Annotated in this window: 52 protein-coding genes and 1 tRNA gene (1 of these 53 running past the window's edge); 39 read left to right on the top strand and 14 right to left on the bottom strand. The window is 67.8% G+C overall.

Annotation, left to right across the window (positions count from 1 at the left end):
- The first annotated feature begins 76 nt into the window (after positions 1-76).
- From nadD to ABD419_RS16440, 9 genes are all read left to right on the top strand, one after another.
- Positions 77-676: a nicotinate-nucleotide adenylyltransferase gene (gene nadD / locus ABD419_RS16400; protein WP_344488452.1), complete on the top strand. Its 600-nt coding sequence runs from the start codon at positions 77-79 to the stop codon at positions 674-676.
- Between the two features lie 119 nt (positions 677-795).
- Entirely contained in the window at positions 796-1,218 is a 423-nt protein-coding gene (gene rsfS / locus ABD419_RS16405; protein WP_344488271.1) for a ribosome silencing factor, read from the top strand.
- Complete coding sequence (locus ABD419_RS16410) at positions 1,215-1,868, top strand: histidine phosphatase family protein (protein ID WP_344488272.1); 654 nt, start codon at positions 1,215-1,217, stop codon at positions 1,866-1,868. The genes rsfS and ABD419_RS16410 overlap by 4 nt, the downstream gene beginning before the upstream one ends.
- 98 nt (positions 1,869-1,966) lie before the next feature.
- Positions 1,967-2,434, top strand: a complete 468-nt coding sequence (locus tag ABD419_RS16415; RefSeq protein ID WP_344488273.1) for a hypothetical protein — start codon at positions 1,967-1,969, stop codon at positions 2,432-2,434.
- Between the two features lie 13 nt (positions 2,435-2,447).
- Entirely contained in the window at positions 2,448-3,296 is an 849-nt protein-coding gene (locus tag ABD419_RS16420) for a DegV family protein (RefSeq protein ID WP_344488274.1), read from the top strand.
- Between the two features lie 227 nt (positions 3,297-3,523).
- Positions 3,524-4,294 (top strand): helix-hairpin-helix domain-containing protein, encoded by a 771-nt coding sequence (locus tag ABD419_RS16425; protein WP_344488276.1) that lies wholly within the window; start codon positions 3,524-3,526, stop codon positions 4,292-4,294.
- Between the two features lie 169 nt (positions 4,295-4,463).
- The gene (locus tag ABD419_RS16430; RefSeq protein ID WP_344488278.1) at positions 4,464-6,779 is read left to right on the top strand and encodes a ComEC/Rec2 family competence protein; all 2,316 of its coding nucleotides are present in this window, start codon (positions 4,464-4,466) and stop codon (positions 6,777-6,779) included.
- 156 nt (positions 6,780-6,935) lie between these two features.
- Entirely contained in the window at positions 6,936-7,925 is a 990-nt protein-coding gene (gene holA, locus ABD419_RS16435; protein ID WP_344488280.1) for a DNA polymerase III subunit delta, read from the top strand.
- The gene (locus ABD419_RS16440) at positions 7,918-8,169 is read left to right on the top strand and encodes a hypothetical protein (protein WP_425556085.1); all 252 of its coding nucleotides are present in this window, start codon (positions 7,918-7,920) and stop codon (positions 8,167-8,169) included. The genes holA and ABD419_RS16440 overlap by 8 nt, the downstream gene beginning before the upstream one ends.
- A 496-nt stretch (positions 8,170-8,665) precedes the next feature.
- On the opposite strand, the gene rpsT is transcribed toward ABD419_RS16440, so the two are convergent.
- Positions 8,666-8,938: a 30S ribosomal protein S20 gene (gene rpsT, locus ABD419_RS16445; protein ID WP_344488282.1), complete on the bottom strand. Its 273-nt coding sequence runs from the start codon at positions 8,936-8,938 to the stop codon at positions 8,666-8,668.
- A gap of 202 nt (positions 8,939-9,140) precedes the next feature.
- Positions 9,141-9,737 (bottom strand): TetR/AcrR family transcriptional regulator, encoded by a 597-nt coding sequence (locus ABD419_RS16450; RefSeq protein WP_344488284.1) that lies wholly within the window; start codon positions 9,735-9,737, stop codon positions 9,141-9,143.
- An 87-nt stretch (positions 9,738-9,824) separates the two neighbouring features.
- Between ABD419_RS16450 and ABD419_RS16455 the strand changes: the two genes are divergently transcribed.
- Both ABD419_RS16455 and lepA read left to right on the top strand, forming a co-directional pair.
- Positions 9,825-10,847 carry a YhgE/Pip domain-containing protein gene (locus tag ABD419_RS16455; RefSeq protein WP_344488286.1) on the top strand — a complete coding sequence of 341 codons (1,023 nt, stop codon included), beginning with the start codon at positions 9,825-9,827 and terminating at the stop codon, positions 10,845-10,847.
- 227 nt (positions 10,848-11,074) lie between these two features.
- Positions 11,075-12,907, top strand: a complete 1,833-nt coding sequence (lepA, locus tag ABD419_RS16460) for a translation elongation factor 4 (protein ID WP_344488288.1) — start codon at positions 11,075-11,077, stop codon at positions 12,905-12,907.
- Between the two features lie 64 nt (positions 12,908-12,971).
- Here the strand turns inward: lepA and ABD419_RS16465 are convergent, their stop codons facing one another.
- From ABD419_RS16465 to ABD419_RS16485, 5 genes are all read right to left on the bottom strand, one after another.
- Positions 12,972-14,630: a hypothetical protein gene (locus tag ABD419_RS16465; protein WP_344488290.1), complete on the bottom strand. Its 1,659-nt coding sequence runs from the start codon at positions 14,628-14,630 to the stop codon at positions 12,972-12,974.
- Between the two features lie 180 nt (positions 14,631-14,810).
- Positions 14,811-15,536: a hypothetical protein gene (locus ABD419_RS16470; protein ID WP_344488292.1), complete on the bottom strand. Its 726-nt coding sequence runs from the start codon at positions 15,534-15,536 to the stop codon at positions 14,811-14,813.
- A 196-nt stretch (positions 15,537-15,732) separates the two neighbouring features.
- Positions 15,733-17,394: an alkaline phosphatase D family protein gene (locus tag ABD419_RS16475; protein ID WP_344488294.1), complete on the bottom strand. Its 1,662-nt coding sequence runs from the start codon at positions 17,392-17,394 to the stop codon at positions 15,733-15,735.
- 129 nt (positions 17,395-17,523) lie between these two features.
- On the bottom strand, positions 17,524-18,378 hold the full coding sequence (locus ABD419_RS16480; RefSeq protein ID WP_344488296.1) for a hypothetical protein: 855 nt from the start codon (positions 18,376-18,378) through the stop codon (positions 17,524-17,526).
- 12 nt (positions 18,379-18,390) lie between these two features.
- On the bottom strand, positions 18,391-19,179 hold the full coding sequence (locus ABD419_RS16485) for an enoyl-CoA hydratase-related protein (RefSeq protein ID WP_344488298.1): 789 nt from the start codon (positions 19,177-19,179) through the stop codon (positions 18,391-18,393).
- A 15-nt stretch (positions 19,180-19,194) separates the two neighbouring features.
- Between ABD419_RS16485 and hemW the strand changes: the two genes are divergently transcribed.
- The 13 genes from hemW (at position 19,195) to ABD419_RS16550 (ending at position 30,247) form a co-directional block, all read left to right on the top strand.
- Positions 19,195-20,397, top strand: coding sequence for a radical SAM family heme chaperone HemW (gene hemW / locus ABD419_RS16490; protein ID WP_344488300.1), 1,203 nt, complete (start codon positions 19,195-19,197; stop codon positions 20,395-20,397).
- Positions 20,398-20,556: 159 nt separating this feature from the next.
- Positions 20,557-21,678, top strand: a complete 1,122-nt coding sequence (locus tag ABD419_RS16495; RefSeq protein WP_344488302.1) for a CapA family protein — start codon at positions 20,557-20,559, stop codon at positions 21,676-21,678.
- 119 nt (positions 21,679-21,797) lie between these two features.
- Positions 21,798-22,814 (top strand): heat-inducible transcriptional repressor HrcA, encoded by a 1,017-nt coding sequence (gene hrcA, locus ABD419_RS16500; protein WP_344488304.1) that lies wholly within the window; start codon positions 21,798-21,800, stop codon positions 22,812-22,814.
- A gap of 15 nt (positions 22,815-22,829) precedes the next feature.
- Complete coding sequence (dnaJ, locus tag ABD419_RS16505) at positions 22,830-23,963, top strand: molecular chaperone DnaJ (protein WP_344488306.1); 1,134 nt, start codon at positions 22,830-22,832, stop codon at positions 23,961-23,963.
- A 177-nt stretch (positions 23,964-24,140) separates the two neighbouring features.
- Positions 24,141-24,626 (top strand): hypothetical protein, encoded by a 486-nt coding sequence (locus tag ABD419_RS16510; protein WP_344488308.1) that lies wholly within the window; start codon positions 24,141-24,143, stop codon positions 24,624-24,626.
- 109 nt (positions 24,627-24,735) lie between these two features.
- Complete coding sequence (locus tag ABD419_RS16515; protein WP_344488310.1) at positions 24,736-25,461, top strand: 16S rRNA (uracil(1498)-N(3))-methyltransferase; 726 nt, start codon at positions 24,736-24,738, stop codon at positions 25,459-25,461.
- Positions 25,462-25,485: 24 nt separating this feature from the next.
- The gene (locus ABD419_RS16520) at positions 25,486-25,839 is read left to right on the top strand and encodes a histidine triad nucleotide-binding protein (RefSeq protein ID WP_344488312.1); all 354 of its coding nucleotides are present in this window, start codon (positions 25,486-25,488) and stop codon (positions 25,837-25,839) included.
- 141 nt (positions 25,840-25,980) lie between these two features.
- Positions 25,981-27,036 carry a PhoH family protein gene (locus ABD419_RS16525; protein ID WP_344488314.1) on the top strand — a complete coding sequence of 352 codons (1,056 nt, stop codon included), beginning with the start codon at positions 25,981-25,983 and terminating at the stop codon, positions 27,034-27,036.
- Positions 27,014-27,487 carry an rRNA maturation RNase YbeY gene (gene ybeY, locus ABD419_RS16530; protein WP_344488316.1) on the top strand — a complete coding sequence of 158 codons (474 nt, stop codon included), beginning with the start codon at positions 27,014-27,016 and terminating at the stop codon, positions 27,485-27,487. Before ABD419_RS16525 ends, ybeY begins: the two co-directional genes overlap by 23 nt.
- 6 nt (positions 27,488-27,493) lie before the next feature.
- A complete protein-coding gene (locus ABD419_RS16535; RefSeq protein ID WP_344488318.1) occupies positions 27,494-28,795 on the top strand; it encodes a hemolysin family protein in 1,302 nt (433 codons plus the stop codon).
- A complete protein-coding gene (locus tag ABD419_RS16540) occupies positions 28,788-29,126 on the top strand; it encodes a cytidine deaminase (RefSeq protein ID WP_425556087.1) in 339 nt (112 codons plus the stop codon). Before ABD419_RS16535 ends, ABD419_RS16540 begins: the two co-directional genes overlap by 8 nt.
- The gene (era, locus tag ABD419_RS16545; protein WP_344488320.1) at positions 29,119-30,018 is read left to right on the top strand and encodes a GTPase Era; all 900 of its coding nucleotides are present in this window, start codon (positions 29,119-29,121) and stop codon (positions 30,016-30,018) included. The genes ABD419_RS16540 and era overlap by 8 nt, the downstream gene beginning before the upstream one ends.
- Positions 30,019-30,170: 152 nt before the next feature.
- Positions 30,171-30,247 (top strand) — tRNA-Met (locus ABD419_RS16550).
- A 192-nt stretch (positions 30,248-30,439) separates the two neighbouring features.
- Here ABD419_RS16550 and ABD419_RS16555 read toward each other — a convergent pair.
- Entirely contained in the window at positions 30,440-30,862 is a 423-nt protein-coding gene (locus tag ABD419_RS16555; RefSeq protein ID WP_344488322.1) for a hypothetical protein, read from the bottom strand.
- 493 nt (positions 30,863-31,355) lie between these two features.
- Between ABD419_RS16555 and ABD419_RS16560 the strand changes: the two genes are divergently transcribed.
- The 5 genes from ABD419_RS16560 to ABD419_RS24980 are packed head-to-tail and all read left to right on the top strand — an operon-like array spanning position 31,356 to position 37,755.
- A complete protein-coding gene (locus ABD419_RS16560) occupies positions 31,356-33,794 on the top strand; it encodes an ATP-binding protein (RefSeq protein WP_344488324.1) in 2,439 nt (812 codons plus the stop codon).
- A gap of 11 nt (positions 33,795-33,805) precedes the next feature.
- Positions 33,806-35,470, top strand: coding sequence for a DEAD/DEAH box helicase family protein (locus tag ABD419_RS16565; protein ID WP_344488326.1), 1,665 nt, complete (start codon positions 33,806-33,808; stop codon positions 35,468-35,470).
- Positions 35,467-36,084, top strand: a complete 618-nt coding sequence (locus ABD419_RS16570; RefSeq protein WP_344488328.1) for a hypothetical protein — start codon at positions 35,467-35,469, stop codon at positions 36,082-36,084. The genes ABD419_RS16565 and ABD419_RS16570 overlap by 4 nt, the downstream gene beginning before the upstream one ends.
- Position 36,085: 1 nt before the next feature.
- Positions 36,086-36,589, top strand: a complete 504-nt coding sequence (locus ABD419_RS16575; RefSeq protein WP_344488330.1) for a very short patch repair endonuclease — start codon at positions 36,086-36,088, stop codon at positions 36,587-36,589.
- Between the two features lie 35 nt (positions 36,590-36,624).
- Complete coding sequence (locus tag ABD419_RS24980; RefSeq protein WP_425556092.1) at positions 36,625-37,755, top strand: DNA cytosine methyltransferase; 1,131 nt, start codon at positions 36,625-36,627, stop codon at positions 37,753-37,755.
- On the opposite strand, the gene mobF is transcribed toward ABD419_RS24980, so the two are convergent.
- From mobF to ABD419_RS16590, 3 genes are all read right to left on the bottom strand, one after another.
- Positions 37,745-42,487, bottom strand: a complete 4,743-nt coding sequence (mobF, locus tag ABD419_RS16580; protein ID WP_344488332.1) for a MobF family relaxase — start codon at positions 42,485-42,487, stop codon at positions 37,745-37,747. The genes ABD419_RS24980 and mobF overlap by 11 nt on opposite strands.
- 297 nt (positions 42,488-42,784) lie before the next feature.
- On the bottom strand, positions 42,785-43,339 hold the full coding sequence (locus ABD419_RS16585; RefSeq protein ID WP_344488334.1) for a flavoprotein: 555 nt from the start codon (positions 43,337-43,339) through the stop codon (positions 42,785-42,787).
- On the bottom strand, positions 43,336-44,733 hold the full coding sequence (locus tag ABD419_RS16590) for a helix-turn-helix domain-containing protein (protein ID WP_344488336.1): 1,398 nt from the start codon (positions 44,731-44,733) through the stop codon (positions 43,336-43,338). The genes ABD419_RS16585 and ABD419_RS16590 overlap by 4 nt, the downstream gene beginning before the upstream one ends.
- A 97-nt stretch (positions 44,734-44,830) precedes the next feature.
- Here ABD419_RS16590 and ABD419_RS16595 point away from each other — a divergent pair, with 97 nt between their 5' ends.
- The 5 genes from ABD419_RS16595 (at position 44,831) to ABD419_RS16615 (ending at position 48,404) form a co-directional block, all read left to right on the top strand.
- Entirely contained in the window at positions 44,831-45,208 is a 378-nt protein-coding gene (locus ABD419_RS16595) for a hypothetical protein (RefSeq protein WP_344488338.1), read from the top strand.
- Positions 45,205-45,633 carry a hypothetical protein gene (locus tag ABD419_RS16600; RefSeq protein ID WP_344488340.1) on the top strand — a complete coding sequence of 143 codons (429 nt, stop codon included), beginning with the start codon at positions 45,205-45,207 and terminating at the stop codon, positions 45,631-45,633. The genes ABD419_RS16595 and ABD419_RS16600 overlap by 4 nt, the downstream gene beginning before the upstream one ends.
- Before the next feature lie 80 nt (positions 45,634-45,713).
- Complete coding sequence (locus ABD419_RS16605) at positions 45,714-46,706, top strand: Gfo/Idh/MocA family protein (protein ID WP_344488342.1); 993 nt, start codon at positions 45,714-45,716, stop codon at positions 46,704-46,706.
- Positions 46,703-47,977, top strand: a complete 1,275-nt coding sequence (locus ABD419_RS16610; RefSeq protein WP_344488344.1) for a DegT/DnrJ/EryC1/StrS family aminotransferase — start codon at positions 46,703-46,705, stop codon at positions 47,975-47,977. The genes ABD419_RS16605 and ABD419_RS16610 overlap by 4 nt, the downstream gene beginning before the upstream one ends.
- Positions 47,970-48,404: an NUDIX hydrolase gene (locus tag ABD419_RS16615; protein ID WP_344488346.1), complete on the top strand. Its 435-nt coding sequence runs from the start codon at positions 47,970-47,972 to the stop codon at positions 48,402-48,404. Before ABD419_RS16610 ends, ABD419_RS16615 begins: the two co-directional genes overlap by 8 nt.
- Positions 48,405-48,460: 56 nt before the next feature.
- Here the strand turns inward: ABD419_RS16615 and ABD419_RS16620 are convergent, their stop codons facing one another.
- The gene (locus ABD419_RS16620) at positions 48,461-49,936 is read right to left on the bottom strand and encodes a tyrosine-type recombinase/integrase (RefSeq protein ID WP_344488348.1); all 1,476 of its coding nucleotides are present in this window, start codon (positions 49,934-49,936) and stop codon (positions 48,461-48,463) included.
- A 376-nt stretch (positions 49,937-50,312) separates the two neighbouring features.
- Between ABD419_RS16620 and ABD419_RS16625 the strand changes: the two genes are divergently transcribed.
- The 5 genes from ABD419_RS16625 to ABD419_RS16645 all read left to right on the top strand — a co-directional run bounded on the left by ABD419_RS16625 (position 50,313) and on the right by ABD419_RS16645 (position 56,007).
- On the top strand, positions 50,313-51,056 hold the full coding sequence (locus ABD419_RS16625; protein ID WP_344488350.1) for an SMODS-associated NUDIX domain-containing protein: 744 nt from the start codon (positions 50,313-50,315) through the stop codon (positions 51,054-51,056).
- 310 nt (positions 51,057-51,366) lie between these two features.
- Positions 51,367-53,226, top strand: coding sequence for a phosphotransferase (locus tag ABD419_RS16630; protein WP_344488352.1), 1,860 nt, complete (start codon positions 51,367-51,369; stop codon positions 53,224-53,226).
- 130 nt (positions 53,227-53,356) lie between these two features.
- Positions 53,357-54,409 carry a hypothetical protein gene (locus ABD419_RS16635; protein ID WP_344488354.1) on the top strand — a complete coding sequence of 351 codons (1,053 nt, stop codon included), beginning with the start codon at positions 53,357-53,359 and terminating at the stop codon, positions 54,407-54,409.
- A gap of 4 nt (positions 54,410-54,413) precedes the next feature.
- Entirely contained in the window at positions 54,414-55,439 is a 1,026-nt protein-coding gene (locus tag ABD419_RS16640; RefSeq protein WP_344488355.1) for a hypothetical protein, read from the top strand.
- A 232-nt stretch (positions 55,440-55,671) separates the two neighbouring features.
- Positions 55,672-56,007 (top strand): Rv3235 family protein, encoded by a 336-nt coding sequence (locus ABD419_RS16645; RefSeq protein ID WP_344488357.1) that lies wholly within the window; start codon positions 55,672-55,674, stop codon positions 56,005-56,007.
- Between the two features lie 58 nt (positions 56,008-56,065).
- Here ABD419_RS16645 and ABD419_RS16650 read toward each other — a convergent pair whose 3' ends face one another.
- Both ABD419_RS16650 and ABD419_RS16655 read right to left on the bottom strand, forming a co-directional pair.
- The gene (locus ABD419_RS16650) at positions 56,066-57,322 is read right to left on the bottom strand and encodes a phytase (RefSeq protein WP_344488360.1); all 1,257 of its coding nucleotides are present in this window, start codon (positions 57,320-57,322) and stop codon (positions 56,066-56,068) included.
- A gap of 108 nt (positions 57,323-57,430) precedes the next feature.
- Positions 57,431-57,671, bottom strand: the 3' portion of a protein-coding gene (locus tag ABD419_RS16655; RefSeq protein WP_425556093.1) for an iron ABC transporter permease. 1,847 nt of this gene lie beyond the right edge of the window; only the last 241 of its 2,088 coding nucleotides appear in the window; the start codon falls outside the window, past its right edge — the gene reads right to left on this strand; its stop codon occupies positions 57,431-57,433.

Here is a 57,671-nt window from a genome sequence, read left to right on the forward strand (position 1 = left end):
CGAAGGCCCCCACCATCAGGTGGGGGCCTTCTTCGCATGCCCTGAATCGGAATTGCACGATAGGATTCGGCCTGTGATTGACCAGAGCGCAAGGCGTGTCGGGGTGTTCGGCGGGACGTTCGATCCTCCGCACCTCGGGCATCTGGTCGCCGCCGGAGAGGCCGCATTCGAGTGCCGATTGGATGAAGTCGTCTTCGTCCCGGCCGGCGACCCGTGGCAGAAGGCTCATATCAAGGTCATGGATGCCGCTGCGCGCCTGGAGATGACGCGGTTGGCGATCGAGTCCGACCCGCTGTTCCGGGTGAGTACTTGCGACATCGACCGGGAGGGCGCCACGTACGCCGTCGACACGGTCGCGGACGTTCGGGGCGAGTACGACGACGAGGTGGAGCTGTTCTTCATCATGGGCGCCGACTCGCTGGAGAACCTCCACACGTGGCACCGGGTCGATGAGCTGGTGAAAGCCGTGAAGTTCATCGCGTTGAACCGGCCGGGGCATTCGCGGAGCGAGGTCGACACCTCGTTCGGCATCGACGTCGAGTTCATCGACATGCCGGCGGTCGACCTGTCGTCGACCGAGTGCCGGCAGCGCGTGCGGGACGGGCAGCCGGTGCGGTACCTGGTTCCGGACGCGGTCGCGGCGTTCATCGAGGGGCGCGGTCTGTACCGCGGCTGATCGCTGGGACGAGTCGCACAGCGACCGGCGCGAAACAGGGAGGTCGGCGTCGGACCGCACGTGTAAAACTAGAGCTGAACCGGCGGAGCGCCGGTGCAGACTCGTCGACAGGAGCGTTCGTGACCGCAAGCGAAACCGCCATGACCCTGGCCTTCTCAGCAGCCCAGGCGGCGGCCGACAAGAAGGCCTTCGCCATCAACCTCCGGGACGTCACCTCGAAGATCGCGCTCACCGACGTGTTCGTGATCGTCTCGGCCTCGAACGAGCGGCAGGTTCACGCGGTCGTCGACGCGGTCGAGGAGCGTCTCATCAAGGAGCACGACACGCGTCCCCTGCGCCGTGAGGGCAAGGGCGGCGACCAGTGGGTGCTGCTGGACTACAACGAGATCGTGGTGCACGTCTTCCACCAGGAGGCCCGGGACTTCTACGGGCTCGACGGGCTCTGGAAGGACTGCCCGGAGATCGAGTTCGTCGACCAGGCCGAAGTCGAGCGCGAGCGCCGCGCCGAGGTGAGCGGCGCCGAAGACGAGGACGAGCGGTGAACCGCCTTCTCGTCGTGCGCCACGGGCAGACCGAGTGGAACATCGCCGGTCGCATCCAGGGATCGTCGGACATCGACCTCGACGAGACGGGGAGGCGGCAGGCCGTGGAGGCCGGTCCCGAACTGGCCCGGTACGAGCCCGCCCGGATCATCTCCTCCGACCTGCGCCGGGCGATCGACACGGCGAAGCCGGTGTCGGAGGCCACCGGGGTCGAGATCGAGCTCGACAAGCGGCTCCAGGAGCGCGGCTACGGGCCCTGGGAGGGGCTGACCGGCGCTGAGATCGCCGAGCAGTTCCCGGAGGACCACCGGCGTTGGCGCGCGGGTGAGCCGTTGCAGCACCCCGATATCGAGACGTGGAACGAACTGCACCGGCGCACGGCCGAAGCGGTCCGGGACATCATCGACTCCGACGTCGACGGGACCGCGGTCGTGGTCTGCCACGGCGGCTCGGCTCGGCAGATCGTCGGAGGCATCCTCGGCTGGGACCAGGTCCCGACGAGCAGTCTCTCGGGCATGGACAACGCGCACTGGGCGGACCTGCGGCGAATGCGGTCGGGGAAGTGGCGCATGTTCGGCTACAACCTCGGCGTGCCGGCGCCGCACACGGTCGGCGCGAGCCCGCTCGCGAAGGGCCAGCTGGCCCGGTAGCGCGAGTATTCGCGGCCGAGCGCTGGACCGGGTCCCTCGCAGGGATCTAGGCTTCGGTCGAGGTGCAACCGCGCCGGGACCGGAGACGTCGAACCGTCATGGACACGCGAACTTCCCGAATCAGACGAATCGCGAACACCGCGGGGCTGCTGGCCGGCGGCCTGCTGCTCGCCGCCCTCACTGCGTGCGGTGCGGGCGGGAGCGGCTCCGACGACGACGCCGCCACGACCTCCGCGACCGCGAGCCCCAGCGCATCGCCGACCGACGCAACGACCGAGGAGAGCCCCGTGACCGACAGTCCTTCGCTTCCGCCGCTCGACGAGACGTCGAAGCCGGTCGGCGACTCGCAGACGACCATCACCGGCACGATCCAGGCCGGCGTCGAGTCCGGCTGCCTCATCCTGGAGTTCGAGGGGACCGTGTACGGGGTCTTCGGCAGCTTCGACTCGTCGGTCGTGTACGCGGGCGCGCAGGTCACGCTGCACGGCGTTGTCGACACCGGCATGATGTCCACCTGCCAGCAGGGGACCCCGTTCGTGGTCTCGGAGGCCGAGACCGCGGGTTAGGTACTGTGGCCGGGTGACCGTCGTCGTCGTAACCGATTCCACCTCGGCCCTTCCGGAAGCGCTGCGCGCTTCGCACGAGGGCCTGACGGTGCTCGGCATCCCGGTGCTGCTCGGCGGCGCCGAGCACCGCGAAGGCGAGGACGTCCGGGCCGAGGAGATCCTGCGCGCGATGCGCGAGGGCCAGACGGTGACCACGTCCGGCCTGCCTCCGGAGGAGCTGCGGGCCACGTACACGCGGCTGCTCGACGAGGGCGCGACGGGGATCGTCTCGGTGCACCTGTCGGGCCGGCTCTCGGGAACCGTGGCGGCCGCCGAGGCCGCCGCCGCGGGGTTCGGCGGCCGGGTCGCGGTCGTGGACTCGCTCGGAGCGGGCATGGGCGTGGGGTATCCGGCGCTCGCCGCCGTCGAGGCGGCGGAGCGCGGCTACGACCTCCTGTCGGCGGCCGCGGCCGCGCAGGAGGCGATCGGGCGGACCACGACGTACTTCTACCTCGACACGCTCGAGTACCTGCGCCGCGGCGGCCGCATCAGCGCTGCGCGGGCGATCGTGGGGACCGCGCTGTCGGTGAAACCCATTCTGGGCGTGGAAGACGGACGCATCGACGTGATCGAGAAGGTCCGGACCCCGACCCGCGGCCTCCAGCGGCTCGCGGCGCTCGCGGTGGCCGACGCGGGCGAGGCCGAAGTCGAGATGACGGTGCATCACCTGGGCACCGAACGGCGCGCCGAAGCCCTCGCGGGGTGGCTCCAGGAGCGTTTCGAGGGCCGGCTGCGCCGCATGGACGTCACCGAGGTCGGCGCCGCCGTGGGCGCGCACTGCGGGCCGGGCCTGGTCGGGGTCATTACGCGTCGCCGGTCCTGACTTACGACGGTTGTCGGTGGCGCGGCGTAGGTTTGAAGTGGGGAGTCCCCAAGTGTCCGATATGCGGAGAACCTCCGTTCATGTTGTGAGGCACGGGCGCCGGGCGTTATACCCGCATGGAAGCGCCGCGGTCCAGCTGAACCCGGGTTATCCACAGGTCGCGCTGCGTTATCCACAGGCCGGAAGAATCTCAGTCACGGCCGTAACCTTCGCTCGTTGACCCGGGCATGAACCGCGAACAGCCACCTGAATCAGCGGCGCTCGCCGCCCGGCTCCGCCTGAAGCTCCATGCGGCAGAGGGCGAGGTCTGCAGGGAGACCGTCGACGCCGACAGCGGCGAGACCCGGCCCGAACCGATCCCGAAGGGACCGCCGGCGCGGCGGTTCGAGGACCGGCTCGAACGCCTGCAGCACCGCTTCGGCCTCTCGCACCTGAACCGCTGGGTGCTGGCGATCGTCGGCGTGCTCGTCGCGGCCGTCGGCCTCGCCGTGACGATCCTGTCCTGGCCCGAGTCCCAGCCCGCCGCCACGGCCCCGGCGACCGCACCTGAGGCGTCGGCGGAGGCCCCCGCGATGATCGTCGTCTCCGTCGCCGGCGCGGTCAACAAGCCCGGCATCGTCGAGCTCGAGACCGGGTCGCGCGTCGCCGACGCCATCGAGGCCGCGGGCGGCCTCGCCGAGGGCGCCGATCCCGGGTACCTCAACCTCGCGCGGGTCGTCGCCGACGGCGACCTCGTGGCCGTTCCCGACGCCGCCGCGTCAGGGGCGCCTCCTCTCGCTCCGGGCGGTGCCAGCGGAGGGGCGGGCGGCCTCGTCAACATCAACGTCGCCGGTGCGCAGGAACTGGACGCCCTCAACGGGATCGGCCCGGTCCTCGCCGAGCGCATCATCGAGTACCGCGAGGCCAACGGCAGCTTCCAGTCCGTCGACGAGCTGTCCGAGGTCTCCGGCATCGGGTCGGCGCTCCTCGAGCAGCTCCGCGAGCAGGTGACACTGTGAGCTTGGTCTGGAGTTCTCCGCTTGCATCGGGATGGTTCACGGACGCATCCTGTCATCGGGATCGGGATCGGGATCGGGATCGGGATCGGGATCGGGATCGGGATCGGGATCGGGACTCGGACGAGTGCGGCCGTTGGTCGAACCGCTTGAGGCGTCCCGGAGGCCTGTCGTGAGCGCCGAGTTCACGATCCGGCCCGCGCCTTCCGAAGTGGTGCGGCGGGACTGGCGGCTGCCGCTCGTCGCCGCCGGGGTGTGGGCGGCCGCGCTCGCAGTGCTGTACGGCGGCACGGTCGTCGGGCTGGCGACGACGACAATCTGCATCGTGCTCGTCGCCTTGCGGCTCGGGAACGAGCACGGCGCCGCTGCCGCGGCTGCCACGGTGGCGTTCGGAGCGATGCTCGGAGCCGGGGTCACCACGGCGCACGTCGCCGCCCGCGACCATCCCGGGCTCGCGGCGCTGGCCTCCGCTGAGGCGCACGGGAACGCGGAACTGGTTCTCCACACCGTGCCGAAGCAGTCCACGCGTCGGCCCGACATGGTCACGGCCACCGCGAGACTGCGCTCGTTCGAGACCGACGACGTCACCGTCGAAGGGAACTGGCAGGTCCTCCTCGTCGCCAGCGGCGGCGAATGGCTGGAGGTCGACGCCGGGCAGCGGGTCACCGTGCCCGCAGTGGTCCGGGAGGCCGAACCGGGCCGGCTCACGGCGGCGGTCGTCAGTGCCCGTGGGCCGCCCGCACTCGAAGGCGAGCCCGCGCTTCAGCACCGGTTCGCCGCCCACGTGCGGGACCGGCTCGCCGAGGCCGTCGAGGCGGTGCCGCAGCCGGAGGCCGGGCTCATCCCCGCTCTCGCCGTGGGCGACACGTCGCTGATGGACCCCGAGCTCGCCGCCGACTTCCGCACGACCGGGCTCGTGCACCTGGTGGTCGTCTCCGGATATCACCTCAGCCTGATGGTCGGCGCGGTGCTCGCGGTGGCCGTCGCATGCCGCGCCGGGCCGCGGGTCCGGGTGCTCGCGGGCGCGGTCGCCGCCGTGGCGATCGTGGTCGTCGCGGGACCGCAGCCGAGCGTGCTCCGGGCGGCGGTCATGGCCGGGGTGACGCTCGTGGCGCTGGCGGCCGGAAGACCGAGAGCCGCTATGCCCGCCTTGGCGACCGCGGTGCTGCTCGTGGTCCTGGTCGACCCTGACATGGCCGCGCAGGCGGGGTTCGCGCTGTCGGTGGCGGCGTGCGTCGGATTGCTGCTGCTGGCGTTCCGCTGGGCGAGGCCGCTCGAGCACCGCGGCTGGCCGCAGGGGGTCGCGCTGGCGGTGACGATTCCGCTGGCCACCCAGGTGGCGGTGACGCCGCTGCTCGTCGGGCTCGGCAGCGGAGTGAGCCTCGTGTCGGTGCCGGTGAACCTGCTGGCGGCCTTGGTGGCCGCGCCGGTGGTGGTGCTGTCGGTCGGCGCCGCGGCCGCCGCGGCGGTCTGGGTGCCGGCGGGGGAGTTCGGAGCGCACTTGGCCGCGCTGCCCGCGAGGTGGCTGATCTGGTTGGCGCGCACCGGTGCCGACGTGCCGGGCGCCCTGCTGCCGGTGCCCGGCGGGGTCTGGTGGGGGCTCGGGTCGGCCGTGGTGCTCGCGCTGGTGATCGGGCTCCTCCAGGTGCGGCGGCTGCGCCGCGCGGTGCTGGCGGTGCTCCTCGCCGCCGGGCTCGGGTCGGTCCCGGCGTGCCTGTTCGGAGGCGGCGCGCCCTCCGGGTGGGTCGTGACGATGTGCGATGTGGGTCAAGGTGATGCGCTGGTGCTGCCCGCCGGTGACGCGGCCGTGGTCGTGGACGTCGGGCCCGACCCGGCGTTGATCGACGCGTGCCTGGACGCGCTCGGCGTGGACCGGGTGGCGCTGCTCGTCCTGTCGCACTTCCACATCGACCACACCGCCGGGATCGGCGGCGTGATGGAGGGGAGGGAGGTCGACGCGATCCTCGCGCCGCCGCCGGGAGAGGCGAGGTACGGCTTCGAACTGGTGGAGGAGCGGGCGGGCGCGGTGCCGCTGCTGGAAGCCGTGCCGGGGGAGGTGTTCGCGTTCGGCGAGACGCGACTGGAGGTCCTCGGGCCGCCCGCCGACCCGCTGAGCGGCACGAGGTCCGACCCGAACAACAACTCGGTCGCGGTGCGCGCCGAGGTCGCCGGGACGAGCGTGCTGCTCTCGGGAGACGTGGAACTGGAGGGCCAGCGGGCGCTCCTGGACCGCGCCGCGGCGCTCGACGTCGACGTGCTGAAGGTCCCGCACCACGGGTCTTCGTTCCAGGTGCGCGAGTTCCTGGAGGCGTCGAACCCCGCGGTGGCACTCGTCGGCGTCGGCGCGGGCAACGAGTACGGCCACCCGGACCCGGGGCCGCTCGGCATCCTCGAAGCGCGCGGCGCGCTCGTGTTCCGGACAGACGAGGACGGACGGATCACGGTGTCGCAGAACGGAGGACGGTTCGAGGTGAGGACCGAGGCCTGATGTGAGGGAACGACTACCGGGCGACGCCGTTCGGGTGATAGGGAGACGGATGCGACGGGGCGATTCGGTACGCATCATCAGAAGACGGGCACTGCGAGGAAGGCGCCGGACCGGTCACGGCCTTGAGTGACCCGCCCGGCATGGGAGGATGGTGCCGTGGCCGCACCTGAACCCATCCGCCTGATCCTGGGCGACGACGAATTCCTCGCCGAGCGGGCCGCCGCCGAGTACATCAAGGCGGTGCGCGCCGGGATGCCCGAACACGACCCCGCTCCCGCCGTCAACCGCATCGCGGGGGGCGACTTGACGAACGGGGCGCTGACCGAGCTGACCAGCCCGACCCTGTTCGGCGGCGCGGTGGTCGGCGTCATCGAGTCGGGCCAGGACGTCGACAAGGACACCATCGCGACGGTCCTCGCGTACGCGAAGCAGCCCGCGCCGGAGATCTACCTCGCCGTGTGCCACAACGGGGGCAACAAGGGCAAGGCGCTGTCGGAGGGCCTGAAGAAGCTCGGGATCGACCCCGTTCGGGTCTCGAAGATCAAGCGGCAGCCGGACCGGGTCGCGTTCGTGCGCGGTGAGCTCCGCGATGCCGGGGCCTCGCCCCGGTCGGCGTCGGCCGAGATCGCCGACACGATCATCCAGGCGGTCGGGTCGGACCTGCGCGAGCTCGCATCGGCGTGCAAGCAGCTGGTCGCCGACACGGATGGGAAGATCACCCAGGAGAGCGTCGCGCAGTACTACTCGGGGCGCGCCGAGGTCTCTGGGTTCACGGTCGCCGACGCGACGATCGCGGGCGACGCGGCCGAAGCGCTCGGGGCGCTGCGCTGGGCGATGCAGATCGGCGTCGACCCGGTGCCGATCGCCGACGCGCTGGCGATGGCCGTGCGGAACCTGTCGCGCGTCGCGGCCGAGCGCGGGGGTGCGGCGCAGCTGGCCGGCCAGCTCGGCATGGCGCCCTGGCAGATCGAGAAGGCCCGCAAACAGGCCCGCAACTGGACCGCCGACTCGCTCGCCGAGGCGATGCAGGTGTGCGCGCGGCTCAACGGCGAGGTGAAGGGCGGCGCCGACGACCGCGGGTGGGCGCTGGAGCACGCGATCCTGCAGATCACCCGACTGAGCGCCGCGGGGAGGGGCCGTGTCTGAGTACCGCCACGGACGGGTCAGCCGACCCCGCAGGCCCTGGTACGCGCGGGCGCTGGGGATCAAGCACCTCTACCTGTCGAACGTCATGTGCGTGCTGCTCTTCGAGGGAGCGGTCGCGCTGGCGGTGCTGATGGCGCTGACCGAGCTGGTGTCGTGGTGGGTCGTCCTCATCCTGCCGCTCGCGGTGGCCGCGATGGTGAAGCTCAACGACCTCGTCGCGGGAGCCCTGAACCGGCACGGTTGACAGGCACGGCGAATGGTGGGTTGGGATGGGTCGCCCCCGGCTTCGATGGTGCCTGGCAGGTGCGACAAGTCTGCGCAACGCGGGTTTTCGGGCAGGGCGAATGGTGGGTTGGGATGAGTCGCCCCGGCTTCGATGGTGCCTGGCAGGTGCGACAAGTCTGTGCGACGCGGGTTTTCGGGCAGGGCAGATGGCGGGTCGGGATGAGTCGCCCCCGGCTTCGATGGTGCCCGGCGGGTACGACATGTCTGCGGGAACGCAGGAATTTGGGCAGGGCAGATGGTGGGTTGGATTGAGCCGCCCCCGGTTTGATGGTGCCCGGCGGGTGCGACATCGTGCTGTTGCGGGAGCGGGAGCGGGAGCGGGAGCGGGAGCGGGAGCGGGAGCCGGAGCCGGAGCCGGAGCCGGAGCCGGAGCCGGAGGGGCGTGCTGGGAATGCCGAAGGCCCGGGGCAGGTGCCCCGGGCCTTCTGAAGCTTTTTGCTCTTCGCCTTGCGCGCTTAGGCGGCGGCGGACAGCTTGTTGAAGGAGGCGGCGAGCTTCGACTTGCGCTGCGCGGCCTGGTTCTTGTGGATGACACCCTTGGTCGCGGCCTTGTCCAGCTCGCGGCTGGCGGCGCGGAGGTAGCCCTCTGCGGCTGCGACGTCGCCGGTGGCAGACGCCTCACGGAACTTCCGGACGGACGTCTTGAGCGACGACTTCACAGACTTGTTGCGGATGCGGCGCTTCTCGTTGGTGAGAATGCGCTTTTCCTTGGACTTGATGTTCGCCACGCGTGAAGCCTCAGTTTCGTGATCGCTTGGATTCCTTAATTGATCGCGTCGAAGGCAGAGGGCACTCCGAGCGCCTGTCAACGTTACCAGGACCCGAGCAACACGCACGCCCTGGGAGCATGACCGCGAGCCAGGTTACACCAGGTCGCGGGCCCCGCTCGCCTCCCGGTCCCCGGCTGTCGCGCACATTACGCCCCGGTGCTCACACCGCCGCGCCGCGGGCGCGGAGCGCGGGCATGATCACCTCGTCGACGATGCTCGCGACCGCCTCGTCGGTGATCTCGCCGAAGATCAGGAACTCGTTGCGCGCCAAGTCGGTCGGGAGCCTGAGCAGGCGCTGGGTGAGCTGCTCCTCGGTGAGTTCGCCGCGGGCGATCGCCCGCCGGTAGACCACCTCGTAGAGCATGTTCGTCAGCTCGTTGACGAGGCCGCTGAACAGCGCGCCGCGAATCTCGGGGTCGGTGCTCACCTCGGTGAGCATGCCGAGCATCGCGGTCTGGCCGATCATCGCCATGCGTTTGCGGGCGACAGTGAGCAACGCAACCATGTCGCCGCGCAGGGACCCGGTGTCCGGCACCGAACTCGCCTGCGGGATGCGGCTCGCGAAGCAGGCGATCATCAGCTCCACCCGGCTCGACCAGCGCCGATACAGCACCGGCTTGCTCGTGCCGGCCCGCTTCGCGACGCCCTCCATGGTGAGCCTGGCGAATCCGACCTCGCTGAACTCCTGCCACGCGGCATCGAGGATCGCCTGCTCAAGCTCCTCGCCGCGGCGTCTGGACGCCGTCTTCCGCTCCACCCGGTCCCCCTAGATACCCATCGTTTCTTATGCTACGTTGAGGCTATCAAGATACGGAACGTATCTTGCAAGCGATTGGAAACCGCCATGGAAACCACCCCTGCACGCACCCCGGTCGGGCGGGTGATCGGGCTCAGCGTGGGCCTCGCCCTCATCGTCGGCCTCATCACCCTCGCATTCGCCTGGCCCTCCTCCGACATGGGACCCCACGAGGTCCCCATCGCGGTCGTCGGCGCCGACGAGGCTGCCGGGGCGGTCCAGGAGCAGCTCGACGAGGCCCAGCCCGACGGCTTCGACGTCACGGCCGCCGCCGACGCCGACGAGGCCCGCGCGCTCATCGAGGACCGCGAGGTCTACGCCGCCCTCCAGATCGCCCCCGACGGCGTCACCGCCTACACCGCGACGGCCGCCTCACCCACGGTCGCGCGCCTGGTCACCGGTATCGCCGACCAGATCGCTGCGCAGATGGGCCAGGCCACCGGGCAGACCGTCCAGGTCACCGTCGAAGACGTCGTGGCCCTCCCCGCCGACGACCCCAACGGCGCCGGGCTCGCCGCCTCGGCGCTGCCCATGGCGATGGGCGGCATCATCATCGCCGCGCTCATCGGGCTCACCGTGCGCGGCACGGGCCGCCAGATCGCGGCCGCGGTTCTCGCGCCGCCGGCCGTGGGCGCGGGCGTCGCCGCGATCCTGCTGTACGTCCTCGAATCGATCGACGGCGACTTCTGGCCGGTCGCCGGGGCGCTGGCCCTGACGATGGCCGCCTCGTCCTGGACGATCCTCGGCCTGCTCAAGCTCCTCGGCCGGGCCGGCCTCGCGATCGGCGCGATCATCGTGATGCTCGTCGGCAACCCGCTGTCGGGCATGACGGCCGCCCCTGAGCTGCTGCCGGCCCCGTGGGGCGCGTTCGGCCAGTTCCTGACGCCGGGCGCGGGCGGCACGCTGGTGCGCTCGGTCGCCTACTTCGACGGCGCCGGGGCCGAGACCGCCGTCCTCACGCTCGCCGCGTGGCTCGCCGCCGGCGCGGTGCTGTTCACGATCGGCGCGGTCGCGGCCAGGGCCAGGGCCGTGGGCGCCGATGAGCGCGAGCCCGTCGCCGCTTCGGCGTAGCCGACGACTCCGACGGCCCCGGACCACCGCGGTCCGGGGCCGCCTCGCGCCCCGCGTGGTGAGCGGGACGGCCTTTTCGCGCTGGGTGTGCGGGGGCACGCGGGCCGGTAAGGCAGAATTGTCAAGCCCGCCCCGTACAAACCGAGCCGCGACCACGAGCGGCGCGCGGGCGGGAGTTGGCGAAGCTTGCGAGCCACACGTCCGTGCAGCCGAGAGGGAAGGTCAACGTGACCAACGCGCCAGGTTCGACCGCGCCGGAGTCGATCCGGAACTTCTGCATCATCGCGCACATCGACCACGGGAAGTCCACCCTGGCCGACCGCATGCTGCAGATCACCGAGGTCGTCGACGCCCGCCAGATGCGCGCGCAGTACCTCGACCGGATGGACATCGAGCGCGAGCGCGGCATCACGGTGAAGTCCCAGGCCGTGCGCATGCCCTGGACGGCCCGCTCCGGCGCGGCCGAGGGCGGGGGCTTCGTCCTCAACATGATCGACACCCCCGGGCACGTCGACTTCACCTACGAGGTGTCCCGCTCGCTCGCCGCCTGCGAGGGCGCGATCCTGCTGGTCGACGCCGCGCAGGGCATCGAGGCGCAGACCCTCGCGAACCTGTACCTCGCGATGAACAACGACCTCACGATCATCCCGGTGCTCAACAAGATCGACCTGCCGTCGGCCGACCCGGACCGGTACGCCGAGGAGCTCGCGAACCTCATCGGGTGCGAGCCCGAGGACGTCTTCCGCGTCTCCGGCAAGACCGGCGCGGGCGTGGCCGAGCTCCTCGACGCGGTCGTGGCGCAGATCCCGCCCCCGACCGGGGACGCCGACGCCCCCGCCCGCGCGATGATCTTCGACTCGGTCTACGACGTCTACCGCGGCGTCGTCACCTACGTCCGCGTCGTCGACGGCAAGCTCAACTCGCGCGACCGCATCCGCATGATGTCGACCCGCGCCGACCACGAGCTGCTGGAGATCGGCGTCATCAGCCCCGAGCCGGTGGTCGCGAAGGCCCTCAGCGTCGGCGAGGTCGGCTACCTGATCACCGGCGTGAAGGACGTGCGCCAGTCGAAGGTCGGCGACACCGTCACGCTCAACAAGAACCCCGCCTCGGAGGCGCTGCCCGGGTACACCGAGGCGAAGCCGATGGTCTACTCCGGGCTCTACCCGATCGACGGCTCCGACTACGGGAACCTCCGCGAGGCCCTCGACAAGCTCCAGCTCAACGACGCCGCGCTCCAGTACGAGCCCGAGACGTCGGCCGCGCTCGGCTTCGGCTTCCGCGTCGGCTTCCTGGGCCTACTGCACCTGGAGATCATCCAGGAGCGCCTGGAGCGCGAGTTCAACCTCGACCTGATCTCGACCGCGCCGAACGTGGTCTACCAGGTGGTGAAGGAGGACGGCGAGGAGGTCGAGGTCACCAACCCGTCGGAGTTCCCCGAGGGCAAGATCTACTCGATCACCGAGCCGGTCGCCAAGGCCACCATCCTGACCCCGAAGGAGTACATCGGGACGGTCATGGAGCTGTGCCAGACCAAGCGCGGCGTCCAGACCGGCATGGACTACCTCTCGACCGACCGGGTCGAGATCCGGTACACGCTGCCGCTCGCGGAGATCGTCTTCGACTTCTTCGACCAGCTCAAGTCCCGCACCAAGGGCTACGCCTCGCTCGACTACGACATCGACGGCGAGCAGGAGTCCGACCTGGTGAAGGTCGACATCCTGCTCCAGGGCGAGCGCGTCGACGCGTTCGCGGCGATCGTCCACAAGGACCAGGCCTACGCCTACGGGGTGCGCCTCTCGGAGCGGCTGAAGAAGCTCATCCCGCGCCAGCAGTTCGAGGTGCCGATCCAGGCGGCGATCGGGTCGCGGATCATCGCCCGCGAGACCATCCGCGCCCTGCGCAAGGACGTCCTCGCCAAGTGCTACGGCGGCGACATCTCCCGCAAGCGCAAGCTCCTCGAGAAGCAGAAGGAGGGCAAGAAGCGCATGAAGAACATCGGCCGCGTGGAGGTCCCCCAGGAGGCGTTCATCGCCGCGCTGCGGACCGACGAGGACTAGACGGAACGACGGAGCGGCCGCCCCCTGTGCCGGGGGGCGTCCGCTCCGCTTTCCATGAGGGGCCCTACAGGTCGACCACCGCCCCTCCGATGGTGACCACGAGGGTGCCGCCGGAGTTGAAGCTCCAGCTCAGGCTGCCGCCGTAGGCGGAGCAGCGGGACCCGTTCGAGCCGGTGTCCCACTGGTTCGAGCTGTCGGAGTTGCCGACGATGCGGTCGTTGGAGCCGCTGTCGCACGAGGTGTTGCCGCGGAAGACGTGGCTGCCCTCGTCGAAGCTGAAGTTGCGCTCGGTGTTGCGGATGCTCAGGTTGTTCGAGATCGTCATGGCGCCCGGGTTCGAGTTGTACGTGAACCCGTGCTTGCCGTTCTCGAACGCGATGGTCCGCACCACGGTGTGGTTGACGGCGATGTCCTCGCCGCCGAGCTTGAACCCGTTGCGGTCGCCGTTGCCGGCCTGGCCGCCGTTGGAGAGCGTGCCGTTGTCGTACGCGAGCGAGTCCTCGATGGTCACCGCACCGATGGGCCCGGTGTCGCCCTTGGTGTACAGGTCCCAGCCGTCGTCGATGTTGTTGTGGGCCACACAGAACCGGAAGACGTTCCCGGAGCCGGAGGTGAGCTTGGCGGCGAAGCCGTCCGCGTCCTCGCCGTCGGAGTCGACGTTGTCGTGCGACTCGGAGCTGAGGATGAGGTTGTTCGCCGGCCACTCGCTGGAGGGCGCGCCCGCGGTGTACCGGGCGATCTGGAGGCCGGTGTCGGCGTTGTGGCGGGTGACGACCCGTTCGATGACGTTGTTGCTGCCGCCGACCAGGATGCCGTTGTCGCCGGCGTGCTCGACCGTGAAGCCCTTGAAGTGCCACCAGTCGCCGCCGAGCGCGATGCCGCGGTTGGCGGTGTTCTCGGCCTGCGCCGAGAAGTTCAGGACCGGCTTCTCGGTGCCGTAGGCGAACAGCTCGGTGCGGTTGCCGGAGGCCCCGTCCTTGCCCGGCGGGATGTCGATCGTGCTCGACAGGTTGTAGGTGCCGCCGCGCAGGTAGATCGTGCCGCCCGCGTTGATGCGGGAGATCGCCGAGGCGAGCGTGGTCGGGTTCGAGATCGAGCCGTCGGCGCTCGCGGAGCCGTTGGGAGCGGCGTAGAGCGCGTCGGAGCTCGGCGGCGGGGTGGTGCCGGGGTCGCCCGGGGTCGTGGGCTCCTCGGTCGGGGGTTCGGTGGTGCCGCCGCCGTCGGGCGTGCCCGCGTAGGTCGCGAACTCGGCGATGCGCGGCGTGCCGCTGGCGCTGGCGATGACGAAGTTGATCTTCTTGGTGGAGGTCGCCGCGAAGGTGATGGTGCCCGCGCCCGTGCCGGAGGCCAGCACGGACCCGTTGTCGTTGTTGACGACCTGCCAGTTGCCGATGGTGCCGCTGCCGGAGGCCGTGGTGATGACGACGGTGGAGACGGTCTGCGCCGAGCCCCACTTGACGGAGATGCGCCCGGTGCTCCCGCTGGGGGACCAGTAGGTGGTCGCGTTGCCGTCGATGACGTTGCCGTAGCTGGTGCCGCTGGCCTTGCTCGTGCCGTCGGCGCCCGCGCCGATGCTGAGGTTAGTGCCGAGGGCCTGGGCGGAGAAGGACGGGTCGTCGGTGTTCTCGGCGGCGGCCATCGTCATCGACATGGCGCTTCCCGCGATCACCACCGCGGCGGCGGCCAGGACCGCCCCGATCCGCAGTCTCGTAGTACTTCGCATTCGGAGTTCACCTCTCGTGAGGGTTACATTGAGGCATTTGAATGAATCTAAGGCAAGGGCTTTCAGGGAGTCAATGGTTTCGATGCAACCGATTGCCTAAATTTTCGGAGCGGCTCCCGCGCGGACCCCGGGCACGACGAAGGGGCGGAACCGAAGTGGTTCCGCCCCTTGGGGTCTCAGTTACTGCTGCGGGTACCCGGGCGGAGGCGCCTGCTGCTGGCCGGGGTTCGGGGGCTGCTGCTGCGGATACCCGGGCGCGGGCTGCTGCTGCGGGTAGCCCTGCGGCTGCTGGCCGGGGGCCTGCTGGTACCCCTGCTGCTGCGGGTAGCCCTGGGGCGGCGCGGCGGGGGCCTTCGGCTGGTTGCCGGGCTGCGCCCGCAGGTAGTGCTCGACCTCGGGCTGGGTGAGCAGGTAGAAGCTGAAGCCGACGGCGCCGAGGCGGGCGAGCGAGACGAGCGCGCCGACCGCGGCGATCCAACCCCAGCCGACCCACAGGCCGCCGAGGGAGAACAGGCCGAGGAGGCCGTAGCCGATGTACAGCCCGATGCGCGGGTCCTGGGCCCCGAAGGCGCCCAGCCGGCTCTTGGTGATGAACCAGGCGAGCGTGATCGCCACGCCGCCGTGGAAGATCAGGCCGATGATGGCGGAGACCACGAGGAAGCCGGTGGCGGCCCACCACGGCGCGGTGACCATGGCGATGATCGCGAGCGGCACCATGAGCACCGACAGGGCCACGTACCCCCACAGCAGCTGCGTCAGCTGGTTGATCTTCTTGGGCCGGCCCGGGTGCTCCTTGACGCCCCACTCGACGAGGGGGTCGGGCCCTGCGGGCTGCGGGGCCGGTCCCCCCGGACCGGGTGCGGCGCCGTACTGATTCGGTTCGGGCGATTGCGGCGGATACGTCATAGTCGCTGCTCCGGGCAGAGAGAAGGGTGTGCTATCACTGCTCACTGTAGCCTCCCGAAGCAAACTCCGGGGACCGGTGTTTCCACGGTGAAGCCGCCCTGACGCGGCGTTCCGGCGCCCCCGGGCGACCTGTTCGGGCGGAGGCGGAGAGGACGGCACCGCGCGACACGTCGCCGCCCTCTCCCGTGCGGGAGGACTAGTTCAGGTAGTCGTCCGCGAGCTCGTCGGAGTCCGCGAACGGGCTCGTGTTCGTCGACATCGTCGACACGTCCACGGGCCGGTCGTAGGTCTGGTGGAGCGAGCGGTCCCGGTCGGCGATCGTGTAGGACCGGCGCGTGTACACCGGTGCGTCCTGCACGGTCACCTGCGGCACCACCTGGAAGTTCACGTCCATCTGGTCGGGCGTGATGACCGTCTCGACGTAGCCGCGCTGCGCGTTGCGGAACTTGATGTGCGGGTTGATGACCAGCGCCGAGTTGTCCTCGGGCACCGAGTCGACCCCGTTGCCGCCCGAGGTGATCGAGGTGGCGACGAGCTCCACGCCGACCGAGGCGCCCTGCGCGTCAGGGAAGTCCGGGAGGATCTCGCCGGCCCAGTGCGTGTGCACGTCGCCGGTGAGCACCACCGGGTTCCGCACCTCCGCCTCGACCCAGCCGTCGATGATCCGCTGCCGCGAGGCCGCGTACCCGTCCCAGCCGTCCATGCTCGTTCGCAGCACGTCGGCGGCGGCGCTGTTGTCGCGCTGCGTGAAGAACACCTGCTGGCCGATCACGTCCCAGCGGGCCGTCGACTCGTGGAAGCCGTCGATCAGCCACTCCTCCTGCGCCGCACCGGTGATCGTGCGGGACTCGTCCCACGCGTCGGCGCAGTTCGACTGCGTGCCGTCGCCGCACGCCTGGTCGTCGCGGTACTGGCGGGTGTCGAGCATGTGGAAGTTCGCCAGGCGGCCCCACCGGACCCGCCGGTACAGCTGCATGTCGATGCCCTCGGGCACCGAGGTGCGCCGCAGCGGCATGTTCTCCCAGTACGCCTGGAACGCCGCGGCCCGGCGCACCAGGAAGTCGGCCGGGTCCGGCGTGTCCGAGCCGTTCTCGGGGACCTCGTCGGCCCAGTTGTTCTCGGTCTCGTGGTCGTCCCAGATGACCAGCCACGGCGCGACCAGGTGCGCGGCCTGGAGGTCGGCGTCGGCCTTGTACTGGGCGTGGCGCTGGCGGTAGGTCGCGAGCGTGACGGTCTCGGGCCCTTCGTGGTCGCGCACGTTCCCGTCGGGGGAGTTGTACACGCCGGCCTTGTACTCGTACTGGTAGTCGCCCAGGTGGAGGATCAGGTCGGGCCGCGACTCGGCCATGTGCCGGTAGGCGGTGAAGTACCCGTGCTCGTACTGCGAGCAGGACGCGAACGCCATGCGCAGCTCGTCCGGCATGGACCGGCGCGAGGGCGCGGTGAGGGTGCGCCCGACCGGCGAGGTCCACCGGCCGGTCTTGAAGCGGTAGTAGTACTCGCGGCCCGACTCCAGGCCGTCGACTTCGATGTGGACGCTGAAGCCGACCTCGGCGGCGGTCTCGACCCGGCCGGAGGCGACGCGGCGGCGGAAGCGCTCGTCCTTGGCTACCTCCCACTTGACGTCGAAGACGCCGTTCGGCATGCCGCCGAAGCCGTCCTCGGCGAGCGGGTTCACCGCCAGGCGGGTCCACAGGACCACGCCGTCGGGCTCGGGGTCGCCCGAGGCGACGCCGAGGGTGAACGGGTCGGCCTCCAGGACGGGGTGGATCCTCGTCTCGGCCCAGGCGGCCGCGGGGACCGCGGTCGCGGCGGCGGCACCGGAGGTGGCGAGCAGGATTCGGCGCGAAATGCGCATGGTATGTACCTCGCTTCGGGGGAGTTGAGCGGGTTTGTGACCCACACAGCCCAGCAAGCGAGCGTTGACTGCCCGGAACGTCCGGACGTCGCGGTGGTGAACCGGGGCGGAACTCTGCCGCCCGGCTGCTCAGGCGGCGGCGAAGGTGATGATGACGGCGGCGTGGCTGTCGTTCGCGACGGCGACCGCGGCCTCGCCGTCCTCCTCCGCGTCCGGCTCGGTCCAGCCGTCCTCTCCCGCGGCCCAGACCATGCCCCCGTACGCGACGCTGGCGATGGAGAAGTCGTAGGACCTGGCGACCGCCCAGGCCGCCCGGTTCCAGCCCTCGGTGGCGTCGCCCGGGTCGACCACCACCGTCGAACCGTCCACTTCGGACACTTCCGCGCCCCAATGGTACGCGAACGCCTCCGCGAGGAGCGACGGGTCGGACGCCACCTCGGGCGCGTTCCCCTTCACGCATCCGATGCCCGACGCGTGGCCCCCGGCGAAGACCGCGGCGACCACCACCGCCTCGTCCTCCCACTGCTCGTACAGCTCCGGGTACGCGCTGATCTGCACCGCCTGCGCGGCCTCGGCGAGCGTCATGTCCTCCCAGCCGTCGGTGCGGCGCAGCTTCTCGTAGAACTTGAACGAGGCGTAGACGGGGTCCATGAGCTCCTCCTCGGTGCCCCACCCCATGCTCGGACGCTGCTGGAACAGGCCCAGCGAGTCGTCGTGGCCGTAGTTCACGTTCTTCAGCTCCGACTCCTGGAAGGCCGTGGTGATCGCCACCGCGACCGCCCGCTCGTCCATGCCGTCGCGCAGCCCCACCGCGGCGATCGTCGCCGCGTTCGACGCCTGCTCAGACGTGAGGTGCGTCTCACCGATGCCCGTCGTGAAGTAGCAGCCGGTCGGGCTGGGGCGCAGGGCGTCCCGCGCGTCCTCGGTGCAGCCCGCGAGGACGAGGGCTGCGAGCAGCGAGGTCAGGGCCAGAAGTGCGCGCACAGGTGACTCCGATCAGGTCGGTTCGGCGGCTGGTAATCCTACCCAGGAGGCGGGCCGCTTCTCAATGAACGAACGGACCCCTTCGCGCCCCTCTTCGGAGAAGAAGTACTCCGCCGTCAGGGCCGCCGCGGCGCGCAGCTCCCCGCGCAGATCCGATGTGGCCGTGAGCGCTTTGATGCCCGCCTGCGCCGACGGCCCGCCCGACACGAGGCGCTCCACGATTTCCCCCTGCCACTTCGCCAGCGCGTTCGGGGCCACCGAGTGCGCGACCAGGCCCCAAGACTGGGCCGCCGTCGCGTCGAAGGACTCGCCGGTGAGGAGCAGGCGCCGCATGAGCCCCCGGTCGAGCCGGCGCGCCACCACGGGCGCGATCACCGCGGGCACCACCCCGAGCTTGACCTCGCTGAACGACATCGGCGCGTTGTAGACGGCGACCACCAGGTCCGCGGCGGCGATGAGCCCCATGCCGCCGCCCTTCGCGCCGCCGCTCGCGACCACGACCACCGGTTTCGGGGCCTCGTCGAGGTCCGCCAGCAGCTCGGCGAGGTGCGCGGCCGGGAGGTCTTCGAGCCGCGTCGCCGCGGCCGACTCCTTCAGGTCCGCGCCGGCGCAGAACACCGGCCCGGTGTGGTCGATCACGATGACCCGCACGACCGGGTCCGCCACCGCTTCGGCGAGGGCCGCGCGCAGCTCGCCGATCATGCGGGTCGAGAGCGCGTTGCGCCGCTGCGGGGCGTCGAGGGTAATCGAGGCCACGTTCAGGTCCGCGCGGTACTTGATGAGAGCGTCGTTGCCGTTCACACCAGTACCGTAGACATGGTGTCCACCAGTCCCGCAACCGACATCGCCGCGGCCGCCGCCGACCCCTCGACCGGGAAGGCCGGATTCGGGTTCTACGTCCACGTCCCCTTCTGCGTCTCACGCTGCGGGTACTGCGACTTCAACACCTACACCGCCTCCGAACTGGGCGCGGGCGTCTCCCGCGACACCTACGCCGCGATCGTCCGCAGCGAGATCCGCGCCGCCGCCGCCCGGTTCGAGGACCGGAGCGGCGCGGCCCGCCCGAAGGTCGACACCGTCTTCTTCGGCGGCGGCACCCCCACCCTCCTGCCCGCCGCCGACCTCGCCGCGATCCTCGCCGAGATCGACCGCGAGTTCGGCCTCGCCGACGGCTACGAGGCCACCACCGAGGCCAACCCCGAGTCCGTCGACGCCGACTACCTCGCCGAACTCCACGACGGCGGCTTCACCCGCCTCTCGATCGGCATGCAGTCCACCGCCTCCCACGTGCTCCAGGTCCTCGACCGCGAGCACTCCCCCCAGAAGGCCCTGAACGCCGTCGCCCACGCCCACCGGGCCGGCTTCGAGCACGTCAGCCTCGACCTCATCTACGGCACCCCCGGCGAGCGCGCCGCCGACTTCGCGAACAGCCTCGCCGCCGCCGTCGACACCGGCGTCGACCACGTCTCCGCGTACGCGCTCATCGTCGAGGACGGCACCGCCCTCGCCCGCCGCATCCGCGCCGGCCAGGTGCCCCGGCCCTCCGACGACGTCGCCGCCGACCGCTACCTCGCCGCCGAGGCCGCGCTCAGCGCCGCCGGCTTCTCCTGGTACGAGGTCTCCAACTGGGCCAAGACCGACGACGCCCGCTGCCGCCACAACCTTCTCTACTGGGACGGCGGCCACTGGTGGGGCGCCGGTCCCGGCGCCCACTCCCACCTGCCCGGCGTCCGCTGGTGGAACCACAAGCACCCCTCCACCTACGGCACCGCGCTCGCCCAGGACCTGCCCGTCGCCGGCCACGAGCTCCTCACCCCCGACGACCGCTACCTCGAACGGGTGCTCCTGCTCACCCGCCTCGCCAGCGGCCTCCCGCTCGACGAACTGCGCCCCGACGGCGCTGCCGCCGCCGAACGCGTTGCCGCCGAAGGACTCGCCGAACTCCGGGACGGCCGCCTCGTCCTCACGCTCCGCGGTCGACTCCTCGCCGACGCCGTGGTGAGAGACCTCACCGCCTGACGACGTACAAGCGAGCGCCCCGTAGATTTGACCCGTCGCGGCGAGCCGGTCCCCAGTCGGCCCCGCCGGCGCGGGCCGCGCCGACCCCCGGCACCGAGGTCCCAGGACGGGACCGGCGGCCCCGACCCCTGCATCCTCGACCTCGGAGTCCGACCGCCCATGCGCACACCATCCCCCGCCGCCTCCCGCCGCGGCGTCCTCGCCGCCTCCTTCGCCGGCCTCGCCCTGGCCGCGTGCTCTGAGGAGGAGCCGCCAGCAGCGGACGACGGCGGCGCCGGCGCCGCCGAGGCGACCCCCTCGGAGTCCCCCTCGCCCGAGCCGCCCCGCGAGATCACCATCACGCACGTCGGCGACACCATGCCCGGCTCGTACCCGAACCAGATGGCCTCCGACGACGGCGCCAGCTTCTTCGACGGCGTCAGCGGCAGCCTCACCGGCGACGTGATCGTCGCCAACCTGGAAGGCGCCCTGTCGACCCTCGAGTTCGACAAGTGCGGCGGCGGCCAGTGCACCTACTTCCGCCTCCCCGCCGAGTACGCCGAGGTCTTCGCCGGCGCCGGCTTCCACGTCCTCAACCAGGCCAACAACCACGGCTGGGACGCCGGACCCGACGGCGCCACCGAGACCCAGGACGCCGTCCGCGCCGCCGGCATGGAGATCTGCGGCATCAAGGACGAGGTCTGCCTCGTTGAGACCGAGAGCGGCCTCACCGTCGGCCTCGTCGGCTTCGCGCCGTACACGTTCTACACCGACAACCGCGACCTCGACGCCGTCGCCGCGCTCGTCGCCTCCGCCAAGGAGCAGGCCGACATCGTGGTCGCCACCGCCCACCTCGGCGCCGAGGGCACCGACCACCGCCACGTCCCCGAAGGCGTCGAGAACTACCTCGGCGAGGACCGCGGCGACACCCGCGCGTTCGCCCACACCTGCATCGACAGCGGCGCCGACCTCGTCTTCGGCCACGGCCCCCACGTCCTCCGCGGCATGGAGGTCTACAACGGCAAGCTCATCGCCTACTCCCTCGGGAACTTCGGCGGCGGCCAGAACCTCTTCAGCATGGACGGGCCCCTCGGCCGCTCCGCGATCCTCTCGGTCACCATCCGCGAGGACGGCACCATCGTCGCCGCCAAGGCCCAGGCCAGCAAGATGGACGGCGACGGATATCCGACCCTCGACGAGGACAACGGCGCGTTCGACGACCTGAACGAGCTGGCAGAGGACTTCGGCGACAACGGGGTGACCGTCGCCGACGACGGCGCGCTCATCATCCCGGGGGTCTGACCCCACACGTACACTGGCACTCCTGGACAGGGAGTGCCAAACTTGAGTCCGGCAGACTGAGCTTCGGCCCGGTCCGCCGGACCGCACGGCGGCATCGAGACTGAGGGGACGTGGCGGCGATGGACGATCGCAAGCTCGAAGTGCTGCGCGCCATCGTCGAGGACTACGTCGCCACCCAGGAGCCCGTCGGCTCCAAGGCCGTCTCCCAGCGCCACGCCCTCGGCGTCTCCGCCGCGACCGTCCGCAACGACATGGCCTACCTCGAAGAGGCCGGCTACATCCAGCAGCCCCACACCTCCGCGGGCCGCATCCCCACCGCCAAGGGCTACCGCCTCTTCGTCGACCGCCTCGGCAAGATCAAGCCGCTCTCGGCCGCCGAGCGCCGCGCCGTGCACCGCTTCCTCTCCGAGGCCATCGACCTCGACGACGTCGTCACCCGCACCGTGCGCCTCCTCGCCCAGCTCACCCACCAGGTCGCCGTCGTCCAGTACCCGAGCCTCAACCGCTCCTCCGTGCGCCACCTCGAACTCGTCTCGCTCACCCCGACCCGGCTCATGCTCGTCATGATCACCGACACCGGACGCGTCGAGCAGCGCTACGTCGAGGTCCCCGCCGAGCTCACCGAAGACGACGTCCTCGACCTGCGCCGCCTCGTCAACGAGCAGCTCCAGGGCAAGGCCCTCGCCGACGCCCCCCGCATCATCGCCGGACTCGCCGGACTCGCCCGCCCCGAGCTGCGCGCCACCGCCTCCGCGCTGGCACGCGTGCTCCTGGAGTCCGTCGTCGCCCGCACCGAGGAGCGCGTCGCCGTCGCCGGCGCCGCCAACCTCACCCGCAACGGGAACTTCTTCGCCGGGTCGCTCCGCCCCATCCTCGAGGCCCTCGAGGAGGAGGTCGTGCTCATGCAGCTGCTGGGCCGGGCCGACTCGAACGCGCTCCTCACGGTGCGCATCGGCGACGAGAACGAGGTCGCCGACTTCCGCGAGGCGACCGTCGTCACCGCCGGGTACGGGCCCGGCTCCGTCGTCGGGCACATGGGCGTGCTCGGGCCGACCCGCATGGACTACCCGGGCACGATCGCGGCCGTCCGTGCCGTCGCCCGGTACGTCTCCGAGATTTTGGAACAGAACCGCTGACAGGACAGAGCGCACGTGGCTAAGGACTACTACGGCATTCTCGGCGTCGAACGAAACGCCACCGAGGACGAACTGAAGAAGGCGTACCGGAAGCTGGCGCGCAAGTACCACCCCGACGTCAGCGACGAACCGGACGCGCAGGAGCGCCTCCAGGAGATCAACGCCGCCTTCGAGGTCCTCATGGACCCCCAGAAGCGGGCGATCGTCGACGCGGGCGGCGACCCGTACTCGCGCGGCGCCGCCGGCGGCGCGGGCGCGCCGTTCATGGGCTTCGAGGACATCATGGACGCCTTCTTCGGCGGCTCCATGGGCGGTTTCGGCCGCCGCGGCCCGCGCTCGCGCACCCGGCCCGGCAACGACGCCCTCCTGCGCCTCGACCTCGACCTCGAAGAGGTCGCGTTCGGCACCGAGTCCACCCTGACCGTCGACACCGCGATCCTCTGCGACGCCTGCGACGGCTCCTGCACCGAGGGCAGCTCCGAACCCCAGACCTGCAGCACCTGCGGCGGCTCCGGCGAGGTCCAGGTCGTGCAGCGCACGATCCTCGGCCAGGTCCGCACCGCCCGCCCCTGCTCGGCCTGCTCCGGCTACGGCACGATCATCACCGACCCCTGCCGCAAGTGCGGCGGCGAGGGCCGCGTGCGCTCGCGCCGGCGCATCACCGTGAAGGTCCCCGCGGGCGTCGAGGACGGCATGCGCATCCGCCTCTCCGGCGAGGGCGAGGTCGGCCCCGGCGGCGGCCCCGCCGGCGACCTGTACGTCGAGGTCCACGAGAAGCCCCACGAGGTCTTCACCCGCGAGGGCTCCGACCTGCGCTGCCGCGTCCGCGTGCCCATGACGCAGGCCGCGCTCGGCACCAAGCTCAACATCCACACCCTCGACGACCGGGTCGAGGTCGAGGTCACCTCCGGCACGCAGCCGGGCACCATCAAGAAGGTCCGCGGCCACGGCGTCCCCAAGCTCCGCGGCGGCGGCGCCCGCGGCGACCTGTACATCGAGCTCGACGTCCGCACCCCCTCCAAGCTCGACACCGAGCAGGAGGAGCTCCTCCGCAAACTCGCCACCCTGCGAGACGAGGAGATCAAGGAAGTGAAGGGCGGCAGCGGGTTTTTTAGCCGCATGCGCGACGCTTTCAACGGACACGCGTAGCGCACGGACCGAAACCGCGGCGCTCCCGACGGACGGGCGCCGCTCGGATCGAACGGCCCCCGCGGCAGGCACGGCGGGACGCCCCGCTCCGGTCCGCGACCGCACCTCGACCCCAGGGCCCCGCCCCGGACGCGCTCGGCGCGAACCGGAAGCGGGGCTCCGCTACACTCCGGGGCCGTGATCAGCCTCGACCCCGCGACCCTGTCGCTCGTCGCCCTCGCCCTCCTCGCGGGCCTCGTCGCCCTCGTCGTCGTCCTGCGACGCCGCGCGGCCCCGACTCGCGCCCCCGGAGGCCCCCGCCTCGACGCGACCCCGCCCGCGGGCGGACCGCAGACCGGCGAGCGCTGGCTCGCCGACGTCCCCTTCGAGGACGAGCCGCGCCGCTCCAAGGAGCGCCCCGTCCTCGTCATCGGCTACTCCGGCTCCGGGTACTGGGTCCTCAAATGCACCACCCAGGCGCCCCGCGAGGCCGAATGGCGCGTGCTCGCCCCCGCGAACCGCTGGGACCCGCCCGCCGACAAGGACGGCTACGTCGACCTCGTCCCGTACCACCTCCCGAAAGGCCGCTTCGACCACTCGTTCGGCACCCTCGGCGACGCGGGCCTGTACCGGAAGATCACCGGCCGGCTGCGCTGGGAACGCGCCGTCGACTTCACCCGCTGACCTTCGACCGCCGCCCGCCGACGATCGGCGGCCCGGCTGGGCGACCACCGGGCCCGGCCGCAACCTCCTCCCGGCACACCGCTCGCAGCACAGGCCCTAGGCTGTCCCGGTGAGCGATCCGGTCTTCCTCGTCGACGCCCTCCCGGCCGTCGGCGCCTACCTCCTCGACGGCCCCGAAGGGCACCACGCCGCCGACGTGCAGCGCCTCCAACCCGGCGAGACGCTGCTCCTCGCCGACGGCGCCGGAGGCGTCGCCTCCGCGCGCGTGGCCGGCGCCGAACGCGGGCTCCTGCACCTGGAGGTCCTCGACAACCGGACGCTCCCGGCCCCTGACCCCAAACTCACCGTCGTCCAGGCCCTCCCCAAGGGCGACCGCGGCGAACGCGCCGTCCAGATGCTCACCGAGATCGGCGTCGACGAGGTGATCCCATGGGCCGCTTCGCGATCCATCGTCCAATGGAAGGGCCCGCGCGGCGACAAGGCCCGCGCCAAATGGGAGGCCACCGCCCGCGAGGCCTCCAAGCAGGCCCGCCGCGCCCACCTCGCGCACGTCGCCGGGCTCCACACCACCAAGCAGCTCGTCCAGCGCCTGCGCACCGCCGCGCAGGTCCTCGTCCTCCACGAGGAGGCCGACCTCCCGCTCTCCAAGACCGACCTCGCCGCCGCGGGCGAGATCGTCCTCGTCATCGGCCCCGAGGGCTCCATCAGCCCCGACGAGCTCGCCGCGCTGGCGGAGTTCGGCGAGCCGGTCCGCCTCGGCGACACCGTCCTGCGCACGTCAACCGCGGGCCCCGCGGCCCTCGCGGTCCTCCAGGCCCGCCTCGGCCGCTGGTGACCGACCGCGCCCTAAGATCGTCGAATGACCGACACCGACTGCATCTTCTGCAAGATCGTCGCCGGGGACATCCCCTCGACCAAGGTCCTCGAGACCGAGCGCGTCCTCGCGTTCCGCGACCTCCACCCGAAGGCACCCACGCACGTGCTGGTCATCCCGAAGGACCACTACGCGAACGCCGCCGAGCTGACCGCCGCCGACCCGCAGCTCGCCGCGGCCGTCCTGGCCGGCGCCACCGCGGTCGCCGAGTCGGAGGGCATCGCCGAGACCGGGTGGAACCTCCTCGCGAACACGGGCGCCGAGGCCGGTCAGACCATCTTCCACGTGCACTTCCACGTGCTCGGCGGCAAATCGTTCGAACCGCTGCTGGCGGGATGAAATCACACCGCCGCCTCGATTACTCGCTGTCCCCTGTCGCGGCCAGGAACTACCATTGAGGCATGGAAACAGCGGCCCAGGCGGCCGCTGGACGACTCTCATTGAGGAAGCAGGTGGCGAACAGCCCTCGCGGCGAAGCCTATGACCGACCGCTCTGACAACGGCAACAACTCTTCGACGATCACGTCCACGATCACCGTCGGCGACCAGAGCTCGCTCATGGCATTGCTGGGCCGCGCCGACGAGAACCTCCGCTACATCGAGCGCCGCTTCCCCGGCGTCGACCTCCACGTGCGCGGAGACACCATCACCCTCACCGGCATCAACGGCGCGCCGCGCGCCGCCGAACGACTCGTGAAGGAGCTGCTCGCCTTGATCGAGAACGGCGAGGACATCGACTCCGACGTCATCCGGCGCACCGAGAACATGCTCAAGTCCGCACCCGGCGAACGCCCTGTCGACGTGCTCACGCAGAACATCGTCTCCAAGCGCGGCAAGGCCATCCGCCCCAAGACCATCGGGCAGAAGCACTACGTCCAGGCGATCGACGACAACACGATCGTCTTTGGAATCGGCCCCGCCGGCACCGGCAAGACGTACCTCGCCATGGCGAAGGCCGTGCAGGCCCTCCAGGCCAAGGAGATCACCCGGATCATCCTCACCCGCCCCGCGGTCGAGGCCGGGGAGAAGCTCGGCTTCCTGCCCGGCACGCTGTTCGAGAAGATCGACCCGTACCTGCGCCCGCTCTACGACGCGCTGCACGACATGATCGACCCGGGCTCGATCCCGAAGCTCATGGAGTCCGGCACGATCGAGGTCGCGCCGCTCGCGTTCATGCGCGGTCGCACCCTGAACGACGCGTTCATCATCCTCGACGAGGCGCAGAACACCACGCCCGAGCAGATGAAGATGTTCCTCACCCGGCTCGGCTTCGGCTCGAAGATCGTCGTCACCGGCGACATCACCCAGGTCGACCTGCCCAACAACGCCACCTCGGGGCTGCGCGTGGTCCGCGACATCCTCGAAGGCGTCGAGGACGTGCACTTCGCCACGCTCCGGGCGGAAGACGTCGTCCGTCACCAGCTGGTCAGCGATATCGTGAACGCCTACGAGAAGTGGGACGCCGCGAAGGAGAGCCAACGCGGGCCCGCCGCGAGAGGGCAACGAGGGAACCGTGGGCATCGAGATCATCAATGAGTCCGGCCGCGAGGTCGACGAGTCGGGCATCCGCGCCGTCTCCGAGTTCGCACTGCTCGAGATGGGCGTCAACCCGCTCGCCGAGCTCTCCGTCCTCATCGTCGACATCGAGCACATGACCGAGCTCAACAAGCGCTGGATGGGCGGGACCGGGCCCACCGACGTCCTGTCGTTCCCGATGGACGACGCGATGCCCGCCCGCCCGGACTCCTCGGAGCCGGGCACGCCCATCCTCGGCGACCTCGTCCTCTCCCCGGAGGTGGCCGAGGCCCAGGCCAAGGACGCCGGGCACTCCACCTCCGACGAGCTGCACATGCTCAGCGTCCACGGCGTGCTCCACATCCTCGGCTACGACCACGCCGAGCCGGAGCAGGCCAAGGAGATGTTCGGCCTCCAGAACCGGCTGCTCGACGCCTGGCGCGCGAAACGCGCCGCCGCGGCGGAGAGTTAGGCCCCGATGCCGTACACCCTGCTGGCAGCCGCCGTCGCGCTCATCGTCGTCGCCGGGGCCGCCGCCATGGTCGACTCTGCCCTCACCGCCGTCTCGCCGGCCCGCGCGGCCGAACTGGCCGGCGAGCGCCGGCGCGGCGCCGAGTCGCTCGTCAAGATCACCGAGGACCTCCCCAGGCACCTCAACCTGCTGATCCTGCTGCGCCTCGCCTGCGAGGCCGCCGCGATCTCGATCGTCGCGGTCCTCGCGTTCCACAACTGGGACGACTCGTGGACCGCGGTCGTCCTCTCCGCCGCGGTCATGACCGTCGTGTCGTTCGTCGTCATCGGCGTCAACCCGCGCACGCTCGGCCGCCAGCACGCCTACCCGGTCGCGCTGGCCGTCGCCGGGCCGGTGTCCATGCTCGGGACGGCCCTCGGGCCGCTCGCGAAGCTCCTGATCCTCCTCGGCAACGCGCTCACGCCCGGCAAGGGCTTCCGCGAGGGCCCGTTCGCGACCTCGGAGATCGAGATCCGCGAGATGGTCGACGCGGCCGAGGCCCAGGGCACCGTCGACCACGACGAGCGCGACATGATCGCCTCCGTGTTCGCCCTGGGCGACACCGTGGTCCGCGAGGTCATGGTGCCGCGCACTGCGATGGTGTGGGTCAGCGCCGAGACGCCCGCGGACGAGGCGAAGCAGGTCGCGCTCCGCTCCGGCTTCTCCCGCATCCCCGTGGTGGGGGAGGACCTCGACGACCTGCGCGGCGTCGTCTACCTCAAGGACCTGGTGCGCCTCGACGACGGGGCGAACCCGACCGCGGGCGAGGTCATGCGCGCCGTCTCGATCGTCCCGGACTCCAAGCCCGTGGACGACCTGCTGCGCGAGATGCAGACCGCCCGCATCCACATCGCGGGCGTCGTCGACGAGTACGGCGGGACCGCCGGGCTCGTCACCATCGAGGACATCCTGGAGGAGATCGTCGGCGAGATCACCGACGAGTACGACCAGGAGCTCCCGCCCGTCGCCTGGCTCGACGACCGCACCGCGCGCGTCACCGCCCGGCTCTCCGTCGAGGACCTCGCGGAGCTCTTCGACGTGGACCTGCCCGAGGTCGACGTCGACACCGTCGCCGGCCTCCTCGCCGCCGAGCTCGGCAAGGTCCCCCTCGCGGGCGACCGGGCCCGCCTCGCGGGCCTGGAGCTCACCGCCGAGGGCACCGTGGGCCGGCGCAACCGCATCGAGACGGTCCGCGTCGCGCGCCTTCCCGAAGCCGACGACGAGACTCCGGAAGCCGCAACCGACGAAAGGCACGAGATCAATGTCTGACCTCCACGTGGAGGACCTCGACGCCGAGGACGCGAAACTCGTCACGCTGGCCCGCGGGGCCGCCGGACGCGTCTCGCAGACCACCGGCGCGGCCGTCCGCGACGGCATCGGCCGCACCTACGCCTCGGCGGCGGTCGACCTCCCCTCGCTCCGGTTGACGGCCCTCCAGGCCGCCGTCGCGCAGGCGTACGCCGCCGGCGCCGACGCGCTGGAGGCCGCCGTGGTCTTCGGCGCCGAGGGCGACGGCGAGGGCCTCAAGGCCGCCCAGGAGATCAGCGCGGACCTGACCGTCTGGTCCGTCATTCGCAAAGAGGTGAACCGTCTTGCCTAGCAACGACTTCCATGCAGGCTTCGCTTGCTTCGTGGGCCGCCCGAACGCGGGCAAGTCCACGCTGACGAACGCGATCATGGGCCAGAAGATCGCGATCACCTCGAACCGGCCGCAGACGACCCGCCACGTCGTCCGCGCGATCCTGCACCGTCCGGACTCCCAGCTCATCCTGGTCGACACGCCCGGCCTCCACCGGCCGCGCACGCTCCTGGGCGAGCGCCTGAACGACCTGGTCCGCCAGACCTGGTCCGAGGTCGACGTCATCGGCCTGTGCCTGCCTGCCAACGAGAAGCCCGGGCCCGGCGACAAGTTCATCTCCGGCGAGATCGCCAAGCTCGGCGCCAAGGTCGTCGCGGTCGTCACCAAGATCGACCTCGTCTCCAAGGACGCCCTGGTCCGCCACCTCACCAACGTCGCGGCCCTCGGCGAGTTCGCCGACATCGTGCCCGTCTCGGCCAAGACCGGCGAGAACCTCGACGAGCTCGTCGGCGTCCTCTCCGGCCACCTGCCCGAGTCGCCGCAGCTCTACCCGGACGGCATGATCTCCGAGGAGCCCGAGCGGGTCATGATGGCCGAGCTCATCCGCGAGGCCGCCCTCGAAGGCGTCCGCGACGAGCTGCCCCACTCCCTCGCCGTCGTCATCGAGGACGTCGAGGACGAGGAGTCCGAAGGCGGCCCCCGCAAGAAGATCTGGGCCGAGATCTACGTCGAGCGCGCCTCCCAGAAGGGCATCGTCATCGGCAAGGGCGGCGAGCGCCTCAAGCGCGTCGGCACCAAGGCCCGAAAGGGCATCGCCCAGCTCATCGGCGGCCGCGTCTACCTCGACCTGCACGTCCGCGTCGCCAAGGACTGGCAGCGGGACCCCAAGATGCTCGAACGCCTCGGCTTCTGAGGACCACCGCGAAGGCCCGGCCCCCATAGGGCCGGGCTTTTCGCATCCCGCCCCACTGATCCCACGAAACCCCAGGTGAACACCACGTGACCCCACTCACCGAACCCGCTGTGGCAGGTGGTTTCCGGGATGATGTACTCTTTACATACCGACGCGGGATAGAGCAGCTCGGTAGCTCGCCAGGCTCATAACCTGGAGGTCGGTGGTTCAAATCCGCCTCCCGCTACCACGAAGACCCTGGTCAACGATAAGTTGGCCAGGGTTTTTTCATGGCCAGAAACAGCCTCGTCCGTTATTCGTCCGTGGGACAGGACATCCGCTCCCGACAATACGCGACAGCCCGTCGACCATGGAAGTGACTTGAGTCATATCCGAACGCTGAAGCAGTGAACTTGGATGGAGGGGCCTCTCCTGGAAGGGCTCAGGTCCGCGCCCGGACTGCTTTGCCGCCGTCGACGAAGAGCTTGTCCTCGCCCTCGCCGCTCTCGATGTGAATCGCTCCCGTAAACAGGCGAATGATGCCATCCGGGGCGGTACCGAAGTCGTCGATGATCTTGCCCAGCTCGGCCTCGATCGTCGCATCTCGGTGGTCCTCGTCCAACGGATTGGCTTGTATTGCGACACCTTGATGGCGAAGATTGCCCTGATTGTCCAGTACGGGAATCATGGCGATGCCGAGCATGCCTCGCTCGCCGACCTGAACGAAGTACCCATCACCGATCCGCCCGTCGTCCTCCCAGGTGACCTTCCGGTACTCCCCGGAGGCGATCCGGGTCTTCACCTCGGCTTCAGTGATGGCAGGTTCAGCGTCGATTGCCTCGTAGACGTAGATTTCCTCGTTCATGCCAGTCCCCACGCACGCTGATGATCGGATCTTTGAAGTCTATTCGGTTCGGATGATGGGTGAGGTCGTGGCCGACTCGTAGAGGTTGTGCGAGGTCATCAAGTTGCTCCTTCGACTGCTGGCTCTTGGTAGCAGCGAGAGCGCATGCTGAGCATCGACGGGGTCCGGACTGCACGACTCCTACTTCCACCGGGCGGCATCGTGGCCAGGGGCCTCGAATACGCCAGCGTTTTCCCTAGAGTCACAGGTTCAACGGTCTCCTCCTCTGGAGTGGCGGTGCGAGCCGTCGTGCGCCGCCCGATATCGTGGAGTACTCACGGCCGGGGCAATCGCGTGGGACCTCACCCGTCGAGTACGAGCATCCGGTGGCCGCGACCGCGGTCGCGCTGCCGCCAACCTGTCGAATGTCGTACCCGTGGTGTTTGCTAGGGGTGCCAAGGCGAGCAGGGCCCTGGCCAGGGACCGAATCAAGCGAGCGAAGTGGGAGGCTGGGGTGTCACTCAGCGCGAACGAGACGTCTATCGAGAGTCTGGACCTCACTCCATCGCCGAGGCTCCTGGAGGTGCTCGGTGACATTCCATACAAACCCTGGCAATGTCTCGCCGAGCTCGTCGACAACGCTTTCGACGATTTCCTGTCCGACAAGGACCGTGGCCCATCGGAGCCTCCGGCGGTCCAGGTCACTCTCCCGAAGCCCGGCACCGCAGACGGGGATGAGTTTGTCTGCGTTGCCGACAACGGACGTGGTATGAGTCTGGAGCAGTTCGAGCGGTCGTTGCGCGCTGGCTATAGTCTGAACAGCCGGTACGGCAGCCTGGGTCTGTTCGGCATGGGGTTCAACATCGCGACCGCCAATCTAGGTTCGGTGACCGAGGTCAGAACAACCCGTTCCGGAGACTCAGATTGGCTGATCGCCGAGATCGATTTTCGCGAGATGCAGCGGCAGGGCAGTTTCACGGTCCCCCTCCGGCGAGAGCCGAAAGCTGACCCGTATATGCATGGAACCGAAGTTATGGTTCGGCAACTGAGGGCGGACAAGCGGGCGCCCCTGCGTCGACAGCAGGTTGCGACGACAATTCGTGAACAGCTAGGCAGGGTTTATTCCTACCTCTTGCGGAGCAGGGATGCTCTTCCCGAACTGCCTGAGACGGAGCTGGCCGGCCGTGGTTTTGGCCTGTATGTCAATGGAACTGTAGTACGACCTCGGCTTCCATGCGTGTGGAGCTCTTCTCGAACGGTCTCCTACCAGGGGTCTGAGATCAGCGCCATCCAGCGGATAGACCGCAATTTGACTCCTGCCTGGGCTTGTCAGGACTGCGGTCATTGGAACCGAGGTGCGGCAGTGGAAAGTTGCACCGAGTGTGAGAGTGAAAACCTGGAGCTTAGGGAACGCCGGATAATTGGTTGGGTCGGCATCCAGCGCTATCTTAGCACTAGTGATTTCGGGATTGACTTCCTGCGAAACGGTCGAAAAATCCTTATCTCGGACCAAAGCGTTTTTCAATGGGAGAACCCTGACACGGGCGAAACGATGGTTGAATATCCCATCGAGCTGGGCGCGACGCAGGGTGGCCGAATCGTTGGGGAAATTCACCTCGATCACGTTCCGGTCACCTACCAAAAGAACGATTTCAAACGCGACTCACTGGATTGGGTCACAGCTCTTAACGAGGTTCGCGGAGAAGGCCCACTCCAGCCTATGAAGGCGAAAGCGCAGGGCTATGAGGCTAACGGATCCCCGGTTGGCCGTCTGTTCAACGCGTTCCGTCGTAATGATGCGGGCACGAAGTGCCTGATCCCAGGAGATGGCTCTGGGCCTCTCCATGAGAAAGCGCGAAACTGGGCCAGTTTGTTCCGCAAGGGACTTCCGGAGTACCAGACAGACGACAAGTGGTACGAGGCAGCCCAGCAGCACGACGATATTAAACAAGGGAAGCACAAGCCAGTCTCTAGAACTCCGCGTGGACCGGGGCCAAAACATGACAACCGGCGCGAAGATGGCTCGAGTGCCGCGGATGATCTCCTGGACCGCACCGGCTTGGGGGGAGATAGTCAGCCAGAAGAAGGCTCCGATCGACAGCAACCCACGTTGCCAATACCGCAGCCCCAGCCTGAGACAGAAGAGCAGCGCTATGCCCGATACCGTCAGAACGCGCGCCGAATTGCCGACCTAAGCAGCGTGGTGAGTGTGGCTCACCTCGGAAAGCGCTCGATCGCGGTCTTCGACACACCCGAACCGTTGGTGGACCACTCGGGCCGTTCGACCCCGTGTGTATCGCATACTTTGCGTGGCAATGCGATTGAAGTTTTCGTCCACGGGGACCACGAAGTGTTCCGCGAGTACGGACGCGATCCTCGGGATTACGCCATCATCGAGATCGCTGAAGCGCTTCGGGCCCTTGCAAACACCGACGACAGTGTGGCCAGAGTCGCGGCGGAAGTCACGGAGCAATTTCGCGATCAGCGTTTCACAGAAGCGGCGTTGCGCGAGCGCTCGGACGCGCTACTCGGCAGAATCCGAGAAGGTATGAGCGGTGTCGCGGCATCGCACGCGGCGGCCTTGTGGGCAAGTCTTGGAGCAGAGGAGAAACAGGCCGCCGAACGTCACGCGGCCGGCGCTGAGCCGCGTCTGGTGTGGCGGGAAGCGACGGAGAATGGATCCTTCATCCCGCACCTTCGACCAGAGGGTTTCGCCGTGCTAGTCCGAGCCCACCCCGCCCTTTTGCTGGATGGGACCGTATTCTCTACCACTTGGTCAACATGGAATGATCAGGAGGCCCGGTACAGGCAGGTTGAGAGAATTGCGCGCTTGCTCGGCACGGTTGGCGAATTTGTGGCAGATACGGGCGGGAAGACTCGCCTAGAGCTGGCGATGATGCGCCTGACACTTGATGTACTCGAGGGCGAGATTAGTGAGGTGAACACGCAATGAGTTCGTCGTTTGTGGCTCCTGATTTCCTTCTCGATATCGGTCCGGCCGCGTTTACACGACAGGTGGAGCGTCTCTTGCTGCATCTCGGCTTCGTAGATGTCGTGAACATCGACGGTCCGAATGACCAAGGCGGGGACCTCATCGGAACGCGTGGCGGACAACGATGGGTATTCCAGGCAAAGTGGAAGTCGCGAGGCACGATCGCACCCGCTGTGGTTGAGGAAGTGCTGTCAGCTAAGGCGTTTTATGGAGTAGATCGCGCTGCGATTGTCACTAACGCGAGGTTCGGTCCAAAGACCGAGGCACGGCGCGACGCGTTGCGCCGAATCGGTCATCCAATCGAGCTATGGTCCGGTCGCGAACTCCTGGACCTATACAACAGTGAACGCGTGTGCGCCTCGCGCTTGCCGGAGCGGCCGCTACGCGAATATCAAGCAAAGGCCTTCGAGCGGATTGTTGAAGATCTGGAAGACACGGGCCGTGCCTTGCTCATCCTCGCGACGGGCCTAGGCAAGACGGTTATTGGTGGCGAGATCATCGCACGGCACTTGCGGAAAAGGCCCTCTGACAAAATACTTGTCGTAGCGCACACGAAGGATCTAGTCGAGCAGCTTGAGCGTGCGATGTGGTTCCACGTTCCAAAATCAGTGCGTACTCAACTGCTGACCGGTGACCACAAGCCGGACGACCTTCGCGGGATCACCTGCGCGACGGTCGCTACTGCGCTCGCATACGTACGAAATGGCTACAAGCCGGGGCTAGTCATGATCGATGAGGCGCACCACGTTGCCAAGGGAGGCCAGTTCACCGAGCTGTTGGACGCGCTGCCAGGCGTCCCGCGGTTCGGCGTTACCGCTACGCCTTGGAGAGGCGATCGCTTCGACATTCGTCACCGATTTGGTGAGCCTAGTTATACTCTCGGTATTGAAGATGGCATGCGACTCGGTTATCTCGCAGAGGTTCGATATCGATTGTTCTCAGACAATATCAACTGGGACTTTGTTCGAGAGGCAAGCCAACACAGCTACAGCATCAAGGATCTGAATGCTCGGCTATTTCTTCCTGAACGCGATGAGGCAATCCGCGACCAACTGATAGAGACGTGGTCGAAAACTCGGGAACCACGCGCGGTCGTGTTTTGCCGCACAGTCGAACACGCTGAGCGGCTGGCCGATCTTCTCAATCAAGTTCCGCAATGGAAAAATGTTAAGGCCGTCCACGCGGGCCTGGCTCACCGAGAGCGCCAATTGCGCCTGATGAGCTTTCGGCAGGGCGAGATTCCGATAATTACGGCAGTTGACATCCTGAACGAAGGCGTCGACATACCGGACGTTAACATACTGTGCTTTGCGCGCGTTACGCATAGTCGCCGGATCTTTGTGCAACAACTTGGGCGCGGACTGCGTTTGCGTGAGGGCAAAAGTCATGTCGAATCGCTCGACTTCGTAAGTGACATTCGACGTGTAGCAGCGATCATGAACCTTCGCGAACAGGTTTCAGCGGACGAAATCGAGACCCTGCGGCTCGCGTCAGCGGGTACCCGTTTCGAGTTCAGCGATGCTCAGTCCGAAAGCCTGATGCGCGAATGGATCAAGGACGCGGCGAGTCTCGAAACCGCTCTCGATGAGTATCGACTGCAGTTCCCTGACCCAGATGCGCTAGCGAGTGGATCATGAGTGAGATTGAGGACTCCCTCCGGCGGGAAATCATCGCCAAAATATATCGTCAAGCCGATGAACTCGGCTGGGATGCCCTAAGTATTAGCGAGCGATCGGCATGGTATAACCGATGGGTTGATGATGACCAAATTGGCGGGACTCTAGCGAGATATATGCCTCGCGAACGTACTCGTCTATGGATTAAAGATGTACCGATGAAACAATACAATCGTGCGCGTAGTGGAATCGGGCCTTATGCCAATCTAGTCCGCAATCCATTGCCGAGCGCGAGCCAAATTGCACAGTTGGTCTTTGGTCCGGAATGGGATCTGGTGAAGGGCACACTCCAAGAGAAGCCTAACCGTTGTCATCTCACAAGTGGCACAGAACTTATCCAGATGATCTGGGGTGCGTCTCGTAATTTGCAGAGCCTTATTTGGGCCGGCCTTAATTCACGGATCGACGAAGCTCCAACACCGGTCCTCGTCGTTACCACTCGACAAGGTGAGCGTTTGTCGGATGGCGAGCGTGCACGTCAACTTCGGCTTGGTGAACTGGCTGGCTTGGAAGTTCGCCACGTTGTTACTCGTGTGACCCTCGGTTCCACAAATAGTGGGGAAGCGGAGCGGTGAAATGCGAGATCCGAAGGTGACTAGTCGCATCATGGCTGCGGTGCGTAATCGTGACACAAAGCCGGAAGTCGAGCTCCGTAGCGCTCTGTGGCGACGGCGACTACGCTTCCGAGTCCGGACGAAGTTGTTTGGCAAACCTGATATCGTGTTCCCTGGTTCACGCGTAGTTGTTTTCGTGGATGGGGATTTTTGGCATGGCAATGCGTGGCGAGTGCGCGGCCTGCCATCTTTCGAAGCGCAATTTAAACGCATGAACAACCCGGAGTTTTGGAAAACTAAGCTAGAAGCAAATATGGCGCGTGATTCAGCTGTCAACTCGAAGCTTTCCAGCGATGGCTGGTATGTTTATCGCGTTTTTGAATCTCGCTTGACGAAAGACCTCGATGGCGTGGCGGACGAGATTGAGAAGCTCGTTCGTGTGCGCCAGAAAACCCATGAATCTACTACTGAGTCGATTGCAACGTCACAAGACTGCGAAACGGAGAAGCCATGCCAAGGTCAGTAGAGCTATTCGCCGGTGGTGGCGGTATGGCCCTTGGCATGCTTAACGCAGGGTTCGAGCACGAGCAATTGGTTGAGTGGGATCCGCGGGCGTGCAACATTCTAGAAGTAAACGCTGAAAGATCTCCCGACCTTTGGAAGAAAGAGAACGTCCGTAACATGGACGTCCTGGAGTGGCTTAAGGAAGTACCGCAACTTGGGCTAGCCGATATCGACCTGGTTGCGGGAGGCCCACCCTGTCAACCATTTTCCATTAGTGGAGCGCACGCCGGTGAAAACGATAAACGTAATATGTTCCCAGCATCGGTTGAGACGGTTCGCGTCTTGCGGCCAAAGTGCTTCGTTTTTGAGAACGTCCCAGGGTTGCTTCGTCCTTCGTTCAAACCATACTACGACTATATTGTTGATCAACTCTCGAAGCCATCGGTCAAGCCAAAAATTGGCGAGCACTGGACGGATCATCACGAGCGTATTAAGCTAACAAGACGGGCAGGATTGAATTATCGCGTCCATCGTCAAATTATTGAGGCAGCGAACATGGGTGTGCCTCAGACGAGGAAGCGGGTCTTTCTGGTGGGAATTCGAACCGATATCTCTGGTTGGGATAGATGGACCGATATAACTCCCACTCACGACCGCGATTCTCTGTTGCGTGACCAATGGATATCTGGCTCGTACTGGGCGCGGCATGGAGTTAGGCAGCCCTCTATGCCGGAAAGTGTCCGGACTCGTGTGGAAGCATTGCGCGCAGTCGACGAGCTAGACGATCTATTTGAGCGCAAGCCTTGGCAGACAACACGCGATGCTCTAGTTAGATTTCCTAAGCTTCCTAATCCGCGAGATGGGAAGGATGCTCCGAACGTGCTTAATCACAAAGGCATCCCTGGTGCGCGAACCTATCCGGGCCATCAAGGCGGTTGGATCGATTGGCCGGCCAAGACGCTCAAGGCTGGAGTGCATGGCGTCGCGGGTGGGGAAGGAATGATTCGTTTTCACGACGACTCAGTCCGCTATCTTACAGTCCGGGAATCTGCTCGGATACAAACCTTCCCTGACTCCTATGAAGTTCCTGGGACCCGAACGGCGGCAATGAGAGCACTTGGGAATGCCGTCGCCGTTGAGGTAGCCGAGATCATAGGAACGAGACTTCGGGCTCTCCTTAACCTCTAAAGAGCAGACCGAGACGGTCCACCACAACTTTTTGGAGAAGCCGGGGACCAGGCCAGGAATTTGGCTCAAGCCCTGCTGGCTTTCCCGTGTAGGTCGTGTCAAGGCTGGTGTCATTGGCCTGGTTCACGTCTGCCGTCATGGATCTCGGTCGCGTATGGCCTGGATCCAGGTGTGGTTTGGTGATGGCGAGGTCGGCGGCGGTTTGCGGGGTGAGGTGGCCGGTTTCGGCGAGAGCGGTGAGGAGGGCTTTCGCGTTGGCAGAGTCGCTCGCGATGGTCTCCGGATCGCCCTTGAGCGCCGCGGCGATGGCCGGGTGGAGTTTGGCTGCCAGGGCCGCATGGAGTTCGGGGAGTTCGGTTTCGGGGACGGCGTTGTAGAGGTCGCGGGCGATGGCGCCGGCGACGTGCTGCTCCACGGTGGTGCTGAGCCCGGTCGGTGTGGTCGTCTCGTCGATCGTGTTCCGGGCGAGGACGGCGGAGGCTGAGGCCCACCATTCGCGGTGTCCGGCGCGACCGGTGGTCGGGTAGGGGCCGAGCGGGTCGGCGGGGCCCGAGTCGGTGATGTCGTGCTGGTCGCGGTGTGCGGCTGCGAGTCGGATTGCGCCCTCGCGGGCTTCGCGTTCGGTGGGGTCTGCCGGTTCGGGGCCGAAGGCGCGAGTCCATTCGGGCCGGTCGGTGAGCACGGTTTCGGTGAGGGCGTCGGCGCGGTTCCGGATGGCGTCGGCGAGGTCGGCGGCGAATTCGCGCATGCCTTCCTCAGCGGCGTCGCTGTTGAGAACGTGGGCGGGGTACGCGAGCCAGGTCAGCCCGGTCGGATTCGTGTTGTCCTCTTCGCGGTTGATGGTTTCGGTGGCGGTGTGGGCGATGGCAATGGCGAGGTTGTCGAGTCCGCGGCCGAGGGCGAGGGCGTCGACAAGATAGGCGGCGTCGGACCCGGTACGGGCCTCCCATGCCTTCAAGGTCCACGCGATGGCGGGCCAGGCTTGGCCTGAATGGGTGGGGTCGTGGGTGATGAGGCGGGTCTGGCGGTCGAGCCGCCAGGCCAGGACTTCGCTCATGGAGTCGAGTCCGTCGAGGTCGCGCTGCGCGATGGCGCGACGAAGGGCTTCACGGGAGTGTTGGCCGGTGTCTTCGGCGCGGCCGAGCGCCCCGACAACGGCGGGCCAGGCGCGCTCATTCCCAATCCGTGCGGCGTGCTGTTCACCGAGGACTTCGGCGAGTTCGGTCCGGTAGCGGTTGGCGTCCGGCTGCGCGGCAACCCGGTTCGCGCCGGTCGCGGGGAGCTTGGTGGCGGGCGGGTTGAGTGCGGTGTTGGGTTCGAGGTAAAGGCGGGGGTGGTGATCGTTGATGAGGCGGGCGTAGTAGGCGACGTCTCTGGGTTCTGGTTGCATGCCGGGTGGGGGTGCGGGGTGGTCGGCGGTGAGTTTCTGGACGCGTGCCGTCAAGACCGCGGCGGGGGAGATCGCGTCGTCGAGGGTGCGGCGGCAGGCGAGGTCGAGGAGTTGTTCGGCGTTCCAGCCCTTGGTTTCGGCGGTGGCGAGGGTGCGGGCGAGCGCGCCGTGCCCGTTGGCTCGGAGGTCCGCCCAAGCCTCGGCGTCCAAGTGCGGCTTGATCTGCTGCTCGAACAAGTCGGCGTAGTGGGTGGTCGCGATCCGGTCGACGGCATACCGGTACTGCGGCACGAGCGTGGCGAGCGATTCGGCCTGGTGGGCGGCGAGTTCGATCGTCTCGGTGGCGGCCAGGTCATCAGGTTGGGTAGCGAGGATTTGTTCGGCGATTTCGCGGGCGGCAGTGGCGTCGCTGTCCCAACCAGGCCGCCACGTCCGGTCGTCCGGTGCGGCTGGAAGCGGGGTATGGGTGACGGCGTACAGCTTCGTGTATTCGGCGGCGCGGGTGAGCGCGACGTACAAAGCGCTGCGGTTCATGCCGGGGGTGAGGAGTGGGTGGGCGGTGTCGACGGTCATACCCTGGGAGCGGTCGACGGTGCTCGCGTAGGCGAGCTCGACCTGCTTTTCGACATACCAGCCGGGCAGGGTGGTGGTGGCCTTCGAGTCGTGGTTCTTGACCTTCATCGACCCGTCCTTGAACGTGCGCATCACGGTCCAGGTCTCGCCGTTGCGGACGGTGTCCTTGCCCCGGCAGTACCGCAGCCGGGAGTCGTTCTCGCGGGTGACGACCCAGTCTCCGCGACCGGCGGTGTTCCCGTCGTGCAGGGCGATGCCCCGGGCCTTGACCTCGCCGGCCGCGACGCGGTCAGCACGGGCTTTCGCCGAGAGGTTGGCGACCGTCGTGTTGTGGTGGGCGAGCATGAGGCTGCGTCTGCCCGCGGCGGTGTCGGCCTTCCACGCCGCATAGAGAGCCGCGGTCATGGCGTCCTCTGTCCCGCCGACCAGTCGTCCACGGTCCTGGAAGTAGTCGAGGCCGTTGCCGTCCCCGACGCGCAGCTTCAGGGACGCCTCGGTGAAGGCGGGGTCCTTGAAGCGGTGGAGTTCGTGAAGTTCAGTCGCGACTGCCTTCGCGGCGATGAGCCGGAGTGCACCGCCGGAGGCGACCGCGCCGAGCTGGTGGGTGTCGCCGAGCAGGCGCACCTGCGCGCCCGCGAAAGCGGCCAGGGCGGTGACGCGGTCGAGGTTCAACGTCCCGGCCATCGACGCCTCGTCGACCAGGACCACGTCGCCGGGACGGAGTCGGAGCAGGTCAAGGCTAAGGGGGGCGGATCGATCCGCGCCCGCGCGCACCCGGCCCGCGCCCGCCGTGTCCGTGTGGGAGTCGGCTTCGTGGCCGAGGGAGGCGACGAGTTCAGGTCCGGTGAGGCGGTTGCCGGGGCTGAGGTCCCACAGGAACTTGTCGACGGTGTCGCAGCGAATGCCCAGATCGTGCTCGAGGACCTTCGCGGCCTTCGCCGAGGGCGCCAGGCCGATCAGGCGGCGGCGTTCGACGTCGAGCACGTCCTTGTAGGCGCGCATCGCGGTGGTCTTCCCGGACCCTGCGGGGCCGATGCCGACGGCCAGGAGCCGGTCGTCGGTGGCGAAGGCTTCGACCAGGCGCCGCTGCCCCGCATCCAGCGTTCGGTCCGTCTGCTGCTCGAAGGCGTCGAGCCGTGCGCGGACCGCTTCTGCACTGGCGGAGTAAACGGTGGCGGTGCTGGCGGCGTCGACCAGGCGGGTCTCGGCGTCGAGGATCTTTTGCGAGGTGAACCGGTGGCCTTCGTGCTTCTCGAACACCGAGACACCGTCCGAGCGACGCAGGACCTCCGGCACCTCCACGGGGGCGGGCATGCCGATCCGGATCGAGACGCCCTCGCCGAGCGCGGTCGCGACGATCTGCTCGGCGGCTTCGCGCTGCGCGTCGGGTGTGGTGAAGACGTGTTCGGCGCGGAGCTGGCGCATGGTCTCGGCGTGGACGTTCCATCGCGTCCACGTCGCTCGTTCTTCCCCGATCGTGTCCACGACCCGAGCGGCGAGCTCGCGGATCTGCTCGGTCTCCAACGCCGCTACCGGCTCCAGGGCGGCGTTCACGGTGGTGGTGATCTGGTCGAGTGCTTGGGGCCCGAACCGGCCGGTAAGGTCGGCGGTCCAATCGGCGCGCATCTGCTCCTGGGAGCGGATCATGTCCTTCGCGCCGCGGGTCTCCAGTGTCGCCTGCTGCGCCAGCTCGTAGGCGATCTTCGCGTCGGGTTCGCGGCCGTGGATCGCTTGGTATTCGGCGCGGAGTTCGGCGTAGCGGGTCTCGATGTCGCTGCGTCGGGCCGAGAAGTGCTTGACGATCGCGGGGGCGATGCCGACGATCTCGCGCACGGGGCGGCCGTTGCGCGCTGGCCCTGGCCGGTCGGCGAAGGCGACGCCGAGCCGGGTGGTCATCTCGGCTTCGACCGCCGAGTTGTAGGTCTCCGAGGCGGCCACGCCGAGCGCATACAGCGCCGGCCCATCGAGCGAACGCCACTTCCCGTCCCGGCCTTGGACCTTGTTCACCACCGCCAGGTGGGTGTGGAGGTCGGGGTCGCCCGCGCGGGAATCGAAGTGATCGAACGCGGCGGCGATCAGCCCGTTGGTTTCGATCTGGGCGACCCCGCCCACGCCGGAGCGGGTGAACGCGGCGTGCTGCTCCAGCATGCTGATGACCGATGCCACGGCGGCGTCGTGCGCGGCCTTCACCTCGGTGCGGACCCGCTCGTCAGTGTGGAGGCCGAACAGGATCGACACCGACTTGACGGGTGAGAACACCAGGTCGTATCCGGCTACTGAAGTGCGCTGCCGGGAGGCTTCCTCCCGCTTGACGGTCGCGACCTCGGCGGCCGTTGCGGTCCGGCCGGTCTCGGTCTCGATGGTGCCCAGGCGCTTGGCGACGCGGTCGGCGAAGGGCTTCAGGGTCGCGTATTCGGGGAACTTCTGACCCAGTTTCACGGCCCGTTTCGCCGCCGCGAAAGCGCGGTCGCGCTGGACGTTCGTCGCGCCGGGTTTCAGGTTCGCGGCCAGGTGGGCGTCGAGGACTTGTTCGGCGTCGGGGTGGATGCCGGAGCCGAAGAGGTTGCGCATCTGCTCCTCGCGCACCGTCTGCTCGGCGGTCAGATCGAGCGCTTCGAGACCGGAGCCGAGCCATCGGCCTTGCGGGTTCCCGGCCTGCCCGTAGTAGTCGGCCGCGGACTGGCCCGGCGCGCGTTGGACGTCGCCGCCGGCGACCTGCTTCGTGAGGTAGGTGTAGCCGTCCCCGACCGAGAGTTTATGGACCGTCATCACCGGAAACCACCCCCTCGCGCGACGCTCGATCGACAATTATCGAGGGTCAAACATAGCCGCGAATTCGAGGAGTCGTCCTGTCATAGAATCCTTATTCACGAAACGTGCAAGAGGTGTGTGAATCTAGGTGACCTGGCTTACTGTCTTGATGAATATGCTGGTAGATCTCATGATCTGTCAACTGCTGACTTATTTACTGGCAACTCATGTCACTGATTATCTTTAGTTGTCAATAGCTGACTGAAACTGTCGTAAGCGCGAAACAGAGTGGTTGTCTAATAGCATTTCTGGCGGCTAATCTTGGCTGCGGGTTGAATTCGAGACTGCGGCCATTGCTGCTTCCCAGGGGAACTTCTCGCGGTACTCGGCACCCCCATGCGGCGGGTGAGGGCGAGATCCGTCCTCGTTCAGGAGGATCTCAACGCCTTCGTCGCGGAGCGAGGCGATTGAGCGCTTGAACGGGGCTCGATCCGCGAGGGCGGTGTTGACGAAGGGGACGACAGCGACCGGGATGTGGAGGCCGATGAGTTCCGAGGTGAGGTCGAGGGCGTAGTTGCCGCCGAAGCCGGCGGCGAGGCGGTTGATGGTGTTGGCGGTGGCGGGGGCGATGACGGCGGCGTCGGCCGGGGGGCGGTTTCGTCGCGGTGCTCCGGCGCGGCGGTGTTCGAAGGTCACTGGGTGACCGCTCGCGGCTTCGAGCGCATCGACGTCCATGAAGCCTGTGGCGGAGGGCGTGCCGATGACATGGCAGTCCCAGCCGGATACAACGGCGTGGCGGACGAAGGCCGCGGCATCACCAGCGGGCGGGGCTGCGCAGACGATGAGGTAGACGGTTCGCGAGTCGGTCACGCGGGTTGCTCCAGTCGGTCGGCGAGGGCTGCGGCATTCGAGCGTATGCGGTCGTTGCCGGAGCGGCGGATGGCATCGAGGGTTTCCGGTACAGACTTGATCGTCCGGGCCTCCTGCGGCGCCGTAGATTCGGCCAGCCACAAGGATTCGAGGGCATCATCGAAGCGGCCGGTTCCTGCGTACGCGGCAGCGGCGTCGACTGCGTAGCGGGCTTTGCGGTCGGGGAGCGAAATGCTGTCAGCACCAATGCGACTGGCTTCGATGGTGGCTTGGTCGAGGTCGCCGAGTTCCAGGGCGACGTGGAGGCGGTGAAGCTCGACGTTGGTGGGACCGAATCCGGTCCAGCAGTAGTTGCCGTCGGAGCCGAGGTGTTCAGCGGTGTCCTTGGCCGCGTCGAGATAGCCGGCGGCGGCGCTCGGCTGGTTCCCGGTTGCCGCCGCGACGGCGGCCTTGAGCAGGAGCGAGCCCTGGGTGGAGAGCAGGTCGGGGGTGGCGGGGTGCCGATCGAGGTTCGCGGCGTGGGACGCGGCCAGGTCGGTCGCCAGGGCGCTGCGATTCGTCCGCAACAGGGTGTGGCTGGCGGTACGGAACGCCGTCGCGATCGTCAGTGGGTCCTCACTGGACAATGCGGCGTCGATCGAGCGGTTCACTGCGAGTGCCGCAGAGCCCGGGTCGCCCTGTTTCAGGAGCACCGTCGCAGTGACTTGGTGGGCGTCGGCGGTGAGCATCCGCAGGTGCCCGGTCTCGGTCTCGGTGATGCGGTTCCCAGTGGCTTCGAGGTCGCGCAGGAGCGCGGGGAGGAGCGCAGTCGCATGATCGAACGCGGATGCCTGCATGAGGTTCTTGACCCGCACGAGGCGGATCGAGAGGTTCACCAGATCGACTGGGCGTCGCGACTCGTTGAGGTCGCCGCTGCCGAGCGCGTCGATCAAGGAGCTGACCGCCGGGGCGATCGGGGCTAGCAGCGCGGCGGCGCCCCAGTTGAGGGCCACACTCAAGATCTCGCGTCGCAGCATCGGGAGCCCCTTCTCGGAAGCGGTGCGGTCGTTCCGCTCCAGCATCCCCTGGAACTCCCGGGTGCGGCCCGCCTCGACGAGGGATCCGGAGTACTTGTCCGCATCACCGGGGCGGTTGTCTGCTTGCGCTTCGACCAGACGCCATGCGCGGGCGAGAACTCCACCTATTTGCAGCGCGTTGTCAAGGTCTTGAGCGAGCGCGATGGAGCAGTTCCGTTCGGCCTTCTCGATCTTGCCGATCAGGTCGCCGGAGAAATGGACGAGCCGCCCGAGCTCGTCTTGCGACAGCCCGGCGCGCTGGCGGTGGTGGCGCAGTTCCGCGCCGAACCACTCGGGGAGCCCACGCTCTGGCTCCAGCGGTCTCGATGGCTGTGGCATGACCGTCTCCTCGCTCCGAAGCGGACAACCGTCGAACCGGTCCTCTGTCCGCATCAGATGCTTGCCCGGCATCTTGCTTCTGCCCCAGGCTACAGACATGGAGACGAAACACGCACTCCCCGCATCGAGACCAACCGGCGACGAGACCCGGGCCGAAGGTCCCCGCGACGGCACCGGCTTGCTCAGCGACGCGCTGCCGCTGGAGGTCACCGAGATCGACGACAGGACGTTCTCCTTCGTGTGGTATTTCCAAAGCGGCGTAGACCGGCTCTCGCTCATTGCTGACGGCGAAACCGCGGGCGTGGTCGAAGCGCTGGAAACCCCAACGCCGAGATTGCTTTGCGACACCGACTTGGAAGGCTGGTTCGCCCAGTCGAACCGGGCGGCGCGAGTCCTGGCCGCGGCCCACTTGCAGTGGCGGCACCGAGGAGAGATCGTCGCGGAGCACGCACTGTCCGAGGGTGGTGCGATATGAGGCTCAAGCTGCGCCGTTCGCCCGTCGAAGCCGCTCGCACCGGGGATACGCAGCGCGCTGCCTGGACGCTGCCTGCCGGGACCGCACTGGGTTGGTTCGTCGAAGCCGGGCTCCGGTTCGAGGTGCAGCTCGCAGCCGAGCGACGGCTGTGGCTGCGATGCCGGCCCGCCGCGCGCGGCCGCGACTTGCCGCAGATCGATGTGGGGCCGGTCGTGTGGGATGCCTACCGCAGTCCTCATCTGAACTCGGTGCCCGAATGGCTCGACGCGAGCGCGACGGGCACAGCAGCGGTCGTCCTCAAGTCGACCGCTTTGTACCGGGCCGTCGTGCTTGGCGAAGCGCTCGATCCGACTCTCGATGTCGAGATCAGCGCCGACCTCGGCGAACTGGTCTACCAGGCCGACCCGGCCCCGCAGGCTTGCTGACCCTGCCGGGCCGCCGCGTGGTGGCCGCGGCGGCCCATCTCTGCAATGACCTGTCCCTCGACCCCCGGGAGGAACGATCCATGACCATCAAAGCCGCAGTCGTCGGCCTCGGCGCGCAGGCCCGGGAGGACCACCTTCCCGGCCTGGCCGCTTCAGATTCGGTCGACCTCGTCGCGATCTGCGACGAGAACCCTGAGCTCGTCCACGAACTCCAGTACCAACTCCACGTCAAGGGCTACAACGACTTCCGCGAGATGTTCGCCTCTGAGCAGCTCGACCTAGTGGTGGTCTGCGTCCCGCACCATGTCGGTCGCGAAGTCATCGAAGCCGCCGCCGAGCACGGTGTCCACGTCCTGAAAGAGAAGCCCTTCGCCACCAGCCTCGAAGACGCTCGCGACCTCGCCGCGCTCTGCGAGCGCTCCGGCATCGAGCTGATGGTCACGCTTCAGCGACGCTTCAACCCGATCTACACCAGCTTCACCCAACTGGCCGACCAGATCGGCACGCCCTTCGTCATCGACGCCCAGTACACCCTGCACATCGACGACCCCTCCGACGGCTGGCGCGGACGCGTCGCCCAAGCCGGCGGCGGGTGCGTCATCGACATGGGCTACCACCTCATCGACATGATCCTGTGGTACTTCGGCCTCCCCGACCGCGTCCTCGCCGACACCTCCGCCACGGCACGGCCCGACCGGACCTACGACGCCGAGGACACCGCCCTCATCCACTTCTCCTACGACAGCGGGCTCTACGGCTCGGCGCTGCTCTCACGCTTCATCGGCCCCAAATCCGAGCGCATCCGTCTCGTCGGGTCCAAGGGCATCGTCGACCTCGAACGCGGCCGCATCCGACGCCTCGACAACCACGGCGAGGTCATCGAATCCCTCGCCCGCGAACAGGCGTGGCCCGCCGCGGCGACCGCGCAGATCGACCACTTCGCCCGCGTTCTCGACGGCACCCGCACCAACCCGAGCGGCCCCACCGACCATCTCGCCCACCTGGCCTTCGTCTCCGCCTGCTACACCTCCGCGCGCACCCGTGCGGCCGTCAACCCGAAGGAACTGCTGTGACCTCGTCCCCGCTCGCACTTCACGGCGGCACACCCGCCGTCCTCATGCCCGAACCGCACTTCACCTGGCCGCCGATCACCGACGCCACCCGCAAAGCCGTAACTGACCAGCTCGACCGCACGGTGTCGATCTACAACCGATCCGGCGTCGTCGCTGAACTCGAAGACGCGCTCGCCGCCTACTTCGGCGTCCGGCACGCGCTACTGACGAGCTCGGGAACCGCGGCTTTGTACTCGATGTATGCCGCGGCCGGGATCGGGCCTGGCATGGAGGTCATCGTCCCGGCCTACACGTTCTTCGCCACCGTCACGCCACTGCTGCACCTCGGCGCGACCCCGGTCTTGGCCGAGTGCGACGAACGCGGCAACCTCGACCCGGCCGACATCGCCGCCCGGATCACCCACCGCACCAGAGCCATCGCAGTCACCCACATGTGGGGAACCCCAGCACAGATCGCGCAGATCCGCGAACTCGCCGACAAACACGGGCTCAAGCTTTTCGAAGACGGCTCCCACGCTCACGGTGCGACCGTCTCCGGCCGCAAGGTTGGCTCCTTCGGGGACGCTGCGGCCTTCAGCATGAACGGCCCCAAGCCGCTCTCGGCAGGTGAAGGCGGGTTCCTCCTCACCGACGATTCGGACCTCTACCACCGCGCGCTCCTACACGGCCAGTACAACAAGCGCTGCCGCGACGAGATCCCCGCCTCCTATCCGCTCCACCGCTACGCGATCACCGGCATGGGCCTCAAGCACCGCATCCACCCTCTCGCCGCCGCGGTCGGACTGGACCAACTCGGCAACCTCGACACCTACCTCGCCGGTCGCGACCGGACCGCCGCCTACCTGTGCGAGCGTCTGCGCGAGATTCCAGGCGTCGAGCCGATCGTGCCCGCGGAAGGCGACCACTCCTCCTGGTACGGGCTGATCCTGCGCTACCGGTCCGAACAGATCGGCGGTTTCCCGCTCGACCGGTACTTCGCGGCGCTCCAGGCCGAAGGCGCCTCGGAGGCCGACCGGCCTGGCTCCACCTGCCCGCTGAACCTGCTGCCGCTGTTCCAGGAACCGGGGCCGCTGTTCCCGAGCCTGTCGCGGCGCTTCGCCTATGCTCCAGGACAGTTCCCTCGCGCCGAAGCCTTCCACGACAGCATCATCAAGCTCCCGGTCTGGCACCGCGAGGACGACCAGGAGACCGCCAACGCCTACGTCGAGGCATTCCGGAAAGTCAGCGCCCACCACACCGACCTGATCACGACAGGAGTCCAACATGGATGACCACCTTATCGACAAGCTCACCGCCGAAGCCGCACGCGACGGCATCGCCCAACTCGTCGTCGGCGCCGTCATTCTGGACGAGGGCAAGGTCCTCCTGCTCAAACGACCCGCCGACGACTTCATGGGCGGCCTGTGGGAACTACCCAGCGGCAAAGTCGACCCCGGCGAACGGCTCGACGCCGCCCTCGCCCGTGAGGTGAAGGAGGAGACCGGCCTCGACCTCGCAGAAACCACCGCCTACCTCGGCCACTTCGACTACACCAGCGGCAGCGGCAAACCCAGCCGCCAGTTCAACTTCGCCATTGAGGTGAGTGCAACCGAACCCGTCGTTCTGACCGAGCACGACGACTTCCAATGGCGCGAGGTCACTGACGATCTTCCGGTGAGCGCGTCCGTCAAGGTGACGCTGTCAGCGATGGGTGAATAAGCGCGGACGGACGAAGCAGGGGCGGGGCCGCGGTCGCGGCGNTTTGCTCTCCTACGTCAGGGCGTCGAACCGGAGCTGAGCCGCTTGGTCAGTTCGGTCTGCAATGCCGCCATCTGGGCGAGAAGCTCTTCGTTCGAGAGTGGTTGGCGCTGAGAAGGAATGGATCTCAAACTGACGTCTTCCGAGCGGGCTTCGACGGGTTGGCGCTGGCGGACCCTGTCGAGGGCCGCGAGGGCGGTTTCGTCGGCGTTCTCGACGGTGTGGAGGTATCGCTCGGTTGTCATGATGCTGGAGTGGCCCAGGCGTTCCTTGACGACCATGAGGTCTGCCCCGCCGTTGAGGAGCCAGGAGGCGTGGGCGTGGCGGAGCAGGTGCATGCGGAGGTCGACCGGGATGTCAGCCTTGGCGAGCGCGGGCCTGATGATCTGCTCGCGGAACCACTGGTTCGGGATGTGGCCGTCAGTGTCCCAGCGGCGGCCTTTGCGCGGGTTGTCCTTGCCTTCGGCGCGGCGCTTGCTGCGGTAGGCGGCCATCGCCGATCGGCAGTGGGCGCAGCGGCAGCGGCCCGCGGTGTAGGCGCTCATGGTGCCGTGGGCGTAGGTCCGGCCTCGTTCGTTCGGGGCGGTCCGGCCAAGCGGCTTCCCCTCGGGATTCGACGTGGTGCGCCGGGTCTTCCTGGTGGTGGGGGAGTACCAAAACAGCAGGTCGTTCTTCTTGAGGCCCTTGTCGGCTATGTGGGCGTCGATCTTGGTCGCAAGGTGGTCGGCGACGCGGATGATCCGGTATTCGCCGTCCTTGGGGTAGTCCTTGACGAAGAATCGGCCGCCTTCGGGGTGGAACTCGGGGTTCACCTGCACGACGGCTCGGGCGACGGTGAAGGCTTTCCGTTCGGCGTCCCAGTCCTGGACGCGGAGCTCGGTCAGCTCGCCCCAACGAGTTCCTGTTTCGATGGCCGTTTCCACTAGGAGCCTTGACATATCGTCGGGGAGTGCGGCGTGGAACTTGTCGAACTGGGCCGGAGTGACGATCGTCAACGGCTTGACTGGGACGGTGTCGGTCTTGACCAGCAGGCAGGGGTTGCCGGTGATGACCTCGTCGTTCACGGCGGTTGAGAGGATCGAGCTGAGGAGCTGCTTCAGTCGCTTGCGGGTCGCGGCCGTGACCCCGGCCTTCTTGAGGCTGGTGAGCCATTCGCGGATGTCGCTGGTGTAGATGTCGAGCATGCGGCGGTGGCCGAAGAACGCCATGAGGTGGGCGTAGACGTTGTAGGTGTAGTTTTCCTTGGTCTTGATCTCGACCGCGAGGTTGGGGAGCCAGGTCTCCTCGACGTAGGTCTGGAAGAGGACGCGGCCTCGGATGAGGTGGGCGCCGCGGCCGGCGTTGACCTTGGCCTCGGCGTCCTTCCACTTCTCGGTCGCCTCTTTGAAGGTCGGGAACGTCCCGGCCGATCGCTCCAGTCCGTCCTTGTCGATGTACACGGCGGTGTAGCGGGGGTTGCCGTGCTTGTTCGGTCGCTTCTTGCAGTAGCCCACGGGGGTGGTCCTCCGTCGATCCTCGTCCGTCATTTGTCCGTGGGATGTCGTGCCACGGGCGGTCACGGCCCGACGAGAAATGACATGCATCGTCATGCATGTGTCGGGTGTGACCTCGGACGATACGGAGATCTAGGGCTCGAAACCATCGATCTGTATATACGACAAATGCCGCTCATAACCTGGAGGTCGGTGGTTCAAATCCGCCTCCCGCTACCACATGACCGATGGGCCGGATTCCTAGGAATCCGGCCCATCGGCGTTTCTGCGGCTTTTCGAGGCCGGTCGCCGCGTCGCGATCCTGTTACCCTGAGGTACGGACACACCCTCATGTCTGAAGGATCTGCGCCACTTGATCGCTGGAATCGTCTCAAGCGTGGCGGCCACGATGCTCATCTGGGCCGCGGCTCTGGTGTGGAACAACCGGGGCCACCTGGTGGCGGGGCTCTACTCGGTGATGCTGCGGGCGCGGGTCCGCGTCTCGGTGGCCGCGCTGCTGCGCATGGAGATCGACGGCCGGTTCGTGGTGTTCCACACCAAGCGGACGCCGGGCACCTACGGGCCTCCAGGGGGCGTGTTCAAGTTCAGGGACTCGGCGCGGGAGGCGCTCGACCGCTTCCAGTTCGAAGAGGAGCGCCAGCCGAGAGACCCGAAGTCGGCGTACCGGGACCTCCGCGGCTACCTCCCCGCCATGTCGATCGGGGGCTTCCTGCACTGGTTGTCGTCGGGCGACGGCCGGGAGTCCTCCACCGAGTGCCTCCGGCGCGAGCTGGACGAGGAGCTGGCGGAGATCGGGCTGGCGGACTTTCGGGACCTCGTGCCGAACCTGACCTTCAGGCCGGTCCGCCGGGTCGTCGAGGCGCCCCGCAAGGTGCCGGGATGGGGATACCGGCAGCTCCGGCATATCGAGGTGCACGAACTCGACCTCGACAGCGAAGGCGCATTGGAATTCGTGAACGAGATCCGCACCGCTGAAGAGGCGGGCGCCGGCGGACTCCATCTGGTGAGCGCCGACGACATCAATCGCGGGCGCCACGAGTATTCGATTCTCGGATCGCAGACCTGCTATCTCATTCGCAATCGCAAACTGCGACAGGACCCGCCGAGAATGGCGTCCTGAAGCCCGGTCCGAGATACGGGGACGCACTTGCAAGTGACTTTCATTGGTGTTCAGAAGGTCTCCCGCGTCGCCCGTCCGCACGGGAAGCGCGCACCGGCCACATGAGTGGAGGAATTCAACTGTGGTGCCGTGCATTCGCATGCCTTTCGAGGACCGCCGCGGAGTTGACATCCGTGCGACAATGGCCTCTTACCCGATCCCCCTGCGAATGCGTCATCAGCGACCGCCCCAGTCGCCGTTCCGAATGCAGTCCCCGCACGATTCGCAGGACCCCAAGTGAGGCCCGCTCTGGGAAAAAAGGAGGCCCTCCATGCGCATCACGGGTAGCCATGAAACCGTGGCGAACGGCGATGTCCGGTACGTGATCACGCAGGTCCTGCAGCACAGGGTCGCACTCGACGACTTGAGCGTGCGCCTCTTCGACACGAACTTCAGCGGCGCCATCTCCGCGCTCTGCGCCCACAGCGACCTCGAACAGGTCGTGGTCAAGGCCGGCCCGACCGAGGACATCGAACGGGAGCACCGGAACCGGATCGAGTACATCGGTGTGGACCCCTGGCTCCGCGAACACGGCCTCCACGAGGTGCACGGCCCGATAGAGATCGACTTCGACAGCCGCAAGGCCCAGTGGTCGGCCATCGTCTACCGGTACATCGGCGGGCGCACGTACGCGGACCTGACGCACTACGGCGACTTCGAGCGGTTCCTCGCCGAGTACCTGTGGGACCTCGACCGAGACGCCGCACCGGCCGACGACAACGTCAGCGAGTGCTTCAGGGAGACCGCCAGGATCCTCGGCAAGGAGCGCAACCTCGGCGACACCGGGCAGGCCCGGCCGCTCACCGACTTCGTGCCGCCCGTGCCGTGGGAGTCCGGGGTGTCGGCCGTGATCAGCACCGCCCAGTCCTTCTGCCCCGAACTCGACGAGCTCAAAGGGTTCCGCGAGTGGTGGGAGGAGTGGATCGACAAGGTCACGGTCGCGCCCGTGCTCGACGACCGCCAGCTCCACGGCGACGCCAGGTTCGCGAACATCATCGTCGACCGGGTCCACTCCAAGGTCGAACTCATCGACTTCGCCAACGGCCGCCACGGCCACGTCTTCGAGGACTTCGCCCGATTCGAGCTCGACCTGCTCTTCCAGTCCGTCCCGAACGTCGAGGGCACCGACGAGATCGACCGTGCGCGCCTGCTCCAGATCGTCAGCTACCTCCTCAAGGACGAGCTGAACCTCGGCAGCGAGCCGGTGGAGGACCGCAGCCTGAAGTGCCTCAAGCTGTGGCGCCAGGCGATGGCCCAGGCGCTCTCGCAGATACTGCAACCCGGCGCCCTCGTCATGTACCGCTGGTTCCTGCTCCGCGAATGCCTCCGCCGCACCCTCTGGACCAACGTCGACAAGCCCGCGCTCATCTACACCATCTGCGCGCTCCGCCAACGGCTCTCCGGCAAGTCCGTGCTCGACTTCTCGCTCGTCTCGACCGCGCCCCAGACACTGGTCTCGACCCTGAACTGCCGCGCGGTCTACGTACCGACCCGCGGCTCCGAAGCGCTGGTGAACAAGGCCCGCAACGACGCCAAGAAGGCCGCCCTGGCGATCGACCGGGACCGCATCTCGACCGTCCGGCTCATGGCCGAGACGGGGCACTCCTACCTGTACGCCCGAGGCGAGTTCCGAAGCGAGGTCCGAAGCCTCCTCGAACACGGCGGCAGCCTCCGCGTGGTCATCTACAACCCCTTCCTGCCCGAGTACCTCGGCCTCTCCGCCAGCTACGACCGGGTCGAGAACGCCCAGTACGGCCTCAGCGAGGTCCTGGAGCAGAAGACGGTCGAGAGCATCCGCGGCTACCGGCTGCTCAAGAAGGACTTCCCGCAGCACATCCAGCTGCGCCTGGCGAGGTTCGGGTTCGACGCGACGGTGCTGCTCACCAGCGAGACCCTGTTCTACGAGCCGTACTTCAGGACGCCGCGACTGGAGCGGGAGCGCTACCTCTTCGACTCCTTCGAGCTCGAATTCGGCGCCTCGGGCGCACACAGCGGCCGACTGCTCGATGAGACCTTCGACTTCGTATGGCGCAATTCAGACGACGTATCCATCCTCGACACGAACAAGAACGCGCTCAAGAAGGTGAGCAGAGCGTTCGCCGACCTCTGGAGGCACGATGGCGAGTGGTAGCCGCTCAACCGAACCTCGAATCATCTCGGAACACGACACCTGGATTAGTCTGGATGCCGTCATCGGATGCCCCGCGGATTGCGCATACTGCTATCTCGGGCCCCTGCGATACAAAGCGAGGAAGCCGATGGTGAGAGCCGACATCGCGAGCATCGGAGGACGCCTTCGAAGCTACCTCTACGGCCGGCGGTCGGAACTCATCGACCCTGAGTTCGATACCACCCCCATTTGTATGGGCAATTACACCGATCTGTTCATGACTCGGGAGAACCGCCGTGTGGTTCCGGCAATAATGGAGCAGATCACCAGTGTCCTCAACCCGCGCCTGCTCGTTTTCATTACCAAGTCCGGGCTCGACCGCGAGATCGTCGACACCATCGACGGTTTCGGGTGGCCCGTGCTGTGGTTCTTCAGCCAGTCCTTCGCCTTCATGAAGCGGGGGAAGCTGGAGACGGGACCCGTCGCCGACTTCGACACGACCATCGGGAACGCCGAGCTCGTGGCGGGCACCGAGCACCAGAGCGCCGCCCACTTCTGGAGGCCGTTCGTGAGAGAACTGGTGCCTCCCTTAGCCGAGCGGCCGCGCATCATCGAACGCCTCCAGCGATCGGGCATGCAGTGCTCGGTGGTCATAGGCATGGCACGGGGACCCGGCACCCCCGTGGACGACGTGCGGCTCCGCGAGGAGCTCCCGTCGACGTTCGCGTCCGACGCGGCCGGCGAGGTCCTCGACCACGACTCGTGGCAGCACATCAGGGCCACGGCGACCCGGCAGGGGTACCCGGTGTACCGGCACACGTCGTGCGCCATCGCCCTCGCCGAGGCCCGGCCCGAGCAGCTCGGGACCTGGAGCGGCGTGGTCGCGCTCGACCGGTGCCTCCCGTGCGAGTGCCCGATCGCGCAGCGGGGCAGATGCGATGCGATGCGCATCGACCTGATCGACAGGGACGGCATCCGCACCTTCGCGGACGAAGTGGCCAAGTTCCTCGAGATCGAGAGCGACGCGGTCGAATACCGGGTCGCGACGAAGCAGATACGCGTGAACACCTACATCTCAGAATTCGACTTCAACGTGATCCTCCATGCGGCCGCCGGACGGTACTCCATCCAGGCGCTGGCGATCGAGCCCAACAAGGCATGGCAGGGTCCCTTCGCGACGATCTATTCCAAGAAAGAAGGCTGAGGCGATGTCGTACTTCCAGCCGGTCACCGATGCCCGGCTCCCGTTCTCCGCCCGCCTGTCCGAGCGGATCCTGCGGCTGCGCCACATCACCGGATTCGTGTCCGTGTACGGCGAGCGGGCCGACCGGAGGACCGCCTTCTTCGCACGGTACTGGCACGTGCAGCGGGTGCTCGAGGTCGCCATGATGCTGGTCGAACGGAGCATGTCCGTCGACGCGCGCGCCGTCGAGCGGCTGGCGTGGACGCACGACCTGAACCGGTGGCCGTTCGCGCACAACAGCGAACGGGGCCGCTTCGACCAGGTGGCCAACATCGACGAGTACTTCGGCGACGACTCCGAACTGACCGGTGCCGAACTCCGGGATCTCAAGGGGATCAACGCGAAGGAGCCGCGCGGGATCAGCGACGAGGCCCGGATCGTCCTGCTCGCCGACGTGATCACGGGGATGGTCGAGGACCCGCTGTTCGCGGTCATCGGGCTCAACGTGCATCCAGAGCTCATCCCGCCGCGGGTCGACGACCTGCTCGGGTACTCGCTCGGCTCGGGCGACTTCTTCGGCAGGTGCCGGGAACTCGCGGAGGACTTCCACCACGCCCGGGTCGCCGTCGCCGAAGACTTCAGCAACGGCGTCCGCACGCTCTTCCGCGAGCTGGTCGAGCGGTTCCTCAAACTGCACTGCCAGAGCGGGACGCCGGCGACCGAGGAGATCCTCGGCATGGCCCGGGACCTCAGGTCCAGCTTCATGCGGAAGCGCGTCTTCCCGATCAACAACGGGCTGGTCTGCCACGCCGAGCTGCTGCTGAACCAGGTGATCCCCTGGTACCTGGACGTGCAAAAGGGGAGCTCCAGCCGCCTGCTCGCGATGACGGAGGAGGACTTCGTCGCCGAGGTCACCCGCGGTGGTGCGCCGTTCCGCGCGGAGCAGTTCGTCCCCGATCTCGACGTCATGGTGCGGCAGCGGCCGGAGCGGCCGTTCATCGAGCGGCGGACCGTCCGCGTATGCCGCGCCGCAGCCGACACGCGGGGCTGAAATCGCTGAATTTTGTAGGGTTCCGCAAGGCGGGTCGCTTACTGGCGGGCTGGTGTCGCTTACGAAGGAGTCCATGGTGGATGCAGGTCGTCGGGGGTCCACAAAAAACGTGCGGTGAAACTGTGGGGTTCACTGCTGGTGTTGTTGACTTCACTCAAGGTCACCTTTAGATTTCCTTCCAAGCGTTCCCCACCGAACGATTGGGACAATCATGAACTGCCGCAATGACATCGTGACCGCCCCGAACCCGCGTCAGGCCGTCAGCTACTCGTGCTTCTTCTTGAACGTGCTCACCGGCAGGAAGCCGGCCGCGGAGGCGCGGTTGTATGCGACGCCGGAGGGGTGGGCGGCGTTCGTGCGGGTGCGGCGGCGAGTGTCGGGGCACTTCAGGCAGGTGCGGGTGCGGCGGGCGACGTTTCCGACGGCGGGGACGGCTGAGGTGGTGGCGATGGTGGAGAACGGGGCGGCGCATCATGCGATGACGTTCACGCTGACCGCCACGCAGCACGGGTGGCGGCTCGCTCATTGCGAGCTGCTGGACCGGACGCAGGCACGTCATCGGTTGTAGTCGTGCATGAACGGAGGCCGCCGAGCGCTTGCTCGGCGGCCTCTTTCGTTGCGGGGGATCAGCGGCCGCAGTGCACGCGGAGGTGCAGGCCGCTGTTGCGGGCCACGTCCTGCCAGGCGACGAACTTGAAGTTGGTGCTGGACTCGTCGGCGCCCTCGGGGGTGTTGTCGCCGTCCTGGACGACGAGGAGGCCGCCCGGGTAGCCGGGGAGGGAGGCGTTGACGACGTCGGCGCCGTCGCTGTGCTGGGTGGAGTCGACCGCGCCGGATTCGATCGCGAAACTGCCGAGGTAGGCGTTGCGGCCCCTGAGGTTGTAGACCGCGAAGGAGTCGTCGCCCTGGCTGGAGGCGAGGAGGTAGCCCTGGCCGCGACCGGTCGAGTAGATCGTGAGGCCTTCGATGTCGGTGTGGAGGACGTCGCCGCCGTAGCCGGGGTTGTCACCGTAGTTGCACTCGTCGGTCTCGGGGTCGTAGGTGCCGGGGAGGCCGAATTCGACGGCGGTGTCGACGAGTTCGGGCTCGCCCTTGAGATCGGCGCCGATCTTCCAGATGCCGACGAGTTCCTGGCCGAGGTAGGCGGTGCCGGTCGATTCGTCGACGACCATGCCTTCGACCTGGGGGTCCTGGCCGGTGTCGTCGCAGGGCTTCCAGGAGTCGCCGTTGGGGAGGTCGAAGTCGGCGGGGAGCTGCAGGGTGCGGACCTTGTCCCAGGTGACGTGGTCGCCGTCGGCCTTCAGCTTCAGCAGGGCCACTTCGGATTCGGCGTTGCGGCTGACGAGGGCGTAGGCGCCGCTGCGGTTCTGGAAGGTGGCGAGACCGTAGGCGGTGTGCTCGTCGTTGATCTCCGCCTGGCTCTCGCTGAAGATCCAGCCGGCGTCGGGGTCGGTGACGTCGACCAAAGCGCCGTCCTCGATCTTGAAGATCCCCAGGTTGTCCATGCCGCGGTCGGAGGCGACGGCGAGGTCGACCTTTTCGCCGTGGAGCGTGAAGTCCGAGACGAGGTCGACGTTGTTGTAGCGGCCGGGGGCGTCGTCGTCGCCGGGGGCGGGGCGGGGGTCGACGTGCTGGAGTTCGCGGCCCTGGAGGTCGTAGACGTAGAGGCCCGCTTCTTTGGCGGTGGCGACGACCAGGCTGTCCGCGGGGTCCTCGGGGTCGATCCAGATCGCGGGGTCGTCGGCGTCGGCGTCGTCCTCGTCGAAGAGCGCGGGGGTCTCGAGGAGGGCGGTCACCGGCTCGTCCCCGGCGGCCTGGGCCGGGGCGGCGAGGAGGGCGGCGATCGAGGCGAGGGCGGTGAGGGTGAGCAGGCGGGACGGCACGGGGCCTCCAAGTCGATGGGGGAGACGGGGCAGGGGTTCAGCGGTCGGATCGATCCTCGACCCTGCCGGTGAACCCCTGGTGAATCCCGTTCGTCCTGCGCCCCAACCTCAGGCGGTCCTGGTGCGGGTCCTCCACAGCAGCCACACAAAGTACGGCGTCCCGATCAGCGAGCACACGAGCCCGGCCGGGATCTGGGCCGGCGCGATCACCGTGCGGCCCAGCGTGTCCGCGAGGCTGACGAGGAGCACGCCGAGGAACACCGACACCGGGAGGACCCGGGTGTGGCGGCTGCCGACGAGGCCCCGTGCGAGGTGCGGGGCGACCAGGCCGACGAAGCCGATCACGCCG

The organism is Glycomyces endophyticus (genome assembly GCF_039531525.1).
GTDB classification, from domain to species: domain Bacteria; phylum Actinomycetota; class Actinomycetes; order Mycobacteriales; family Micromonosporaceae; genus Glycomyces; species Glycomyces endophyticus.

Bases quoted from the DNA above. Each gene is read 5' to 3' on its own strand.
- ABD419_RS16415 (WP_344488273.1), top strand. From the start codon at position 1,967: ATGGACACGCGAACTTCCCGAATCAGACGAATCGCGAACACCGCGGGG.
- ABD419_RS16425 (WP_344488276.1), top strand. From the start codon at position 3,524: ATGAACCGCGAACAGCCACCTGAATCAGCGGCGCTCGCCGCCCGGCTC.
- ABD419_RS16455 (WP_344488286.1), top strand. From the start codon at position 9,825: ATGGAAACCACCCCTGCACGCACCCCGGTCGGGCGGGTGATCGGGCTC.
- ABD419_RS16465 (WP_344488290.1), bottom strand. From the start codon at position 14,630: ATGCGAAGTACTACGAGACTGCGGATCGGGGCGGTCCTGGCCGCCGCC.
- ABD419_RS16470 (WP_344488292.1), bottom strand. From the start codon at position 15,536: ATGACGTATCCGCCGCAATCGCCCGAACCGAATCAGTACGGCGCCGCA.
- ABD419_RS16475 (WP_344488294.1), bottom strand. From the start codon at position 17,394: ATGCGCATTTCGCGCCGAATCCTGCTCGCCACCTCCGGTGCCGCCGCC.
- hemW (WP_344488300.1), top strand. From the start codon at position 19,195: ATGGTGTCCACCAGTCCCGCAACCGACATCGCCGCGGCCGCCGCCGAC.
- ABD419_RS16495 (WP_344488302.1), top strand. From the start codon at position 20,557: ATGCGCACACCATCCCCCGCCGCCTCCCGCCGCGGCGTCCTCGCCGCC.
- hrcA (WP_344488304.1), top strand. From the start codon at position 21,798: ATGGACGATCGCAAGCTCGAAGTGCTGCGCGCCATCGTCGAGGACTAC.
- ABD419_RS16520 (WP_344488312.1), top strand. From the start codon at position 25,486: ATGACCGACACCGACTGCATCTTCTGCAAGATCGTCGCCGGGGACATC.
- ABD419_RS16525 (WP_344488314.1), top strand. From the start codon at position 25,981: ATGACCGACCGCTCTGACAACGGCAACAACTCTTCGACGATCACGTCC.
- ABD419_RS16535 (WP_344488318.1), top strand. From the start codon at position 27,494: ATGCCGTACACCCTGCTGGCAGCCGCCGTCGCGCTCATCGTCGTCGCC.
- ABD419_RS16540 (WP_425556087.1), top strand. From the start codon at position 28,788: ATGTCTGACCTCCACGTGGAGGACCTCGACGCCGAGGACGCGAAACTC.
- ABD419_RS16555 (WP_344488322.1), bottom strand. From the start codon at position 30,862: ATGAACGAGGAAATCTACGTCTACGAGGCAATCGACGCTGAACCTGCC.
- ABD419_RS16570 (WP_344488328.1), top strand. From the start codon at position 35,467: ATGAGTGAGATTGAGGACTCCCTCCGGCGGGAAATCATCGCCAAAATA.
- ABD419_RS16575 (WP_344488330.1), top strand. From the start codon at position 36,086: ATGCGAGATCCGAAGGTGACTAGTCGCATCATGGCTGCGGTGCGTAAT.
- ABD419_RS24980 (WP_425556092.1), top strand. From the start codon at position 36,625: ATGCTTAACGCAGGGTTCGAGCACGAGCAATTGGTTGAGTGGGATCCG.
- mobF (WP_344488332.1), bottom strand. From the start codon at position 42,487: ATGACGGTCCATAAACTCTCGGTCGGGGACGGCTACACCTACCTCACG.
- ABD419_RS16590 (WP_344488336.1), bottom strand. From the start codon at position 44,733: ATGCCACAGCCATCGAGACCGCTGGAGCCAGAGCGTGGGCTCCCCGAG.
- ABD419_RS16595 (WP_344488338.1), top strand. From the start codon at position 44,831: ATGGAGACGAAACACGCACTCCCCGCATCGAGACCAACCGGCGACGAG.
- ABD419_RS16600 (WP_344488340.1), top strand. From the start codon at position 45,205: ATGAGGCTCAAGCTGCGCCGTTCGCCCGTCGAAGCCGCTCGCACCGGG.
- ABD419_RS16605 (WP_344488342.1), top strand. From the start codon at position 45,714: ATGACCATCAAAGCCGCAGTCGTCGGCCTCGGCGCGCAGGCCCGGGAG.
- ABD419_RS16615 (WP_344488346.1), top strand. From the start codon at position 47,970: ATGGATGACCACCTTATCGACAAGCTCACCGCCGAAGCCGCACGCGAC.
- ABD419_RS16630 (WP_344488352.1), top strand. From the start codon at position 51,367: ATGCGCATCACGGGTAGCCATGAAACCGTGGCGAACGGCGATGTCCGG.
- ABD419_RS16640 (WP_344488355.1), top strand. From the start codon at position 54,414: ATGTCGTACTTCCAGCCGGTCACCGATGCCCGGCTCCCGTTCTCCGCC.